Below are 55251 nucleotides of genomic sequence, written 5' to 3'. Positions count from 1 at the left end.
TCCATCTCAACGGTCGGCGGTTGCGGCTCTGGCTGGCCGCCGCCGGCCGGTCCGACCCCGCGGGGTTCCTGCTCGGGCTCGGCCCGGGTGATGCGGAGTGGTGGCCGACGGTGCGGGCGGCGCTCGCCGCCGTGGGCCTGCCGACGGCGGTGTCGGAGCCCGACGACGGCGCGCCGGCCTTCCGGATCGCCGGCCGTCGCCGGCTGGCCCGGCTGGCCGAGCTGGTCGGCGAGCGGCCGTCGGCCGCCCCGCCGGAGGCCTGGCCGACCCCGACCTGAGGGGGCGAGCAAGATCGACTCCAGGCCGGCGAGGTGGCGGCATCAGGGCCACCGGGACAGCGCCGTACCGCCGTAACGGAGTCGATCACGCCGGGTCAGGCGGGCGCGGCGACGAGGTGTCCGATCGGGGACAGCCGGGCGGCGTCTCGGCCGGTAAAACGGCTCGGTGACCCTCGGCCGAGGGTCCGCCATCGTCACAGTGGCCCGCCTCCGGCCCTACCCACGGTGTACGGTGGCGCCGTCCGGCCCGTGAAGCCCGCGCGGCGCCGTGGCGCCCGCCGCGCGGAGGCTGTTTGCCGCCCGCGAAACCCGAAACCCCGGCGGCGCGTTACGTTGGACATCCGGACCGCCGGTGGTCCGGTGGGGTGCAACACGGCCCGAATCGGGCATGGAGCAGGAGTGAGGTCGGGGAGAGACGTGCCGAGCAACGCTGGAACCACCCGTCTGGTCATCGTCGAGTCACCGGCGAAGGCCAAGACGATCTCGGGCTACCTCGGCCCGGGATACGTCGTGGAGGCCAGCTTCGGCCACGTCCGGGACCTCCCGCGCAACGCCGCCGACGTGCCCGCCAAGTACAAGGGCGAGGCGTGGGCCCGGCTCGGGGTGGACGTCGACCACGGCTTCCAGGCCCTCTACGTCGTCTCCGCCGACCGTAAGCAGCAGATCAGCAAGCTGGTGAAGCTGGCCAAGGAGGTCGATGAGATCTTCCTGGCGACGGACGAGGACCGCGAGGGCGAGGCGATCGCCTGGCACCTGGTCGAGACGCTCAAGCCCAAGGTGCCGGTCAAGCGGATGGTCTTCCACGAGATCACCAAGCCGGCGATCCAGGCGGCGGTGGCCAACCCCCGCGAGATCGACCGCGACCTGGTCGACGCCCAGGAGGCGCGCCGCATCCTCGACCGGCTGTACGGCTACGAGGTCTCGCCGGTGCTGTGGAAGAAGGTCATGCCGAAGCTCTCGGCGGGCCGGGTGCAGTCCGTGGCGACCCGGATCGTGGTCGAGCGGGAGCGCCAGCGGATGGCCTTCCGCACCGCCGAGTACTGGGACATCCTGGCCACCCTGGCGGTGGCGAACGCCGGCGAGGGCCCGCGCACCTTCAACGCCACCCTGGTCGCGCTGAACGGCGACCGGATCGCCACCGGCAAGGACTTCGAGCCCACCACGGGTCGGGTCCGGGCCGGCGCCGGCGTGGTGCACCTCGACGAGGGCGGCGCCCGGGGCCTGGCGGCCCGCCTCGACGGGCGGCCGTTCACCGTCACCCGGGTCGAGGAGAAGCCCTACCGCCGTCGCCCGTACGCGCCGTTCATCACCTCCACCCTCCAGCAGGAGGCGGCCCGCAAGCTGCGCCTCTCGTCGCAGCAGACGATGCGCACCGCGCAGCGCCTCTACGAGAACGGCTACATCACCTACATGCGTACCGACTCGGTGAACCTGTCGGAGACCGCCATCGCGGCGGCCCGCCGGCAGATCGTCGAGCTGTACGGCGAGCGCAGCGTGCCGCCGGAGCCCCGCCGCTACACCGGCAAGGTGAAGAACGCGCAGGAGGCGCACGAGGCGATCCGCCCGGCGGGGGACAACTTCCGCACCCCGGGCGAGGTGGCCAAGGAACTGTCGGCCGAGGAGTTCAAGCTCTACGAGCTGATCTGGCGGCGCACCATCGCCTCGCAGATGACCGACGCGGTCGGCTCCAGCGTCTCGGTGCGCATCCGCGCCGTCTCCTCCGCGCAGGAGGAGGCCGACTTCGGCGCGACCGGCAAGACCATCACCGACCCGGGCTTCCTGCGGGCGTACGTCGAGTCGAGCGACGACGAGAACGCCGAGGCCGAGGACGCCGAGCGCCGGCTGCCCACCCTGGTGAAGGACCAGCCGCTGACCGCCGACGAGTTGGCCGCGCAGGGCCACCACACCCAGCCGCCGTCGCGCTACACCGAGGCGTCGCTGGTCAAGGCGCTGGAAGAGCTGGGCATCGGCCGCCCGTCGACGTACGCGTCGATCATGCAGACCATCCAGGACCGCGGGTACGTCTTCAAGCGCGGCCAGGCGATGATCCCGTCCTTCCTGGCGTTCGCGGTGATCGGGCTGCTGGAACGGCACTACCCGCGCCTGATCGACTACGACTTCACCGCCAGCATGGAGAACGAACTGGACGAGATCGCCGGCGGTGACCACGCGGCGGTCGACTTCCTCACCTCCTTCTACTTCGGCAGCGCCAACGGCACCGGCGACCAGGCCATCGCGCACGCGGGCGGGCTGAAGAAGCTGGTCACCGAGAACATCACGGACATCGACGCGCGCAGCGTCAACTCGATCCCGCTCTTCACCGACGACGAGGGCCGCGAGGTCGTCGTCCGGGTCGGCCGGTTCGGGCCGTACCTGCAGCGGGCGGTGCCGGGCGAGCCGCCCGCGCCGAAGGCGGAGGGCGAGGAGGGCGGCGCCCCGGGCGACCGGGCCCCGATCCCCGAGGGGCTGGCGCCCGACGAGCTGACCCCGGAGAAGGTGCACGAGCTGTTCCTCGGCGGCGGGGGCGAGCGCAAGCTCGGCGACGACCCGGCCACCGGCGAGCCGATCCTGCTCAAGTCCGGCCGGTTCGGCCCGTACGTGGCCAGCGGCGAGCGCAAGTCTTCACTGCTGCGCTCGCAGACGCCGGACTCGCTCACCCTCGACGAGGCGTTGAAGCTGCTCAGCCTGCCCCGGCTGATCGGCGTGGCCCCCGACGGGGTCGAGGTCTTCGCCAACAACGGCCGCTACGGCCCGTACGTCAAGCGCGGTGACGAGTTCCGTTCGCTGGACTCGGAAGACAAGATGTTCACCGTCACGCTGGACGAGGCGCTCGCGCTGCTGGCCGCCCCGAAGACCCGCCAGCGCCGCGCCGCCGCGCCGCCGCTGCGGGAGATGGGCGTCGACCCGCTGACCGAGAAGCCGCTGGTCATCAAGGACGGCCGGTTCGGGCCGTACGTGACCGACGGGGAGTTCAACGCGTCGCTGCGCCGGGGCCAGACCCCGGAGGAGCTGACCATCGAGCAGGCCTCCGAGATGCTGGCCGAGAAGCGGGCGAAGGGTCCGGCGCCGAAGAAGAAGGCGGCCGCCAAGAAGGCCCCGGCCAAGAAGGCGACGGCGGCGAAGAAGACCGCCGCGGCCAAGTCGACCGCGGCCAAGAAGACCACCACCGCCAAGGCGACGGCGGCCAAGAAGGCCCCGGCGAAGAAGGCCGCCCCGAAGAAGGCGGCCAGCACCGCCGAGTGACGCACCCCGGGCGCCTCGGCGCCCGGGGCGCACTCAGCCGAGGATCCGGTCCAGGTGCGGGTTGGTGAAGAGCCGGTCGGGGTCCAGGCGGTCGCGGACCGCCAGGAAGTCGGTGAAGCGGGGGTACGCGGGCGCGAGCGACGCCGCGTCCCGGTAGTGCAGCTTCCCCCAGTGCGGCCGGCCCCCGAGGTCGGCCGCCACCTCCTCGAAGGCCCGGAAGTACGGCTCGTACGGCATGCCGACGTACTGGTGGATCGCCACGTACGCGGACTCCCGGCCGTAGCCGTGCGACAGCCAGATGTCGTCGGCCGCGGTGAACCGCACCTCGACCGGGAAGAGCACCTTGAACGGCAGCCCGTCGACGATCCGCCGGAGCGCGTCGAGCGCGGCCGGCAGGGCGGCGCGCGGCAGGCCGTACTCCATCTCCACGAAGCGGACCCGGCGCGGGGTGCAGAAGACCGTGTCGGAGCGGCCGGTGTAGGTGCGTTCGGTGAGCGCCCGGGCGGAGACCGCGCTGATGGTCGGGGCCAGCGCCGGCACGGCGCGGCCGAGCCGGCAGGCCCCGGCGAAGACGGTGTTGGCGAGGAAGTCGTCGTCCAGCCAGCCGCGCCACCGGGGCAGCGGCCGGTCGTCGGCGGGCACCCGGTCGTTGGTCTTGACCTGCACCCGCGCGGTGTACGGGAACCAGTAGAACTCGACGTGGTCGTGCGCGTCGATCAGCGTCGGCAGTTCGGCGAGCACCGAGTCCAGCGGCGCCGGGCGCTCGTGGGCGCGCAGCACGAAGGCGTCGACGCAGCGCAGGGTCACCTCGACCAGCACGCCGAGGGCGCCCAGCCCGACGCGGGCGGCGGCGAAGACGTCCGGCCGCTCGTCGGCGGAGCAGCGCAGCACCTCGCCGGTGCCGGTGACCAGCGTCAGCGCCGTGACGAAGGTGGACAGGCAGCCGTATCCTGCTCCGGTGCCATGGGTGCCGGTGGAGATCGCGCCGGCGACGGTCTGGGCGTCGATGTCGCCGAGGTTGGGCAGCGCGAGTCCGTGCCGGGCGAGCAGCGCGTTGAGCATGTGCAGGGTCGTCCCGGCGGGCACGGTGACCAGGCGTCGGTCCCGGTCGCCCCGGACGTCGGCCGCCAGGTCGGTCAACTCGATCCGGCGGCCGTCGGCCACGGCGATCGGGGTGAACGAGTGGCCGCTGCCGACCACCCGGATGCGCTCACCTGCGGCGGCGGCGTCCCGGACGGCATCGGTGACGGCGTCCAGCGTGGCGGGGCGCAGGATGGCGGTGGCGGTGCTGTGCTGGTTGCCGGCCCAGTTGGACCATGCGGTGGCGGTACCGGCCATCGGCGCGCTCCTCGACATGAATATGAACTGACTTCATATCAGGAACGTTGTTCCTGGTAAATACCGCAATCGAGGTCCGCTCGTTGTACCGGTAGTCACGGACTCGTGACAACCAGATAGTTTCTTCCGTCGAAGGGGGGTGGCGCCGAGTGTCCACACCAGCCGCCACGACCGGGCCGCTGCGCCGCGTTCCGGTGCAGGGTCGAAGTGTCGCGCGGGTCCAGCGGATGTTGGACGCCTGTGCCGAACTCGTCGACGAAGTGGGGTACGAGGGACTGACCACCACGCTGCTCGCCGAACGTGCCGAGGTGGCGATCGGGTCGGTCTACCAGTTCTTTCCGGACAAGCGGGCGATCGTGCAGGCGCTGACCCTGCGCACGATGGAGTCCTACCTGCAGCGGCTCGACGAGCGGTTCGCCTCGGACGACCTGACCCACTGGTGGGACGGTGTCGACGCGGGGATCGACGAGTACATCACGATGCACCGGACGGTCCCGGGGTTCCGTACCCTGCACTTCGGCGACGTGGTCGACCTGCACCTGCTCGATGAGCAGCGGGACAACAACGGCGTGATCGCCGACCAGTTGGCCCGGGTGCTGACCGAGCGGTTCGGCATGACCGACGAACCGCGGCTGCGGTTCTGCCTGGAGATCGCCGTCGAGGCCGCGGACGCCCTGATCAAGCTGGCGTTCCGTCGCAAGCCCGAGGGTGACGAGCGGGTCCTCGCCGAGGCCAAGGCGCTGATCCGCGAGTACCTGCACCGCCACGTGAACGCCACCGAGGCCGTCCAACCCGGCTGACGACACCGGCCGGGCGGCTCCGGTCAGAGGAAGGCGTGCCCCTCGCCCCGGTAGGTGGGCACGGTGGCGAGCACCTCGTCACCGGAGACCAGGTGCAACTCGGTGACGTGCTCGCAGAGCTCGCCCGCCTTGGCGTGCCGGAACCACACCCGGTCGCCGACCCGCAGCCCGGCCGCCGCGGCGCCGGCCAGCGGGGTCTGCACCTCACCGGCTCCCTCCGTGCCGACCAGCGTCAGCCCGGCCGGCAGCCAGGGCCGGGGCAGCCGGCTCCGCTCGGCCGGGCCGGAGGCGATCCAGCCGCCGCCGAGCACCGTCGCCAGCTCCGGCGTCGGCCGGCGGACCACCGCGCAGGCGAAGAACGCCGCCGGGGTGGGCCGCCAGGCGCGGTACGCGTCGAACAGCGTCGGCCCGTACAGGCCCGATCCCGCGGTGACCTCGGTGACCGCGGGATCGGCGCTGGTGGCGGCAACGCTGCCGGTGCCGCCGCCGTTGACGAACTCCAGGTCGGCGTGTTCGCGTACCGCCGCGACCGCCGCGCCCCGGCGGGCCAGCAGTTCCCGGTACGACCCGCGCTGCGCCAGCCGGATCGCGGCGCCCATGACGGCCCGCCCCGGCGGCGCGTCGCCGAGGCCGGCGATCTGCGCCTCGTACGCCATCAGCCCCACCAGCCGGAAGCCCGGCCGGGCGGCGACGGCGGCGGCGAGCGCGCCGGCGGCCCGGGCGCTGTGCACCGGTGAGCGACGCACGCCGACGTGGACCCGCCCGCCCAGCGGTCGCCAGGAGGCGTCCAGTTCGAGGCAGACCCGCAGCTCCGGCCGCCGGCCGGGGGCGCGGACCGCGTCGACGAGGTCGAGTTGTTCGGTGCCGTCGATCATCAGGGTGACCGCCGCGGCGAGCGCCGGGTCGGCGGCCAGTTCGGCGAGCGCCGCCCGCTCGGCTGTCGGATATGCGACCAGCGCGTCGTCGGTCACCCCTGAGCGGACCAGCCAGATCGCCTCGGAGAGGGTGAACGCCATCACGCCGGCCCAGCCCGGCCGGCCCAGCACCCGGGTGGTCAGCTCCCGGGAGCGGATCGACTTGCTGGCGGCGCGGACCGGCTTGCCGCCCGCCCGGTCGGCCAGCGCGGCGGCGTTGGCGTCGAAGGCCGTGAGGTCGACCACGGCGTACGGCGGGTCGAGGTGGGCGGTCGCCGAGTCGAGGCGCTCGCGCAGGGTGTCGCTGTCGATGGCCACGGGTGCACGCTAACTGTCCGGGATAGTAATGCGAAATACCCTCATGTACTGCCGGGCTGCGGTCGCTGGTCCCAGCGGCCTACGCTCGGCGAGCAGGAGAATGTCGCCGGTGGGGAGCACCCCCACCGGGACTAGAGTGTTGCACCGGGACTGCCCAGCGTTGGGCCGGCACGTGGAGGTACGGCCATCGAAAGCCAGAAGAACGGCGAGTCGCCCGGCGTGTCGACGCCCGGGGCGCAGTCCGGAGCAGCCCAGGCCGACCGGTCCGGCGCGGCCGCGATCCGGTCGGTGCTGCGCATCCGGCCGTTCCGTCGGCTCTGGATCGTGCTCGGCGCGGCCTCCTTCGGCGACTGGCTCGGCCTGCTCGCCACCTCCGTCTTCGCCGCCGCCCAGGTCTCCGGCAGCACCGCCAAGGGTGCCGCCTTCGGCACCCTGATCGCGGTCCGGCTGCTGCCGGCGCTGATCCTCGGGCCGGTGGCCGGCGTGCTCGCCGACCGCTTCGACCGGCGCTGGACGATGGTCATCTGCGACCTGCTGCGCTTCGTGCTCTTCGCCTCGATCCCGCTGCTCGCCCTCACCGGGGCCAGCGGTGGCGTGGTGGTCAGCTGGGCGGCGGTCGCCACCTTCCTGATCGAGACGATCACCCTGCTCTGGATCCCGGCCAAGGAGGCCGCGGTCCCCAACCTGATCCCGCGCGCCCGGCTGGAGACCGCCAACCAGCTCACGCTGATCACCACCTACGGGCTGACCCCGGTGGCCGCCGCGATCGGCCTGGCGGTGCTCGACCGCAGCGTCCGCGCGGCGACCGGCGGCGAGATGCCGGACTGGGCCGAGCCCGCCCAGCTCGCCCTCTGGTTCAACTCCTTCTCCCGGCTGGCCACCGCGCTGGTGGTGGCCTTCGGCATCAAGGAGATCAGCCAGGCGCAGGCCGGCGAGCGGGAGCGCACCGAGCAGAGCATGATGCGCCAGTTCACCGAGGGCTGGAAGTTCATCAAGCAGACCCCGCTGGTACGTGGCCTGGTGCTGGGCATCTTCGGCGCGTTCGCCGGCGGCGGCATCGTGATCGGCACGGCCAAGTTCTTCGCCGCCTCGCTCGGCGCCGGCGACGCCGCCTTCTACATGCTCTTCGGGGCGATCTTCATCGGCCTGGCCCTCGGCATCGGGCTCGGCCCGATGATCGTCCGGGACATGTCCCGCCGCCGCTGGTTCGGCATGAGCATCGTGCTGGCCAGCGCGTCCGTGCTGGTGCTCGCCTTCGCCATCCACCTGTCGATGGCCATGATCGGCGCGATCCTGGTCGGCGCCGGGGCCGGGATGGCCTTCCTCGCCGGCACCACGCTGCTCGGCGGCGAGGTCGCCGACGAGGTGCGCGGCCGGGTCTTCGCGGTGGTGCAGATCGGCACCCGGCTGGTGCTGATCCTGGCCATCGCGCTGAGCAGCCTCCTGGTCGGCGTCGGCGGCTCCCGCAAGCTCACCATCGCCGACCTCGGCGTCTCCGTCTCCTCCACCCGGCTGCTGCTGCTCGCGGCCGGCGCCGCCGGCATCTTCGCCGGGATCAGCGCGTTCGGGCAGATGGACGACAAGAAGGGCGTGCCGGTCCTCGCCGACCTCTGGGGCTCGATCCGGGGTCGCCCGCTGATGCCCGCCGAGCCCTTCGTCTCCTCCGGCCTCTTCGTGGTCTTCGAGGGCGGCGAGGGCGCCGGCAAGTCCACCCAGCTCGACACGCTCGCCGAGCGGCTGCGCGGGCAGGGCCGGGACGTGGTGGTCACCCGCGAACCGGGCGCCACCGGGGTGGGCGAGCGGATCCGGTCGCTGGTGCTCGACAACGCCGGCGCCGAGGCGCCCTCGCCGCGCGCCGAGGCGCTGCTCTACGCCGCCGACCGGGCGCACCACGTCGCCACCGTGGTCCGCCCGGCGCTGGTCCGCGGCGCGGTGGTGATCAGTGACCGGTACGTCGACTCCTCCCTGGCCTACCAGGGCGCCGGCCGTACGCTGCCGGTCGAGGAGGTCTCCTGGCTCTCCTCGTGGGCCACCGGCGGGCTCAAGCCCGACCTGGTGGTGCTGCTCGACGTCGACCCGCGCACCGGCCTGTCCCGGGTGGCCTCCCGCAACCAGGGCACCGACCGGCTGGAGGGCGAATCGCTCGCCTTCCACGAGCGCGTCCGGTACGCCTTCCTCGACCTCGCCGCCAACGACCCGAAGCGCTACCTGGTGCTGGACGCCGCCCGGCCGGCCGAGGAGATCGCCGCCCTGGTCGCCCGCCGGGTCGAGGAGTTCCTGGTGGACCCGGCCGCCATCGTGCACCCGCGCCCCGCCCACGGCCCGGACACCTCGGTGCAGCCGGAGTTATCCGACGCGGAGCTGGTGACGATGGAGCATCGGACCTGATGCCCGACGTCTTCGCCGACCTGGTCGGCCAGGACGAGGCGGTCGCCACGCTGCGCCACGCCGCCGCGGCGGCCGCCGCCGTGCTGCGCGCCGCCCACCCGGTCGCCGCCGGATCGGGACCGGCCGAGGTCGAGGGACAGCCGGGGGTCGACCCGGGTGCGGGGATGACCCACGCCTGGATCTTCACCGGCCCGCCCGGCTCCGGCCGGTCGGTGGCCGCGCGCGCCTTCGCCGCCGCGTTGCAGTGCGCGTACGGCACCGGCTGCGGCGAGTGCCCCGGCTGCCACACCACGATGACCGGCACCCACGCCGACGTGCGCCTGGTGGTGCCCGAGGGGCTCTCCATCGGGGTCGGCGAGATGCGCGCGCTGGTGCTCCGGGCGGCCAGCACCCCGTCCGGCGGGCGCTGGCAGATCGTGATCATCGAGGACGCGGACCGGCTCACCGAGGCGGCCGGCAACGCCCTGCTCAAGGCGATCGAGGAGCCGCCGCCGCGGACCGTCTTCCTGCTCTGCGCCCCGTCCACCCACCCGGACGACGTGTCGGTGACCATCCGGTCGCGGTGCCGGGTCGTACCGCTGCGGCAGCCGCCGGCCGCCGCGGTGGCCGAGGTGCTGGTGCGCCGGGACGGCATCGCGCCCGACGTGGCGCAGTGGGCGGCGGCGGCCGCGCAGGGGCACGTCGGGCGGGCCCGGCGGCTGGCCCGCGACCCCGAGGCGCGGCAGCGCCGGGACGCGGTGCTGGCGGTGCCGCGCCGGCTGACCGGTGTCGGCGCCGCGCTCGACGCGGCGTCGGCCCTGATCGAGGCGGCCGAGGCGGAGGCCGAGGCGTCCGTGGCCGAGGCCGACGCGGCCGAGCGGGCCGCGTTGCAGACCGCGCTCGGCGCGGGCGGCACCGGCCGGGGCGCGGCCGGCGCCATGCGCGGCGCCGCCGGGCAGCTCAAGGACCTGGAGAAGCGGCAGAAGTCACGAGCCACCCGCGCCCAGCGGGACGCGCTGGACCGGGCCCTGGTCGACCTGGCCGGCTTCTACCGGGACGCGCTCACCATGGCGCTGCGCGCCCCGGTGGCCCCGGTGCACACCGACACCGCCGCGATGGCCGAGGCCGGCGCGCAGAAGTGGGACGCCGAGGGCGCGTTGCGGCGGTTGGAGGCCGTGCTGGAGTGCCGGGCGGCGATCGAGGCGAACGTCAAGCCCCGGATCGCGGTCGAGGCGATGATGCTCACCCTCTGGAAGGGATAGTTTCCGCTGTCCACAGGCATCGACAGGTGTCGCGGGCGTGCGGTACGGTCCGGTGTGCCGTGGTGACGGTGAGGGCACGCAGGGTGATGGTCGGCCGGGGGGAGAACCGATGCCGCGCGAGATCGACGAGGCGTGGATCGAGGAGGCGGTGCGGCGTTACCGCCGGATCGAGTCTCTCCAGGCCGAGTTCGACCAGGCGGTCAACACCGTCGAGGTCACCGTCCGGTCGCCGGACGGGCTGGTCGAGGTGGTGGTGACCGCCGGCGGCAGGATCACCGACGTCCGCTTCCTCGGGGCGCTGCACTCCCGCCACCCGCGCGACGTCGCCGGCTCGGTGCAGGCCGCCGTCACCGCCGCGGCGGACGCCGCGCAGTGGGCCCGGGAGAAGCTGCACAACGAGACCTTCGCGGCGTACCGGCCGCTGGCGGGAGCCTGAGATGGACGCGCTGCGCGCCCTCGCCGCCCGCCTGGACGAGGCCAGCGACACACTCGCCGTGCTCGCCCGCACGGTGACCGCCACCGACCCGGCCCACCCGGCGTTCGGCGCGGACGCCCCGGGCCGCCCCGGCGAGGTCGGCCGGGCGCTGCACCGGCAGTGGACCGCCGCCACCGGCGACCGGGCCCGGGAGGCGGGGGCGGCCGCCGCCCGGCTCGCCGCCGCGGCCGCCGCCGTCCGCAGCGCCGCCGACCGCTACGCCGGCACCGACGACACGGCCGGCCGGCGGCTGACCGGAGAGCGCTGATGGACGCCCTGGACCGGCTCGCCGAGCCCGGCCTGGAACTGCTGCGCCGGGTCGACCACCTGCTCGTCGCCGGCGCTCCCGAGGGTCACCGGCTCTGGCCGCTGCTGCGCCGGATGCAGGTGCTGCCCGGCGACGCGCTGCGCGCCTTCCTCGACCTGCATCCGGCGCCGCTGACGACCGCCGGGCACGCCGTGCGCCGGCTCGTCCGCGGGTACGACGACGCGTGCGCCGCCCTCACCGATCCGGGCCTGTGGTCCGGCCCGGCCGCCGCCGCGTACGACGAGGCCCGCTCGGCGCTGCTGCGCCACCTCGACGAGGGGCCGGAGAGCCTGGTCGGTCGGATCGAGTCGACCGCCGGGTACGCCGACGCGCTCGCCCACTGGGTGGAGGGCAGCCGGCTGGCCGTGGCCCGGGCCCTCGCCGAGGTGCTCGGCTCCACCGAGGCGGTCCGCGTCCTCGCCGCGACCGCGTCCGGCGGGGACCCCGCCAGCGGCACCGGTGCGGCGGCCGAGATCGCCACGCGGGTGCTCGCGGTGCTCGGGGTGGCGTACGACGGCGCGGAGACGCTGCTGCGCCAGTGGTCGCCGAGCCTGGCCGAGTCGACCTGGCGGGCGTCGGCCGGCGGTCCGGTCCGCTACGACAGCAGCACCCGGGTGGGTCGCTGACCGGGTGGTCCACGGCGCCGCGCGCGGCGCCCGGCCTGGACCGGGGCCCGGCGGCGGCGCCGTGGCCATTCCCTGCACCCCCCGCAGGTCTGCCTCCACTCAACGCCTCCACCCGGGCGTTTGTCCCGCCCCGGGACCCGATTCAGCCGTCCGGGCGAGGCGCAAGGGAACGAGTCGACGATCGTGGATGACTGCACGGGGTAACCGTGCGGCGACGGGTGGCCGGGCCGGCGCCGGTCGTCCGTCGTAGGGTGGACCGCATGGGCATGCTCTGCGCGGTCAGCTTCAACCGGTACGGGCGCCTCTACTATCTCGACCCGGGCGAGCTGCGGCCGCAGGTCGGCGACCGGGTGCTGGTCCCGACCGACGACGGGCCCGAGGTGGCCGAGTGCGTCTGGGCGGCGCAGTGGGTGACGGAGGAGACCGACGGCTTCCCGAAGCTGGCCGGGCTGGCCCAGGAGGAGGACCTGCGCCGCGACGAACTGCTGCGCCGGCGCAAGGCCGAGGCGAAGGTGGCCGCCAAGCGGCTGATCCGGGAGCACGGGCTGCCGATGAAGGTCGTCGCCGTGGACCACGTCCTGGGCGAGGGCGACGCCGCTGGCGACCGGACCACCGTCTACTTCACCGCTCCGCACCGGGTGGACTTCCGCTCCCTGGTCCGCGACCTGGGCGCCACCCTGCGCTGCCGGGTCGAGCTGCGCCAGCTCTCCGCCCGGGACTCGGCGCGGGTGCAGGGCGGCATCGGCTCCTGCGGTCGCGACCTGTGCTGCGCCACCTTCCTCAACGACTTCGAGCCGGTGACCATCCGGATGGCGAAGGACCAGGACCTGCCGCTCAACCCGCTGCGGATCTCCGGCGCCTGCGGCCGGCTGATGTGCTGCCTGAAGTACGAGCATCCGCTCTACCAACGGTTCCAGGAGTCCGCCCCGCCGGTCGGCAGCCGGGTCTCCACGCCTGAGGGCGACGGCAAGGTGGTCGGCCACAGCGTCCCCCGGGACGCGGTCACGGTACGGCTGGACGCCGACGGCTCCCGCTGCTCCTGCTCCCGCGCCTCAGTCTGCGCCCCCCGCCAGGCCCACGACCAGCACTACTCCACCTGACCCCCGCCCTTCTCACGGCGAGCCCTCGCCGGTGATCAAGAAGTTTGCGTCTGCGCAAGCCCGGAACCTGACGCAAACTTCTTGATCGACGCCGTCAGCGGAGGGTGACCGGGGGTTCGGCCAGGTGGGGGGTGAGGGTGGTCTTCGGGGTGAGCCAGGAGGCGGTGGGGGACTGGTCGGGGTTCAGCTGCCAGTCCCGAGACACCCGGTCGACGGCGATCGGGTAGATGGTCAGCGAGCCGTCCGGGTCGATCCGCATCCGCAGGAACGACTTCGAGTCCTCGATGCCCTGGCCGGCGAACAGCTCGTTGACGTTCACCCCGAACGCCCCCGCCACCAGCAGATATGCCGCCACCACCTGGCTGGACACCAGGCCGATGACCGGGCCATAGACGACCGCCGCGGCGACCGCCGGTAGCGGCCAGGGCCAGTCGTAGAAGGGCAGCGCCAGCCAGGCCCAGGTGCCGGCGGCGGCGAGCCCCACCTGCGCCACCCCATGGGTGACCCCGAGGATCCAGTGCCGGACGTGCCGCTTCCCGCCGGCGCTCGGTGGCTTGGCGAAGAAGGCCGCCCCGAGCAGCGTCACCCCCAGCATGATCACCAGCGGGACGCTGAACAGTCGTTGCTCGGTGCTGCCCGTCCGGTTCGCCGTCACCCCGGCCATGGCCAGCATGAGCAGCGTGTGCAGGGCCCCGAGCAGGGTGGTGAAGCCCGGGTTCCGGAACGGCAGCCGGGGGAAGATCCCCCAGCCGTACCGCCGGGAGCGGGACGCGTCCGGGTAGCGGGCGGCCAGGTCGTACGGGCGGGTGGCGCTGGCCCGGCGGGACAGGGTGTCCTTCGGCGGCACCTCGATCCGCTCCGGGAGCTTGTGCGTCGGGTACAGGTACGCCCCGCCGCCTCCGCAGGTGATCAGCTGCCGCTCCGGGCCGGCGTACCGGGCGTAGTGGTGCAGGTCGCCGGAGATGAGCAGCCGCACGTGTGCGCCGGTGGGGGCGAGGATCGTCCGGATGAAGTAGTCGATCGAGTCGTACGCGGTGGGGTGGTCGACGGACTTGACCCAGGTCGGCGCCGGCACCGCCAGGATGATCCTGCTCTGTGGGCCCAACCGGCGGGCCACCTCGTCGAAGTAGGCCAGCTGCGGGTCGTCCAGGTACGACCCGGACTGGTCGTCGAGGCCGAGCAGCCACCAGTCGGCTGGCAGCTCCACCGCGAAGTACGAGCGGGACTGGCCGGTGCCCCAGCCGCCGAAGTGCCGGTCCCGGGACCGGACGAACAGGCGCAGGAAGGCGGTCAGGCCGTCGTACCAGTCGTGGTTGCCGGGCACGGCGAAGAGCGTCGGCCGCTCGGGCGGCGCCACCGGCAGCGCGGCCTGGTACGGCCCCTTGCACCGGTCCTCGTACGCCTCGTACGCGGCCGACGGGTAGACCTGGTCGCCCCCCATCACCAGGGTCTGCGCCCGGGGCAGCCGGTGCCCGTCCACCTCCAGCTCCCGCTGCGCGAGCAGGTATGCCACCGAGTAGGTGGCGTTGAAGCCGTCGCCCAGGTCGGCCACGTAGTCCAGCCAGAGCCCGCCGTCCGGCCCGACCTGCCGCGCGATCTTCGAATCCAGCGCGTTCTGCAGCTCCCGCTTGTCCAGGTACGCCCCGAACAGCATCGCCAGCAACGTCCGGATGCCGGTGCTGATCAGCAGGAACGGCGCCAGCCAGGGCACCGGCTTACGCGGGGTGAAGCCCAGCTCCACCGGGTCGAGGCTGAGCGGCCGGCGGGCCGCCCGCTCGCCGGGGGCGTGCTCGGCGGGAACGTCGGACCCGGACGTGGGGTGATCGTCGGTCACCCGCCGGAGCGTAGCGCCGACGGGCCGCTACCGCTGTCCGGCGAACGACCGATCGCGCCCGATGTCCGGGTCCCCGGGTGGGGGAACCCCCTCGGCCGGTGGGTGGGCCGTGCCGTACACTTGACGATCGTTGCCGCCTTAGCTCAGTCGGCTAGAGCGACGCACTCGTAATGCGTAGGTCGACGGTTCGATTCCGTCAGGCGGCTCGGTACAGAAGCCCAGGTCAACGGCCTGGGCTTCGCCGTTTTCCAAGGTCGACAACCTCGCCGCCGGCCGTGCCAGTCCGCAAATAGTCCGCATTCCGCGCCGCGACGGCCTCGTCCAGCCGGGTGGCGACGGCGTCCAGGTCGTCACCGAACAGGCCCGCGTACACGTCCAGCGTCATCGACGCCGAAGCGTGCCCGAGCACCCGCTGTACGGCCTTGACGTTCGCGCCGGCTGCCACGGCCAGACTCGCCGCCGTCTGCCGCAGGTCGTGAGGCGTGAGCCCGGCCAGGCCGACCGATGCCGCCGCCGGCCCGAAGACCCGCGTCCGGAAGTTGGTGTTGCGCAGCGGGCCGCCGTTGGGTGCGGTGAACACCAGCTCGTCGCGGCGCTTCCCGGCGACGTGCGCGGCCAGCTCGTCGACGAGGAAGCGCGGGATCGGCACCGACCGCCGCTGGTGGTTCTTCGGCGTGCCCTCCACCAGCTCCCCGCCGACCTCTGCGAACGCCACGGCCACCGTCACCCGACGCCGCAACAGATCCAGCCGCGACACCCGCAGCGCCGACGCCTCACCCCACCGCAACCCGGTGTAAGCGAGGAACCGCACCAGCAGCCCGTAGCGTCCGCACGCCTCCGCGAGCCTCGCCACCTGGTCGTGGTCAAGGCGGCCCGCGAGCGGGCCGCGCCGGCCCGGCCCCGGCCTGCTGGCGACCTTCGGCCGGCATCGGCCGGGCCGTCCGGCCACGCTGGCGGACTACAAGAGCTTGAAGACCTCGGGGCTCTGCCCCGACCCCGCCCCTCCTCAGAGATCGGCCGGGAGCGGATCACCTCGACGGGCACCACAAGGGCTATAAGCCTCCCCGGACGGGGCCAAGGTCGTTCGTCCGGTGGGACGCTCCACCTTGTCCCCGTCCGGGGAGGCTGGACAGTCAGGCGACTGCCCGACGAGGAGATCCGCCGCAACAAGTAGGTCAGCCGCCCGGCCCGTCCCGGAAGGCCATGCGGGATTGCTCGTATGGCTCCGGACACGGGGAAATGCGTCCTACGCTCTGGACATATGGGGCCGCGGGCCCCTGCTGGCCTGGCACAAGTTCGGGCGGCGCCTTCACCGAAGATGCCCCTCGGGAGGCAGGAGCGGGGGCATGCCATTTGTCTGCGGTAGGCGGGCGAAGACCACCCGCTCGACCGCAAAGGCGTTCAAAGCAGAAGGGAGGCCCCCCGCGTGGCCGTCAAGATGGAAGCGCGAACGGGCGCCGCAGAAGTGCGGCCGTTCAACATCGAGGTCCCCGAGGCGGATCTTGCGGATCTGCGCGCGCGCATCAGAGCCACGCGCTGGCCGAACAAAGAGACCGTCGAGGATGAATCGCAGGGCGTGCCGCTCGCGCTCATGCAGGACCTCGCTCGCTACTGGGCGACCGACTACGACTGGCGCAAGTGCGAGGCGCGGCTGAAGGCCCTCCCCCACTTCGTCACCGAGATCGACGGTCTGGAAATTCACTTCATCCACGTTCGCTCGAAGCACGAGGACGCGCTGCCGATCGTCGTCTGCCACGGCTGGCCCGGGTCGGTCATCGAGCAGCTGAAGATCATCGGTCCGCTCACGGATCCGACGGCGCACGGCGCGAGCGCGTCGGATGCCTTTCACGTCGTGATCCCGTCGATGCCCGGATACGGGTTCTCCGGCCAGCCGAACACGACCGGCTGGGATCCCGTGCACATCGGGAAGGCCTACGTCGAGCTCATGAAGCGGCTCGGGTACACACGGTTCGTCGCGCAGGGCGGCGACTGGGGCGCGATCGTCGTCGACGCGATGGCCGGCGGCCGCGCCGAGCCGGCGGCCGCCGAGCCGGCGCCACCGGAGCTGATCGGCATTCACACCAACATGCCCGGCGCGGTTCCGCCGGAGCTCTTCCTCGCGGCCTTTGCCGGCAGCCCGGCGCCGGACGGTCTCTCCGACGAGGAGCGGAACACGTACGAGCAGCTGCTCAAGTTCTTTGGGACGCACGTGGCGTACGGGTTAATCATGGGGACGCGCCCGCAGACGCTCTACGGTCTGGCGGACTCACCCATCGATCTCGCCGCGTTCATGCTCGACCACGGCGACGGGGCCGGTCAGCCCGGCATCGTTCAGCAGGTCCTCGAGGGACGTCTGCAGAAGCCGAGCGACCTGACGCGCGACGACATCCTCGACAACATCACGCTCTTCTGGCTGACCAACAGCGGGGTGTCCTCGGCGCGGCTGTACTGGGAGAGCAAGCTCCCCTTCTTCGCTACCAAGGGCGTGGCGATCCCGGTCGGCGTGAGCATCTTCCCCGACGAGATCTACCGGGTTCCGCGCAGCTGGGCGGAGCAGGCGTACCCCAACCTCGTCCACTACAACCGGCACGACAGGGGCGGGCACTTCGCCGCCTGGGAGCAGCCGCAGCTGCTCTCGGAAGACATCCGCGCGACGTTCCGATCGCTGCGCTAGCGGCATGACCCTGCCCCGCGCCCGTCGGGGCGGGGCCCTGTCGCAGTGTCCGGGCTCAGGCGGTCTGGCTTGGGAGCCACGCGTGGGAGCCAGCCGGGCGGACGGAGCCGGACGAGCCCGGACCGATCGAGTTGCCGAGAGCGCGGCGACCAGGGCGACGCGGACGTTGCCGAACGGTTGTGGCGTGGCCTTGGGAATCACGGATCAGATGGTCGTAGGCGTGCCTCGTCTCAGTCCTCATCCAGTCCTCAAGGCGGCCCGCAAGCGGGCAGGCCGCGCCGGCCCGGCCCCGGCCTGCTGGCGACCTCCGGCCGGCATCGGCCGCGCCGGCCGGCCGAGTTTGCAGGCGCCAAGAGCACGAAGACCTCGGGGCGCTGCCCCGAACCCCGACCCTCCTCAGAGATGCCGCCGCGTATCACCTCGCCGGGCACCACAAGGGCTACCAGCCTCCCCGCACGGGGCCAAGGTCGTTCGGCTGGTCAGGCCTTGTCCCCGTCCGGGGAGGCTGGACGGTCGACGGCTGCCCGACGAGGAGATCCGCTCTACGACTCACCATCCAAGCCCCGCGCGCTAGGCGGGCTGTGGATGAAGTCAGCCCGTTCGGCTCGTACGCCTACTACGACCCGATCGACACCCTCCCCGAGGCCGGCCAGGCCTGGTGGGATGCCGACCGCAACGACTGAACCGCCCGCTCCTCCGGCCACCCCCGGCGTCGCCCCCACTACCCGGAGGTGATCGTCCTTTACGCCCTCGGACGGCCGCCGCCACCCGCTAACGTCACGCCATGCCGAGCGCGCCCCGCGACCAGAACGCCGACGCCGACGTCGCCGACCGCGCCACCCCCGTCGAGATTTTCTTCGACGTCGTCTTCGTCCTCACCGTCACCCAACTCGCCGGCCTGCTCGAGCACGACCTCAACTGGGCCGGCGTCGGCCAGACCGTCCTGATCCTCGAGCTGCTCTGGCACCTCTACAGCGGCTACGCCTGGCTCACCAACCACGTCCCACCCCGCCGCCCCGCCCGCAAACTCCTCCTCTTCGGCGGCATGGCCGGCTTCCTGCTCACCGCCATCGCCATCCCCGACGCCTTCACCGGCAGCGGCCTGCTCTTCGGCGTCGGCTACCTGATCGTGGTCACCATCCACATCGGCCTGTTCAGCCGCAGCACCCACCGGCCCGCCGTCCACGAGTTCGCCCCCTACAACCTCGGGGCCGCCGCCCTCGTGATCATCGCTGGCCTACTCACCGGACCGGCCGTGCCCGTCCTCTGGGCCGCTGCCATCTTCACCCAGACCGTCCTGCCCTTCCTGATACCCGGCCACTCCTGGCTCGGCGCCGCCGCGAGCTTCCACATCCGCCCTGCCCACTTGGTCGAACGGCACGGCCTGCTCGTCATCGTGGCCCTCGGTGAAATCGTCGTCGCCATCGGCATGGGCGCCCCGGTGGCCCACCTCAACCCCGGCGTCGTCGGCGCCGTCGTGATGGCCCTCGCCCTCCCGGCCACCCTTTGGTGGACCTACTTCACCGACACCGCAGCCGGCGAAGCCGCCCTTGAACACGCCGATGACGCCACCCGAACCCGCATGTCCGTCCGCGTCTACGTCCTCACCCACTTCGTGCTGCTTCTCGGCATCATCGCCACCGCCACCGGCCTGCACGCCGTCGTCGCCCACCCCGAGGCCCCCGCCGGATGGCCCGCCGCGCTCGCCCTCACCGCCGGCGTGACCCTCTTCCTCGCCGCCATCGCCGACATCCGCCACACCGTCGGCGTCGGACGGACCACCAGCCGCCTTGCCACGGCCGCGCTCGTCCTGGCCAGCACCCCCATCGGCCCAAGCGTCAACTCCGCCCTGCACCTGGGCGTCGTGATCATCCTGATGGTCGTCATGCTGCTGATCGACGGGCACCGTCCCGGCGCGCCACTCAGCCGTGCGGCGTGTACATGATCACCGCGACGCCGAGGAGGCAGATCGCCACGCCGGTCTGATCGGCGTAGTCGTCCACAAGATCATGTCATCTGGCGGTGATCACGGTTGGTTCAGAATCACTGTCTCCGCAGTCCGCATCCAGTCCGCAGGAGGGTGACGGACGGCAGGGGAGTGGTGTGAGATGCCGAGAGGCATCTCCGCTGCTGGACCCGCATGCGCCCAGGTCGTCACGGCGGCCAATTTGATCTCGTAATGCGTAGGTCGACGGTTCGATTCCGTCAGGCGGCTCGGTACAGAAGCCCAGGTCACAATGGCCTGGGCTTCGCCGCTTCCCCAGGTCGATCACGTCGCCGGTAGCGGTTCGAGTCCTTAGATAGTCCTTGTCCCGCCCAGCGAACGCTTCGTCCAGCCGGTTGGCGACCCGCATCGCTGCGCTAGCTAATGATCAGAAGAGGACCGCTGAGACACCCACGGCCATACGGCCCTTTCGCAGTGTCCGGGCTCAGCGGGCCGTGTTGCGGTCAAGCCCCTGATCAGGGGCGTTGTAAGCGCCTGGGCATGCCTGCGGGCACTGCTTCTAGCTGATCGAGACCGGCTGCCTCGCGGCGTTGAGGTCGGGTCGGCAGCCGGCGTGGCACTGCGCCACGGTGCCCGGGGCGTGCCCTGTGCACCTGTAAGGCAGCCACGGACGACAGGACGAGCAGGCCACCCGCTACCTGTACGGGGGTGAGGATCTCGTCGAGCGTGAGCGCCGCCAACGCCGTGGTGACGACCGGTTCGAACGTCGACAGGATGGCTGCGGTCGAAGGGCCCGTCCGCCGCAGGCCGGCGAAGAAAGTCAGCATCGCTAAGACGGTGGACACGACCGCGATGCACGCGAGCCAAAACCATCCCTGCAGCCCGAAGCTGAGGTCGACCCCTCCCCTCACGAGGGCGCGTACGCCCAGGGTGAGGGCGGCCCCCGCCATCACCAGCGCGGACAGCATCACCGGTGGCAGCCGGTGCACGACAGTGTCAGCAACAAGGATGTAGACGGTGTAGGTGACAGCGGCGCCGAACGCCAGGGCCGCCCCGAGCGGGTGGAAGTCCACATCGCCGGTCCCGAAAAGGACGAGCAGCGTCCCGCAGGAGGCGGCCACCAGTGCGGCGCAGCGGCCGCGTGTCAGGCGGTCCCGGCCCAGCAGGACGGCCGTGAGGGTGACCAGCAGCGGGTAGGTGTAGAAGACGAGGGACAGCAGCGAGGCGTCCATCAGCTCCAAGGCCGCGAAATACAGGGACGCCTGGGTGGCGTACCCGACAGCGCCCAGACCGAGGGCCGTCCCCAGCAGAACCAGGGTCACTCGAGCGGGACCCGTCCTTCGGTCTGGGCTCGCAGGGTCGCGCCGCAGACCCGGTCGCAGGAGCAGCAGCATCGCCAGCATGCCGGCGGCAAAGCCGAAGCGCACCAAGAGCAGCGCTCCGGGCGAGACGCCCGCGGCGTACGCGAGCTTCCCGAAGATCGCCATGGCGCCGAAGCACGCGGCTGACAGAAGGCACAGTGCGGGACCCATGTCCAAGAGCATCTGCGCCCCAACACTCCAGGTCCAGTGATGATATGTGGACGTGATTCGTTAGTCTTTCTGCATGGTCACGCTGGATCTTCGTCGGCTCCGTCTGCTCCGCGAGCTCGAGGAACGAGGGACCCTGGGCGCGGTGGCCTTGGCTCTCGGCTACAGCCCTTCCTCCGTGTCCCAGCAGTTGAGTGTTCTGGAGAAGGAGGTCGCCGCGCGCCTGCTCGAGAAGGCCGGCCGTGGTGTGCGGCTCACCGACGCTGGGCGTCTGCTCGCACAGCACGCCCGAGTCCTGCTGGCAGCAGCCGAGGCGGCGTCAGCCGACCTGGCCGCACTGGCCGGTGAGGTGCGGGGTACCGTGCGCGCCGGCGGTCTGCAGTCAGCCGCTCGTCGCCTGCTGGTTCCCGCAGTGGCACGCATGATGGTCGAGCACCCGCAGGTACGCACCGAGGTCTCCGAGCTCGAACTCGAACAGGCGCTGCCGGGACTGCGGCTCGGTGCGGTCGACCTGGTGATCAGCGACGAGTACGACGGTCACCCACGCCCCCGGCCGCCAGGGCTGCGGTTCACGCCACTACACGAGGAGCCACTGAAACTGGTCCTTTCACCCGGGCATCCGCTGGCCAAGCATGGGGGCCCCATCGCACTGTCCGCGCTGCGGGAAGAGGTCTGGGTTGCCTCCGACGCGGGCACCGGCCATCACGACATGGTCGTGGGAAGCTGCCGGTCCATCGGCGGCTACGAGCCCGACGTGCGGCACCGGTCCAGCGACGCGGACGTCCAGCTCGAACTCGTGCGCACCACCGGAGCCGTCGCGCTGCTGCCGGCGCTGACACTGCCCGCGGCAGACCCAGCCCTTGCGATTCGTGACGTCGCCGAGGAGAAGCTCGGACGTCGACTGGTCGTTGTCCTCCGAGACGGCCCCCCAGCTCCCGCGCTCGCGGCCTTCCTCGCCGTCGTTACCGAGCGGGCTCGCAGTCTGAAACAGAACCCCATGCACACCAGTCATGGGGGGTGATCATCGAGTCGACCAGGGGCGGACTCCCCGACGCGCTTCGGCAGTGGCGTATCCGATCATCGATGCAGACGGTTCTACGGATCAGATGGTCGCAGCGTTGCCCGTTTCAGTCCTCATCCAGTCCTCAAGAGGTCGAGCCCCGGCCGCCGACGCTGAGAGATGCCGAGAGGTCGCGAAGCCGCGCACCCAGGCGAGCAGCCACCGCCGCACTCACCCGACCACGGTGGCCACCGTTGGCGTACCGGCTTCGCTTCCACCTCGTGGACCAGCCCGTGACCGCGGCCCAAGCTGTCCGCCTGCCCGAAGACGCCATCGGGGCATCGCATCCATGAGGGATTCGAGGGGTTTTGTGGTTTCCAGGGCATTTGGGCGAGGACTGGTTGAGGATGGGCGCAGGGCCAGCCAAGGGCGCAGGAACCAGGGCGTTGACACGTCGCCTGCCAGCGCAGGAAGAGGAGCCGACAGCATGGACATGAAGCTGGAATTCGTCGTGCTGCCCGTCGCCGACGTGGGACGGGCCAAGGACTTCTACAAGGCGCTGGGTTGGCGGGAGGACATCGACGTCGGCGAGGGGGAGGGCCGGGTCGCGCAGATGACGCCGCCCAGGTCGGACTGCTCGATCATGTTGGGCCCCAGCCTCACCACGGCCGCGCCCGGTTCGATGCAGGGCCTGTGCCTGGTCGTCGACGACATCGAGGCGGCCCGCGCCGAGCTGGTCGGCCGCGGCGTCGACGTGAGCGAGGTCTTCCATGCCGCAGGCGGTGGCTTGCCCCTTGCCAACGGCCAGGGACGGACCCCCGGGCTGGCTCCGGACCGGGCGAGCTATTTCTCGTTCGCCTCGTTCAACGACCCGGACGGCAATGGCTGGTTCCTCCAGGAGGTCACCACGCGCTTCCCCGGCCGGCTGTGGTGAGTGCCGGGCCGGCGCTTCTCCAGCGTGAATGAGCAGGCCGGGCGCACCGGCCCAGCCGGGCTGGGAGCGAGCGCCGGCAGCAGCGAGCGCGGAGCGATCTTGCGGGGCCGTGCGGTCCGGGGGCCGAAACGGTCCCCGGACCGCCTGGACGTCAGAGCGTGAGCTGGCTCCACGTGTGACCGCCGTCGGTGGTGCGGTACACCGCGGCTCCTGACCATGCGGGTCCACCCCAGACCACCACGCCGTGCGTGGCGTCCTGGAAGTCCAGGTCGAGCATCGGGAGCTGCACGTCGGGGATCGCCAGTGGCGTCTCCCACGTCGCGCCGTTGTCGAAGCTGGCGTGCAACCAGCTCGCGCCCGCACCGACGCCGGCCACGACCGCGGTACCGGCCGAGGTCGTCGCGAACCCGGTGGTGATCCCCGTGGCGGGCGCGTACCCGAGCACGACGGGGGCCGCGCCGCCTGCCGACTCGACCAGCTGCTTCTCCATGTAGCCGCGCTCCGGTCTGAAGCTGCACATGCCCTCGACGTCATCGGGCTTGGTGCTGCTCAGCCGTACCGAGTCGTGCACCGAGCAGACCGGCTGGACCTCGGTCCAGGCACTGCCGTCGGCTGTCGACCACATCCGGAGCGATGTGTGGATCACGCCGAGGGCGACGTAGGCGGCCGAACCGTTGGTGGCGATGTCCCACCCGCCGCTGCCGGGCACCGCGACGCCGACCACCGGCTGCCAGTTGTCCTCGCCGAGGGGCGACGAGTAGAGCTGGGTGGTCCTGGTGCTTCCGACTCCGTAGGTGACGATCGCGTAGGCGTACCGGTCGGTCGAAGCCAGCTTGGCAATGCTGACCGAGCCGACAGCGCCGGGCAGCCGCACGCGCCGCCACGTGCCGGCACCGTCGTGGGTGGCCATGAGAGCCTGCCCGTCGGTGGTCCACCCGTCGAGCTTGTTGGCGAAGTGGATCTTCGTCTGGTCGGGCGTGGACGACACCCGTGAGGCGGCGCGCTGCTGCCAGGTCTGCGCGCCGTCCGAGGTGCTGACCAGGGTCGGGCATGAACCGGCCCGGCACGGCGCGAAGCCCAGCACCCAGCCGTCGGTGGGGCTGGTCCACGAGGTGGATGTGGGAGCGAAGCCGGCGGGCGCCGCCGTGGTCGGGGTCGCCGCCGGTGCCCGGTCGGTCGTGCTCGCCGAGGCGACGGACGGAGCCACCAGCATGGCGAGGGCCGTCGCCGTGCCGACGGACGCGGACAACCGGGAGTACCACGATCTGCTGGTCAGCGGTGTGCCAGCGATGGCGCTGCGTTTCACGCTATCTCCAACCTTGTTGATCAAATCGGTGCGGGAGGCGGTCGTGAGTGAAGGGAACTGGTCAGCTTCGACGTGGGCAATGGTTGGCGACCGGCACGTTGGTGCCATGACGCATATCGGCCACGATCGAGCCCTGGCATCCAAGCTGACGCCCCTGGTCGACGCTGGCCATCGCAGGAAGATCCCGCCCAAAAGTCGGTCGCCGGTCGCGGCCTTCGCTGCTTGACTGCACCGGGTGATCGCCGAGCAGAGGCTGCGTTGGTGTCTGGCCGACGCATGGGGCCTCGCCGACCCGACGGTGCAGCCGCACCACGGTGGCATGAACTCCGCAACGTGGTTCGTCACCGTCGGAGACGAGCGATGGGTCGCCAAGGCGGTAGCTCCCGGCTCCCGTCGGTCCCTGGTGGCCGGGCTCACGGTCGCCGGCCACGTCGCGACGGCAGGGGTTCCGGCGGGCGTTCCGGTGACGACCAGGCAGGGGCAGATCGTCGCGGATGTCGACGGCATTCCGCTCGCGCTGCTGCGGTGGGTCGACGGGGAGGGACTCTCCGGCCGTACCGTCGATGATCAACGGTTGATCGGCCGCACGCTCGGCCGGGTGCATCAGGTGTTGCGCGGTGTTTCCGTCGCGCACGCCGACCGATTCCACTGGTTGAACCTCCAGGCCACGCACCTGGCGGTCCGTCCCTGGATCCGGCCGTCGGTCTCGGCCGCGGTGGCGGCATACGAAGCTCTGGATCCATCGACTCTCACGTGGGGCCTGTTGCACACCGACCCCGCTCCCGAGGCGTTTCGACTGGATCGGCCGACCGGGACCTGCGGCCTGATCGACTGGAGCGTGGCGCTCGACGGTCCACTGCTCTACGACCTTGCCTCCGCAGCGATGTACGTCGGCGGTCCTCGCCACGCCGAATGCCTGATCGAGGCGTATCTGAAGTGCCGGACCGTCACCCGGGCCGAGGTGGAGCACGGGTTGTCGACGATGTTGCGCTTCCGCTGGGCGGTGCAGGCCGACTACTTCGCCCGCCGGCTGGCCGTCGGCGATCTGACCGGGATCAGCGGCAACGAGGAGAACGAGGACGGCTTGGAGGACGCCCGCCGATGGCTGGGCGGCTCAGCCGATCACGCCGACTGAGCGCACCGGCAAAGAGGGAGAGGCAGACGGGCCTGGCTAACCCTGCCACTGCTCGGCGAGCAGCCCGTAGATCAGGGTGTCCGTCCACTCGCCCTTGGTCCAGTGGTCCCGGCGCAGGTGTGCCTCTTTGACCATGCCCACCCGCTCACAGAGGCGCGCCGACGCCTCGTTCCGGGCATCGACGTGAGCGATGACCCGGTGCATGCCGCAGTGCGCGAAGGCCACGTCGATGACCGCGCGAACCGCCTCCGTGGCGAACCCCCGGCCGGAGACCGCCGGGTGAAAGGCCCACCCCATCTCGCCGCGGGACAGCGTCTCGTCGGCCGGCCACAGGATCACATCGCCGACGACCTCGCCCTCGTGCTCCGCCACCACCGCGAGACGGGACTCCGGCCCGGTGATCCCTGTGCTGGTGAGCCGCTTGGTGACCACCGTGGTGGCGAACTCCCGCGACCACGGCTCCCACGGGATGTAGCGGGCGACGCGCGGGTCGCTGTAGTACGCGAGCAGGGCATCGACGTCGTCGATCCGGTACCGGCGGAGGAGCAGTCGCTCGGTACGGATCGGCAGTGCCAGCTCAGACATGCCGCCCAGTATCAGCTCGCCGGTCTCACGGCGCGCTCCCGGGGCGCGAGCGGCCGTCGCGCGGGCGTGCCGCCGCCGGGTCCCTCCGGGGGTACGCGAACAAGTGACGCGTACGCCAAGGCTTCCATCGTGGACTGGTCGGCTCTGGGCGCAACGATCCTCACCCTCGCCGTCGGCGCGCTGATCGGCCTTGTCCCCTCCCTGCTGGTCGAGCGGCGCAAGGAGAAGCGCGAGCTGGCGACCCGCTGGGACGCCCCGCTCTACGAGCTGAGCGTCGAGTTCGCGTCCACGGTGCGGGTCTTCCGACACCTGACCGCCCGGATGACGGGCGCGCCGGATCCCGCCGCCCAGCACGACCGTACGGAGGAGGAGCGGCAGCGGTTGCTGGCCCTGCTGGAGCAGATCCGCCTGGTCGGCGACGAGCGCGTCCAGCGCGCCGCCCGGATGGTGGTACGCCATTCCTGGGCGGTGCTCCGCATCGCCGAGGGCCACGAGGACACCCGGGCGGCGGAGTTCGGCGGCGTGCCGCCGGAGACCAGGCTCAGCACCTCGTTGCACGAGTTCATCCGTGCGGTGCGGGTGCAACTGCGGGTGCCCGACCCGGAACGCATCGCCTCGGACGAGCCCGACGACTGGCCGGAGCTGACCGACGGTCAGCGACGGTTCCGCATCGGCCTGCCGCCCCGCTGAAGCGACCAACCGCCGTTCCGACAGTCGCCGGGTAGCGCTGATCCGTTCACGACATCAGCTCGAAAGGGACTGCAGGAGGCTCCGGGCGGCGACGCCGATGGCGTGATGGCGGGCCCGCCTGCCCCTACCCGACGTACAACGAGTTGAGGTATTCCGGGCCGTAGCGGCGCTCCAGGTCGGCGAGGCTCTCCGTGGTGTTCTCGACCTCCTTGATCAGCCTGGCCCGGGTCGGCAGCACGTCCGGCTGCCAGGTCTCCGGCTGCCACAGCTCGGAGCGGAGGAACGCCTTGGAACAGTGGTAGAAGATCTGCTCGACCTGGACCTCGATCGCGAGGATCGGCCGGTGCCCCTTGACCACCATGTCGTCGAAGTAGGGCGCGTCCCGCAGCAGCCGCGCCCGGCCGTTGATCCGCAGGGTGTCGGTCCGGCCCGGGACCAGGAAGATCAGGCCGACGTGCGGGTTGTCCAGGATGTTGCGGTAGCCGTCGGCCCGCCGGTTGCCCGGGCGTTCCGGGATGGCCAGGGTCGTCTCGTCCAGCACCTTGACGAAGCCGGCCGGGTCACCCTTGGGCGAGACGTCGCAGCTGCCGTCCGCCCCCGCCGTCGCGATCAGGCAGAACGGCGAGGCGGCCAGCCACTGCCGGTCCCGTTCGTGCAGTACGACGCGCTCCTTGGCGACCGCCCGGGGCATCGCCGCCCCCAGCAGGTCGCGCAGCTCCTCGTGCGAGGTGATCTCCACCGTCACGTCCGCCTCCCCCGTGCGTTGACCCCGGTGGCGGCCCCTCCGGACGCCGACCGCCGTCCGTCAGCCTAGGCGGGCGTGGCGAGCGCGAGGTTTGCCCACCGGAGCGGCGGGTACGGGCTCACACAGCGCCCCCCGAGCCGAGCAGTGGAGGCCCACATGGAGAGCCGTCTGAAGGTGCTCGGGCACCCCGTGCACCCGATGCTGGTGATGTTCCCGGTGGCGCTCCTGGTCGTCGGCACGCTCTTCGACATCGTCGACACCGTCGGCGGCCCCGACTTCCGCGGCGAGGTGGCGTACTGGAACATCACGGTAGGCCTGGTCGGCGGCCTGCTGGCCGCCGCGGCCGGGACGTTCGACCTGCTCGCCATCCCGGCCGGCACCCGCGCGAAGCGGGTGGCGCTCACCCACGCCGCCGCCAACGTGGCGGTCATCCTGCTCTTCGCCGCCGTCTGGGCGGTCCGGCTCAACGCCGACTCCCGGGCGGCCGGCGGCGCGCTGATCGCCATCGAGGTGGTCGGTGCGGCCATCCTCGGCGTCAGCGCCTGGCTCGGTGGCGAGCTGGTCGACCGGCTCGGCGTCGGGGTGGACCGGGAGGCCGGCCTCGACGCCCCCAGCTCACTGCGGCCCCCGGCGGCCACCCAGCGGATCGGAGACGTGCGATGACGGAACAGCCCAGCGGTTTCGGCCGTGGATGGCGGGGTCGGCAGCAGGGCTGGGACCCGATGGGGGAGCTCCAGTCGCTGCGGTCGGAGCTGAGCCGGCTGGTCGGCGGCCGGGGTGGCTCGTCGGACGTCCAGCTCACCGAGACCGCCGACGGCTGGGAGGTGGTCGTCCGGCTGCCCGGCGTGGCGCCCGAGGAGGTCGCCGTCGAGCTGGACGAGCGGGAGTTGTGCGTGCGCGCCCGCTCGGAGGCCGAGGTCAACGCCGACCACGGCATCCCGGGCGGCTTCGAGACCCGCGGCTTCGAGTACCGGATCGACCTGCCGTCCCGGGTGGACCCGGACGCCATCGACGCGGTGATGGACCACGGCCTGCTGCGGGTCCGCCTGCCGCGTACGAAGCGGGCCGCGCCGCGCACCATCACCGTCGGCCGCGCCGGCCACCGCGGCGGTCCGGCCGCCGGCGGTCCGGGCAGACTCGCCGATCCGGCGGCGGACCGGGAGATGCACCACCCGGACCTCACCGTCGACGAGATCGACCGGCCGTAGCGTCCGGGTGGCCACCGCGTCCCTGCTCGGCCCGGTCGGCGAGCGCGTGCCCGACGTGCGGCGCATCGCCGTGCTGCGCGCCAACGCGCTCGGCGACTTCATCTTCACGCTGCCCGCGCTGGAGTCGCTGCGGGCCGCGTACCCGGAGGCGGAGATCGTGCTGCTCGGCGCGCCGTGGCACGCGAAGCTCTGGCGCGACCGGCCCGGCCCGGTGGACCGGGTGCTGGTCGTCCCGCCGGCCCCCGGCATCCGCGATCCCGGCCCGGACGAGCCGCCCGCCTCGATGGACGACTTCCTGGAGCGGACGGCCAAGGAGGGCATCGACCTGGCGGTGCAGCTGCACGGCGGCGGGGCCAACTCGAACCCGCTGATGAGCCGGCTCGGCGCGCGGGTGACCGCCGGGCTGCGCGCCGAGGACGCGCCGCCGCTGGACCGGTGGATCCGGTACGTCTACTACCAGCACGAGGTGATCCGCTACCTGGAGGTGGTCGCCCTGGTCGGCGCGCCGGCCACCACCGTCATCCCCGCCCTGGCCGTCACCGACGCGGACCGGGCCGAGGCGCTGGCGGTGCTCGGGGAGCCGGACCGGCCACGGGTGGCGCTGCACCCCGGGGCCACCGACACCCGCCGGCGCTGGCCCGCCGGGCGCTTCGGGGAGGTCGCCCGGTCGCTGCACGGCGACGGGTACGAGGTGCTGGTCACCGGCACCCCCGCCGAGCGGGAACTGGTCGACGCGGTGGTCGTGGCGGCCGGTGTGCCGGTCCGCCCGCAGGTCGGCACGCTCAGCCTCGGCGGTCTGGCCGCCACGTACGCGGGGTGTGAGCTGGTCGTTTCCAACGACACCGGCCCGCTGCACCTGGCCGGGGCGGTCGGCACCTCGACGGTCGGCATCTACTGGCTGGGCAACCTGATCAACGGGGCCACGCCGCTGCGCGCCCGGCACCGGCCGATCGCCTCGTGGACCACGCACTGCCCGGTCTGCGGCGTGGACTGCACCCCGGGGATCTACCCGCACCGACCGGGCGACGGCGAGTGCCCGCACCGGGACTCGTTCGTCACCGACGTGCCGGTGGTGGAGGTGCTGGAGGCGGCCGCCGAGCTGCTCCGCCCGGAACCGGGCGCACCGCGCTGACCTGCCCCGGCGGCCCGGCTCAGGCCGGTTGCGGGGTGTCGGTGTCGGCGGCGAGCACGACCTCCCAGGCCTCCACCTCCCGCTCGGTCACCGTGGTCGGCGACTCCAGGTGGTACGCCCCGCTGGGCAGCACTCCGGCGCCGCCGTGGCGCGCCATCACGGCGAGCTGCGCGGCGACGTCCTCGCCCTGGTGGCGCTCGTGCACCCGCCGCCAGAAGTCGAAGCCCCCGGAGTCGACCAGCGCCGCCCGGTCGTAGAGCACGCAACCGCCGATCCAGGAGACCTTGTACGCCCGCCACGCGCCCGGCGGCAGGTCCAGCTTGCGCGTCACGTGCAGCAGGTTCGCCGCCGGGTGGATCGACGCCCGCTGCCACTGCGGGGTGTCCGGCCGGATCCGCTCGGGCACGACGGGTCCGTCCCATTCCTCGTAGTGGGCGTGGGTCTCCGGGCGTACGTCGTCGGCGTAGGACAGGCCGTGCACCGCGTTGCCGACGAAGCCGCAGCCCAGCTCGCCGATCGCGGTGACCAGCCGGTGCAGGGTGCCCGGCTCCAGCCAGACGTCGTCGTCGAGGCAGAGCACGTACCGCGCCGCCGACCGGCCCAGCAGGTAGGCGCGATGTTCGGCCAGCCCGCGCCGGGGCAGCCGGCGGGTCAGCAGCACCGGGTGTCCCCGGTGGCGCAGGGCCCGGACCATGGTGGCCGCCGCCGGGTGGGTGTACGCCGGCTCGCCGTCGGACTGGTCGCTGACCACCACCCCGAACCCGGGTACGCCCTCCTGGGCGGCCAGCCCGGAGAGGGTGACCGCGAGTTCGGCGGGGCGGTTGCGGGTCGGGATCAGCACGTCGAGCTGCCGGGGCTCGCGGAACTCCTCGGCGCTGCCGAGGTCGAGCGGTCGGTTCACGCCGACCTGCCCATCCGCTGCGGGGCGCCGGACTGTGGCGACCGGCTGGACTGCGGCGACCCGGTCGACTCCGCCGGCTGCGCTGACGGGCTCCCCTGGGCACGGATCCGGTCGATGATCGCCGAGGTGGAGCGGTCCGGCACGTACCCGAGGGTGCGGACCTGGCCGCCGAGCCGGCGCACCAGCGGCGCCTCGGGCACCATCTCCGGCGGGTAGTCGCCGCCCTTGACGTACACGTCGGGCCGGACGGTCTCGATCAGCGCGGCCGGCGAGTCCTCCTCGAAGACCACCACATGGTCCACACAGGACAGCGCGGCGAGCAGGGCGATCCGGTCCTCCACCGGGTTGACCGGCCGGTCCGGGCCCTTGAGCCGGCGGACGCTGCCGTCGGAGTTGACCGCCACCACCAGCAGATCGCCCAGCGCGCGGGCCTGCTCCAGGTAGCGCACGTGCCCGGGGTGCAGCACGTCGAAGCAGCCGTTGGTGAAGACGATCGAGCGGCCGGCGCGCCGGTGGTCGCCGACGATCGCGGCCAGCTCGGCCGTGCCGACCAGCGTCGGGTGGGCTGTACCGTCCGCAGTGGTGCCGAGCGCGGCGAGCAGGTCCTCCCGCCGGCAGACGCAGGTGCCGGTGTCCGACACGGTGATGGTCGCGGCGAGCTGGGCCAGCTGGGCCGCGGTCGGCAGCGGCGCGTCGGCCGCCAGGGCCAGCGTCATCGCCGCCAGGTACGCGTCCCCGGCGCCGACCGCGTGGCTGGCCGGTACGGGTGTGCTGTGGCTGCGCCGGGGCTCCCCGTCGGCCCCGCCGACCACCGCCCCCTCGGTGTCCAGGGTCACCGCCACCACGGCCGCGCCGGTGTGCTCGCGCAGCTCCTCCAGCCGTGACTCGGCCAGCACCGCCCGGTCGACGCCGTCGCCGGCGGCGGTGTTCAGGGTGACCCCGGTGCCGGTGACGCTCAGCCCGTCGCCGGTCATCGCCACCCGGTCCTCGCCGGGCGTAGGCTCCCCGGTCGGCCCCGTGCCGACCACACCGGACCGGTCGCCGGTGGCGGAGAGCCGTACGCCGGCGCCGCCCGGGGCCGCGCCGACGATCAGCTCGGACGGGCCGTCGGCCGGGTCGACCGGCGGGTGGTCCAGGTGCAGGTCCGGGCCGGCGGCGGTCCGTCCGGCGGGACGCGGCGCGGCGCCGAAGCCGGCGGCGGCGCGGGCCAGCAGCCGGGTCGCCTCGGCGAAGCTCGGGGTCACCACGGTCGGGGCGAGGCCCCGCCAGTCGGCCAGGTCGTGCGCGTCCAAGGCGACGGTGGTGTAGCGCTCGCGGTTGGCGACCAGCCAGGCGCGCACCGGCGCGGGCAGCGCGCCCAGGCCGTAGTCGCAGACGACCAGGGTGGGCGTGGCGCCACCGGCGGCCGCCTTCAGCTCCTCGGTCGCGCAGTCCAGCGCGGTGAGCAGGTCCCGCACCCCGTCGTCGTCGAGCGCGTCCTCCGGGTCGCCGGAATCCTCCCGGAGCAGGATCTGGTTGCCGGCGAGCATCCGTCGCTTCACCGGCGTCGGCCGGTGCGGCTGGCCGACCGTACGGTCCCAGACCCCGGCCCGGTCCAGGCAGTCGTGCAGTTCGTCGCCGGCCACGTCGGCGCCGACCGGGGCGACCAGCAGCGCCCGGCCGCCGAGGGTGGCGATGTTGACCGCCGTGTTGGCGGCGCCGCCGGCGGCGGAGATGCGCCGGCGCAGGGTGAGGACGGGGGCGGGCGCCTCGCGGCAGAGCCGGTCGGACTCGGCGAACCGCCACTCGTCCAGCATGGCGTCCCCGACGACCAGGACCGGGCGCCCGAGCCAGCTCTCCACGACGGTGGCGAGCCGGCGCTGTTCCGCTGCTGCTCCTGCCATGCCTTCCCGACTCCCCCGAGGGCCCCGGGCCAAACATCCCCCTCCGGCGGGGTGCCACGTTTCGGGCATTCGGGCCCGGGAACCGACGAGGGACACCACGGAGAGGAGAAACACACATGGCAGCGACGACACTGCAGGGCCGGCGGATCGCCTTCCTCGCCGCGGACGGCGTGGAGGAGGTCGAGTACGTGAAGCCGCGCCACGCGGTCGAGCGGGCGGGCGCGACGGTGGAGCTGGTGTCGCTCAAGCCCGGCTCGATCCAGTCCTTCAACCACCTCGACCACGGCACGACGTACGGCGTCGACGTGACCGTGGCCGACGCGGACGCCGGTGGCTACGACGCGCTGGTGCTGCCCGGTGGCGTGGCGAACCCGGACTTCCTGCGGACCGATGCGGACGCGGTCCGGTTCGTGAAGGCGTTCTTCGACGCCGGCAAGCCGGTCGGGGTGATCTGCCACGGCCCGTGGACGCTCATCGAGGCGGACGTGGTGCGCGGCCGGCGCATCACGTCGTGGCCCAGCCTCCGCACCGACCTGACCAACGCCGGCGCGACGTGGCTGGACGAGCCGGTCGTCACGGACAACAACCTGGTCAGCAGCCGCAAACCCGCCGACCTCCCCGCCTTCTGCACCGCGATCCTCGAAGAGTTCAGCTCCCGTTGATCATGAAGTTGTTGTCGACCGGCCTGGCGGGTCGGGACAACAACCTCATGGTCAACGCGCCGGGTCGGCTGGACTGTCGACGGGTTTTCCCGCCGGGGGCGCATGTTTCGCACGGTCCGGGATAGAAGGCGGGATGACCACGGAAGCCCAGGGCGGCCCGGTGCTGCACGCCCGCCAGATCCGCCTGCTGATGTTCGGCCTGATGACCGGGATGCTGCTGGCCGCGCTCGACCAGACCATCGTCGGTACGGCGCTGCCCACCATCGTCGGCGAGCTGGGCGGCATCAACCACTACTCGTGGGTGGTGACCGCGTACCTGCTGGCGTCCACCGCCTCCACCCCGCTGTACGGCAAGATGGCCGACCTGTACGGCCGCCGGCCGGTCTTCCTCTTCTCGATCGGCACGTTCCTGCTCGGCTCGCTGCTGGCCGGCCTGTCGCAGGACATGACCCAGCTGATCCTCACCCGGGGCATCCAGGGCATCGGCGCGGGCGGCCTGATGACGCTGGCGTTCACCATCATCTCGGACGTGGTCTCACCCCGGGACCGGGGCCGCTACCAGGGGCTCTTCGGCGCGGTCTTCGGCCTGTCGTCGGTGGCCGGGCCGCTGGTCGGCGGCTACTTCGCCGAGACCAACTGGCGGTGGATCTTCTACATCAACGTGCCGCTGGCGATCCTGGCGATCGTGGTCTGCTACCACGTCATGCGGCTGATCCCGTTCGAACGGCGGGAGCACGCGATCGACTGGCTCGGCGCGGGGCTGCTGGTGGCCGGGGTGAGCGCCCTGCTGCTCGCGCTGAGCTGGGGCGGCAACGAGTACGCCTGGGGCTCCGGGGTGATCATCGGGCTCTTCGTCGCCGGGGCGGTCCTCGGGGTGGCGTTCGTGGTCCAGGAGGCCCGGGTCGCCGAGCCGATCCTGCCGCTGCGGCTGTTCCGCAGCGCCACCTTCGCGCTGGCCAACTCGGCGGGCTTCGTGCTCGGTCTGGTGATGTTCGGGTCGATCATCTTCATCCCGCTCTACCTCCAGATCGTCAAGGGCGCCTCGCCGACCCGCAGCGGTCTGCTGATGCTGCCGATGATGGCCGGCATCATCGTCACCTCGGTCCTCACCGGCCGGGCGATGAGTCGGATCGGCCGGTACAAGTGGTTCCCGGTGGTCGGCTCGGTGGTGCTGCTGGCCGGCATGCTGCTCTTCACCCGGCTGGAGGTGGAGACCTCGCTCTGGGTGGCGTTCGGTTTCATGGTGGTGATCGGCGTCGGGCTGGGCCTGTGCATGCAGTCGCTGATCCTCGCGGTGCAGAACGCGGTCGACGTCCGCGACCTGGGCGCGGGCACCTCGTCGGCGACGTTCTTCCGGTCGCTGGGCGGTTCGTTCGGGGTGGCGATCCTCGGTGCGGTGCTCTCCTCCCGGCTGACCGCGCAGCTCGCCGACCGGCTGCCGGCCGCGATCGCCCAGCTCCCCCCGGAGCAGCGCGCCGCCGTCGCGGCCAGCGGTGGAGCCGACATCTCGATCAACGATCCGGCGACCATCCTGGCCCTGCCGGGGCCGATGCGGGCCGCCATCCAGAATGCCTTCGTCGACTCGCTGGACATGGTCTTCCTGACCGCCGGACTGATCGCCATCCTGGCGGTGCTGGTCACCCTGGCCCTGCCGGACGACCAGCTGCGCGGGACCGGCCCGCAGGGCGCGACCGGCGGCGCCGACCCGCTGGGCGGCAAGGCGCCCGCCGCCGGCGGGAAGCCGATCACCAAGGAGTCGAAGGAGGAGGCTGCCGCCGACATGGAGGCGAAGTCGCAGACCATGCTCTGAGCGAGTCGATCATGTAACGGATTCATGGCGTTGAGCGTCCATTGGGGAGGAACGGCAGCTCGGCCGTTCCCTCCACACATCGGGGGATGTTCATGCCATCGCATCACGTACGCCGGCTGGTTCGTACCGGCGTCGCCCTGTCCGCCCTCGCCGCCGCGGCCTGCCTCCAGCCGTCAGCCGCCGTCGCAGCGGGTGAGGCGACCGGAGCCGACCTCCAGCTCGACCTGACCGCCAGCCAGACGATGCTCTGGGGGGAGGACCGGGCCGAGGTCATCGTCGACGCCGTCGTGCAGAACGTCGGCACCGCCGGCGTGGACGACGTCACCATCGCCTACCAGCTGCCGCCCGGTGGCGAGATCGCGGGCGATCCCTGGTGGCAGTGTGACTACAGCACCCTGGTCTGCACCTACCGGTACGGTTCGCTGGCGGCGGGCGAGTCGGCCAGCCTGAACGTCTACTTCTCCCTGCCGGTCAAGCAGGAGGGGGCGGAGGCGAGGATCTCGGCGACGGTCTCGACGACTACACCCGAGAGCAACAAGACCAACAACACCGACCAGGTCAAGACGACCTACGCCCAGCTCCCCGAGCTCGCCCTGCGCCCCGGCGGGCTGAGCGGTCCGTGGGGCGAGACCGATGTTCCGGCGGAGGGCGGACGGATCACGCCCATGTTCACCGCGGAGAATACCGGCACCGCCACGGCCAAGGACGTGACGCTGGTCGTCGACCTGCCGCCGGGCGCGTCGTTCGACGGCGACCCGTTGGGCGGGCTGTGCACCTTGACGGGCACGTCGCTGTCCTGCCCGCTCGGGACGCTGAGGGCCAGCGAGTACGCCTCGCTCACCGTCCCGATGGTGGTCGCTCCTGGTACGGCGGGTGACCAGTTCACGGTCCACGGTGAGGTGAGCACCATCAGCGCCGAGTGGCGGCCCGACCCGGGTGACTACGCGAACGTGATGTACCGCTACGTCGAGTCCGCCCCCGCCGTCTGATCCGGCGTCGGGCGGGTGGTCCCGGGGCGGTCGCGTCCCGGGGCCACCCCCGACCGGTCGTCCGCGACCCTCAGCAGGTCGAGGATCAGGGCCAGCGGAGGCCAGGCGGACCGGCCCCGGCGGGTGACCGCGTACGAGCGCAGCCGGGCCTCCGGACCGGTGAGCGGGAGCAGGTGCACGCCGGGAACGGTCGGCTGGTCGGCGGGGAGCAGCCCGACGCCGAGCCCGGCGACGATCAGGTCCTGGACGAGTTCCAGGCTGTCCGCGCGGTGCGCGATCCGGGGTTCGAAGCCCGCCATCGAGGCGATGGTCCGGACGACCACCTCGTCGGCGGTGTGGCGGGAGTTGACGATCCAGCCGCGGTCCCGAAAGCGGTCGAAGACGGCGGCGGCGTTGTCCGGGACGTCCCCGACGGCCTCGGCCGGCACACCGAGGCTCCACGGCGCCGACCAGAGCGGGATCGCCTCCAGCGTGCGGTCGACGGGCGCCGGCGCGAGGTTGTAGTCGTACGTCAGGGCGAGGTCGACGTCGTCGGTCGCCAGCAGCGCGAACGCCTCGGCCGGTTCGTGCTCGTGGATGCGCAGCCGGACCTGCGGGTGGCGCGCCGCGAGGTCGGCGGTGACCGGCAGCAGCGAGCGGCGGACGGCGGTCGCGAAGCCGGCGACCCGGACGGTGCCGGCCGGCTCGGCGCGCGGGTCGAGGTCGAGCCGGGCCACCTCGACGGCGGCGAGGATGGTCACCGCGTGCTCGGCCAGCCGCCGCCCGGCGGGGGTGAGCCGCACCCGGCGGCCCTGCGGTTCGATCAGCGTCGCGCCGACCTCGCGGGAGAGCGCGGCGAGCTGCTGCGACACGGTGGACGTGGTGAGGCCCAGCTCGTCGGCGACCTCGCGCATCGAGCCGAGCCGGGCCAGCTCGCGCAGCAGTCGCAGGCGGCGCAGATCCACGCCACGATTGTTCATCATTGCCGAACGGTTCGTCCAGCAAAGTCACGTGGACGTGAACGGTCGGTAGCGGCTCTACTGGAGGCATGGTTCCCACCCGTACCGGCGCGGCGATGGCCGTCGCGTCGATGTTCCTCGTCCAGCTCGGCCTGGCCGCCTCGGTCGCCCTCTTCGACGAGGTGGGGCCCGACGGCGCGGCCTGGCTGCGGCTGGCCTGGGCCGGCCTGCTGCTGGTGGTCCTGGTCCGCCCCCGCCCGTCCGGCTTCACCCGGCGCGCCCTGCTGGCCTGTGTCGCGCTCGGCGTGGTGACCGCCGGGGTGACCATCCTGTTCATGGCCGCGGTGGCCCGCCTGCCGCTGGGTACGGCGAGCGCGCTGGAGTTCCTCGGCCCGCTCGGGGTGGCGGTGGCCCGGGGCCGGGGCGGGACGAAGCTCTGGCCGGCGCTCGCCGCCGTGGGGGTGCTGCTCCTCACCGAGCCGTGGCGCGGCGGGGCGGACCTGGTGGGTGTCGGCTTCGCGCTGGCGGCGGGCGCCTGCTGGGCGGCGTACATCCTGCTCACCCAGCGGGTCGGCGACGAGGTCTCCGGCATCCGCGGCCTGGCCGTGTCGATGCCGGTGGCCGCGGTGGTCGCCACCGTGGTGGTCGGGCCGGGCGTCCTCGGGGACCTCACCTGGCCGGTGCTGCTGGCCGGGCTGGGGCTGGCGGTGCTGCTGCCGGTGGTGCCGTTCGTGCTGGAACTGCTCGCCCTGCGCCGGCTCACCACCGCCGCCTTCGGCACGCTGATGAGCCTGGAACCGGCGATCGCGCTGGTCATCGGCCTGGTCGCGCTGCACCAGGTGCCGGGCGTCGGTGCGGTGGTCGGGATCGCCTTCGTGGTGGCCGCCGGCATCGGCGCCGAACGCACCGGCGCGCGGGCCGAGGCGGTCGCGCCGGCCCGAGGAGAGCCGGCCGTGGTCGGGACTACTTGAGGATGAGCCGGTTGGTCTGCTCGAAGACGTCGAGGTCGGCGAGGGTCTCCGGCACCGACGCCGACAGCGGCGACGGGAAGGCGTCGCGGGGGAAGAAGCCGGCGTCGTTGGTCTCGTCGGTGACCCGGGCCAGGTCGCCGTCCCAGTCCTCGACCCGGAACGCGGTGGTGAAGATCTGGTAGGTGTGGCCGTACATGTTGGTGTGGGTGCGGTCCGGCCCGGTGTAGAGGGCGAACGCGGCGACCCGCAGCGCGCGCAGCCCGGTCTCCTCGCGGACCTCGCGTACCGCGCAGTCGGCGATCGACTCGCCCAGCTCCATCGCGCCCGCCGGCAGGGCCCAGTGGCCGTTGTCGGAGCGCTGGATCAGCAGCACCCGGCCCGCGTTGTCGCGGACCACGGCCCTGGCCCCGACGAACATCAGCGTCCGGTCACCGGCCAGGGCGCGCAGTTGCCCCACGTACGAGTCCGCCCACGAGATGCTCACCCGGACAATTTACGCAGCTTCCCGGTGGCGCCTCCGGCGTTTGAGGGGGTTCCCAACCTGTGACCGGCGCCACTAGCTTGTTACCCATGCGTAGCACGATGATGGACGCCCCCCTCCAGGTCGCTCGGATCCTCGAACACGGCTCCACCGTGCACGGCACGGCCGAGGTCGTCACGTGGACCGGCGCCGAGCCCCGCCGGATGTCGTACGCCGAGGTCGGCCGCGCCGCCGCCCGGCTGGCCCATGCCCTGCGCGACGAGTGCGGGGTGACCGGCGACGAACGGGTCGCCACCTTCATGTGGAACAACAACGAGCACCTGGTGGCATACTTCGCGGTGCCCAGCATGGGCGCGGTGCTGCACACCCTGAACATCCGGCTCTTTCCGGACCAGGTCGCCTACATCGCCAACCACGCCGAGGACCGGGTGGTGCTGGTCGACTCGACGCTGATCCCGCTGCTGGCCCGGGTGCTCGGTGAGATGACGACGGTGCAACACGTGGTGGTGGTCGGCGGCGGCGACCCCGCCCCGCTGGTCGCGGCGGCCGGCGACCGGATCACCGTGCACCACTGGGACGAGCTGCTGGCCGGCCGCCCGGACAGCTACCAGTGGCCCGAGGTGGACGAGCGGGACGCCGCCGCCCTCTGCTACACCTCCGGCACCACCGGCAACCCCAAGGGCGTGGCCTACTCGCACCGCTCGATCTACCTGCACTCGTTGCAGGTCTGCATGCCGGAGGGTTTCGGCCTCGGTCCGGTCGACCGGGAGCTGGCCATCGTGCCGATGTTCCACGCGATGTCGTGGGGCCTGCCGTACGCGGCCTTCCTCTCCGGCGCGTCGCTGATCATGCCGGACCGGTTCCTCCAGGCCGCGCCGATCGCCGAGATGATCGTCGCCGAGCGGCCCACCCTGGCCGGCGCGGTGCCGACCATCTGGAACGACCTGCTGTCCTACCTGGACAGCCACGACGTGGACACCTCCTCGCTGACGGAGGTGATCGTCGGCGGTTCGGCCTGCCCGCCCGCGCTGATGCACGCGTTCGCCGAGCGACACGGCATCGAGGTCATCCACGCCTGGGGGATGACCGAGATGTCCCCGCTGGGCTCGGTGTCCCGGCCGCCGGCCGGCGCCACCGGCGACGAGGCCTGGCGCTACCGCTACACCCAGGGCCGGGTGCCGGCCGGGGTGGCCGCGCGGATCGTCGGCCCGCTGGGCGAGCCGCTGCCCGCCGACGGGACGTCCGTCGGTGAGCTGGAGGTCCGGGGCCCGTGGGTGACCGCCCGGTACGTCGGCGACGACACCCCGGACGAGGAGAAGTTCCGCGACGGCTGGCTGCGTACCGGTGACGTGGGCACCCTCTCGCCGGACGGCTACATCACCCTCACCGACCGGGCCAAGGACGTGATCAAGTCGGGCGGGGAGTGGATCTCCTCGGTGGAGCTGGAGAACGCGCTGATGGCTCACCCCGACGTGCAGGAGGCCTGCGTGGTGGGGGTGCCCGATCAGCGGTGGGACGAGCGTCCGCTGGCCACCGTCGTGATCCGCGAGGGCGCCTCGGTGACCGCGGAGGAGCTGCGGGCGTTCCTGGCGAAGTCGGTGGCGCACTGGCAGCTGCCGGAGCGGTGGGCGTTCATCGACGCGGTGCCGAAGACGAGCGTCGGCAAGTTCGACAAGAAGGTGGTCCGGTCCCGCTACGCCGACGGCGGGCTGGAGGTGCGGGAACTGACCGGGCCGTAACGTTTTCCGGCGGCTCGTCGCCGTATGGGGCAGGGACGCAACTCCTGAGAAGCATCCCTCCCCAGGGGCGGCCCCGGCGTTCGCACCGCGCCGGGGCCGCCCGCTTTCCTGCGGGGCGACCCGCACAGTCATTCTTGCGAAACATGTTCGCCTCTGTCCCGCTGACGGGGAAATCCGCCAGCTCACGGGGCTTCGGTGTCGGTGCCGGCTCGTACGCTCGGGCTGAACCGGCCGCCCCCGGGCCGGCCCGCCGCCGAGTACCGGAGACGTCATGGCAACCCTGAAGACCGCCCCGACCACCGCCAGCGTGGACGACTTCCTCGCCGCCGTGCCGGACGAGACCCGCCGCCGCGACGCCATCGCCGTCCGCGACCTGATGCGGCGGGTCACCGGCGAGCCGCCGACCATGTGGGGGGACGCCATCGTCGGCTTCGGGCAGCGGCACCTGCGCTACGCGAGCGGTCGCGAGCTGGACTGGTTCCTGGTCGGTTTCTCGCCGCGCAAGGCGGCCACCACCCTCTACCTCGGCGAGGAATTCCCCGAGAAGGAGCAGTTGCTGGCCCGGCTGGGCCGGCACACCGTCGGCAAGGGCTGCCTCTACGTCAAGCGGCTCGCCGACGTCGATCTCGACGTGCTGACCGAGCTGGTCCGCGCCTCCGTCGCCCAGGCCCGCGCCGACTGACCGTCACTGCGCGCTGGTGGTGATCAGCACCTTGCCGACCACCGAATCCTCCACCGCCTGGTGTGCGGCGGCCGTGTCGGCCAACGGGTAGCGGTGCAGGGGCAGGCCGGCCTCCCCGCCCACCCGTACGCCGCCCTGGGCCACCGCCGCCGACACGTCGGTGACCGCCCGCGCCTTGGCCGCCGCCGGCTCGGTGTAGACCAGCACGAACTGCCAGCGGGCGTTGGGCACCATCAGCGGCCGGATCGGCAGGGTGACCTCGGCGCCCCCGTCGTCGGCGTACACGCAGACCGCGCCGCCGGGGCGGAGCAGTTGGACGTCGGTGGCGGCGTTGCGGGCGGCGGAGACCTCGACGATCGTGTGCACCCCGTCGGGGGCGATCTTGCGGACCTCCTCGACCACGTCCTCTTCCCGGTAGTTGATCACGAAGGACGCGCCGGCCGCCGCCGCGAACTGCGCCTTCTCCGGGCTGCTGACGGTGGTGATCACGCAGGCGTCCGCCCAGCGCGCGAGCTGGATCGCGGCGTTGCCCACCGCGCCCGCGCCGCCCTGCACCAGCACCACGTGGTCGCTGAGCGCACCGGCGTGCAGCTTGGTCGGCATGTACTCCCCGGCGGTCAGGCAGCGGTGCGCGGTGAGGAACGGGATGCCGAGGCAGGCGCCCAGGTCGAAGTCGGCGGAGCCGAGGCTTACCGCGTGGCGGACCGGGACCACGGTGTACTCGGCGGCGGTGCCCCACGGGCGCTGCCAGGCGGCCTCCCAGAGCCACACCCGTTCGCCGATCAGGATCTGGTCGACGCCCTCGCCGACCGCCTCGATGACCCCGGCGCCGTCCTGGCCGGGGATCTGCCAGCCGGCCGGCAGCGGCCACTGCCGGCGACCCTTCCAGTCGGTCGGGTTCACCCCGGAGACGGCCACCCGGACCAGCACCTCGCCGCGCCCGGGTTCCGGCACCGGCCGGTCCACCAGCTTCAGCACCGAGGGGTCGCCGGTCTCCTCGTAGACGATCGCCTTCATCCCCGTCTCCCTCCGACAGTCGCGTCCCCATCTTCGCCGATCCCGCCGGGCCCGCCGTCCGTATCACCGGGTAGCCGGTGGAGGAGGGGTCATGCGGGACGTACCAGAGGCGGCGCCACCCGTGACGCTCGGTGGCGAGGCCGGTCCGACCGACGCCGGGTGCGCGGCACCGGTGGAGGCGACCGGCGAACCGGGTCCGGCCCCGGCCGGCGACCGCCGCGACACCCCGTTCCTGCCCCGGTCCAGCCGCAGCCGCGGGATCTGAGCCCGACCGGTGGGCCGGGTCAGCCGAGCCCGGCCACCAGGTCCGGAGTGAGGTCGTGCACCGACGACAGCACCACGGCGGCGAGGGCCGCCGCGTCCGGGTCCAGCGGGTACGACCCGTGCGGGATCGCCACCACCCGCATGCCGGCGGCGGCCGCGGAGCGTACCCCGTTGGAGGAGTCCTCCACCGCGACGCAGCGGGCCGGGTCGACGCCGAGCCGGTCGGCGACGGCCAGGTAGACGTCCGGCGCGGGCTTGCCCCGCGCGGTCTCCTCGGTGGAGAGCGTCACCCGGAAGGCGTCGGTCAGGTCCATGGCGGCCAGCGCCGCGGCGATCAGCCGGGTCGGTGACGAGCTGGCCAGTCCCAGCGGCCACCGCGCGGCCACCCCGCGCACGACCCGGTCGGCGTCGTCGATCAGGGGTACGTGCTGCGCGTACCGCCGGGTCATCTCCTCGACCACCTCGGTGGCCGCCTGCCCGGCGTCGCGGTCGACGCCCAGCTCGTCGCTGAGGTAGTCGGCCCACTCGCCGGTGCTCATCCCCATCAGCCGGCGCTGGGTGTCCGGCTGCCAGGTGCCGCCGTGCGCGGCCACGTACGCCCGCCGGACCTCCTCCCAGACCGGCTCGGAGTCCACGATCACGCCGTCGAGGTCGAACACCACCGCATCCACCGTCACCCGCCCATCCTCCCCGACCGGGGGCGGGGCGGGGTGTCAGCTCTGCAGGGCGGGCAGGCCGATCGGGCTGTTCTCCGGGATCACCGTGTGGCAGGCGCGGGCCATCGGTTCGAGCAGTTCGCGCAGGCGGTCGGTGCGGTCCGCCCCGAGTGCCCGCCAGGGGCGGGCGGCGGCGAGGTCGGTGGCGTCCTCGATCGCCTGGAACCGGGCCCGCCCGACGTCGGTCGGCTCGCCGTCCGGACCGAGCCAGCCGCGGTCGGCCAGCCGGCCCCGGGCCGCCTGCCACTGCTCCTCGGACCAGCCCCGGCCGAGCAGGTTCTGCAGCGGTTGGTCCACCGCGACCCGCCAGGCCAGCGTCTCCACCGGATCGAGGTCGGCGGCGACCAGGGCGGCGACGTGCCCGTCGCCCCGGTGTTCGCGCAGCGTGGTGGCGGCCTGCCAGAGCCGGGCCAGCGGGTATTCACCGCGCGGCAGGGCGGCGTTGGCCGCGCCGAGCACCCGGCCGGCGGGCTCCACCGCCGCGGCCGCCTCCTCCAGCAGGTCGGCGGCCTCGGCCAGGTGTGCCTCGGGCAGCTCGTAGGTCAGCTCGGCGAGGGCCTGCACGGCGCCGGTGAGCCGGGCCCGCAGCGCCTCCTGCGGGGTGGCCAGCCGCCAGACCGCCGGCAGCGCCCGGCTCACCATCGGCGGGGCGAAGTTGAAGAACGCGGCGATCACCGGGGCGGCCTCGGTGGGCCCGAGCGGGGCGGCCCGGCCGGCGAAGTACCCGCGCCAGTAGCCGCGCAGCCCGACCGCCTCGTACGCGGCGCGGGCGCGCGGGTGGAAGTAGGTGACCGCGTGGACGGGCTCGAAGTGTGTCCACATGAGCCGGGCGGTCCGCCCGGGATCGTCCAGCGCCGGCACGCGTACCTCCACGATGGTGAGGGGTCACCGTGACGCGGTGCGCACCGCCCACGGTGACCCCGAACCTACTGCGCGTAGGTGACAGCCGGGAAGCCCTGTGTGGGCTACTGCACCGCCAGCACGTCGACGACGAAGCGCAGCGGGCCGGACGGCGCGCCCGGGCGCTGCGGCTTGTCGCCGTACGCGAGGTCGGCCGGGATGTCGAGCTGCACCCGGCTGCCCACGGTCTGCCCCTGCAGGCCCTGGTCCCAGCCCGGGATCACGTTGCCCTGGCCGAGCATGAAGGAGAACGGCTCCGACCGCTTCCAGGAGGCGTCGAACTCCTCGCCGGTCCGGTACGACACCCCGACGTAGTTCACGGTGATCTGCTGGCCGCTCTGGGCGGCGGCGCCGGTACCCCGGATCAGCGGGGTGGCCTTCAGGCCGGTCAGCTCGCCCTCGCCCTTGCCGGCCGGCGGCTTGGTGCAGAGCGCCCGGTCGGCGCCGTCGGGCAGGGTCGGGAAGCCGCCGGGGCAGCCGGCGGGCGACGCGGCGGGCTTCGGGTCCTCGTCTCCGCCCCGGGCCACCACGAACACCCCGACGATCACCGCGATCACCGCGAGGCCGGCGAGCGCCCCCAGCCAGGCCTGCCGGCGCTTCTTCGCCTCGGCGGCCTTCTGCGCCGCAAGCTGGGCGGCCAGCCGCCGCTGCGCCTTCGTCTCCGGGCCCTGGCCCGCCGACCGGTTCTGCGTACGCTCGCTCACGTCCTCGACTCCCTGCTGGTGTGGGTGGACCGGCCCGACGACCCGCGGCCAGCGCACACGGTACCCGGATCGATGCCGCCGGTGTCCCGTCGCCCGCCCGCTCTCCCACCTACCGTCCCCGGCCTCCCCGTCATCCCGGTTCGTCCGGGTGCCGGAGTGCTTCCGGCGGTAGGTTCTAGGACCATGGCGATCCTCACCGACGAAGACCTGGCCCTGCTCGCCGAGCCCCAGCTGGCCCACGTGGCCACCGTCGAGGCCGACGGCACCCCGCACGTCACCCCGGTCTGGGTGGACACCGACGGCGAGCACATCCTTTTCAACACCGCCCTGGGGCGGCAGAAGTCCATCAACATCGAGCGCAACCCGGTGGTGGCGGTCTCGGTGGTGGACAAGGCCGACGACTTCCGCACCCTCTGGGTGAAGGGCACCGCCGAGCTGGTCACCGAGGGTGCCGACGAGCACATCGACCGGATGGCGAAGAAGTACCTCGGACAGGACACCTACCCGTTCCGGCAGCCGGGCGAGGAGCGGGTGATCGTCCGGATCACGCCGACCCAGAAGCTCGGCCGCGGCTGACCCGCCGACGGGGTCTCCGGCGTACGACGGCGGAGGCCCCGGCCGGATGTTCAGGCGGTCTTGCGGGGTGCGGCCTTCTTTGCTGCAGCCTTCTTCGCCGGCGCCTTGGCGGCCTTCTTCTCCGCGGTCTTCTTCGCGGCGGTCTTCTTCGCCGGCTCGGTCTTCTTGGCGGCGGCCTTCTTCTCCGCCGCCTTCTTCGCCGGGGCGGCCTTCTTCGCCGCCTTCGCCGCCTTCTGCGCCGAGCGGGCCGCGGAGATCGGCGTCGGCTCGCCCGCGCCCCGGGCCGGCTCCTCGCCCCGGGCCGCCCGGGCCCGCTCGACGGAGGCCTTCAGCGCGGCCATCAGGTCCACCGCGGCGGCCGGCGCGGCCTCTTCCTCCTCCGGCTGCACCACCTCCCGGCCCTCGACCTTGGCGTCGATGACCTCCTGCAACGCCGCCCGGTAGTCGTCGGTGAAGGCGTCCGGCTCGAACGTGCCGGCCATCGAGTCGATCAGCGAGCTGGCCATCGCCAGCTCCGGCGGACGGACCTTCAGGTCCTCGTCCAGGAAGCCGAAGTCGGGGGTACGCACCTCGTCGGGCCAGAGCATCGTGTTGAGCAGCAGCACGCCCTCGCGGACCCGCAGGGTGGCCAACTGTTCGCGCTGGCGCAGCGCCACCTTGACGATCGCCACCCGCTCCGAGTCGGCGAGCGCGTCCCGCAGCAGCACGTACGGCTTGGTCGCCGAGCCCTCCGGCTCCAGGAAGTACGCCTTGTTGTAGAGGATCGGGTCAACCTGCTCGGCGGGGACGAACTCCAGCACGTCGATCGCGCGCGAGCTGGTCAGCGGCAGTTCCGCGAAGTCCTCGTCGGTCAGGATCACCATTTCGCCGCCGCCCAGGTCGTAGCCCTTGGCGATGTCGTCGTAGGTGACCTCCTCGCCGCAGACCTGGCAGGTGCGCTTGTAGCGGATCCGGCCGCCGTCGGCGCGGTGCACCTGGTGGAAGCGGATGTCCTTCTCCTCGGTGGCCGAGTAGAGCTTCACGCCGATCGACACCAGCCCGAAGGACACGGCCCCCTTCCAGATCGCCCGCATGCCGCGCTCCTCTCCCCGGTTCTGCCCAGGATCCCAAACGATCGAACGGGGCGCACGCTCTTCGCAGCGCAACTACCATCGAAAGGTGCCCGGCGCGCCGCTGAAGCCGATGCTCGCGATGACCGGGCCGCTCCCGGTGGATGACGGCTGGGCGTACGAGTTCAAGTGGGACGGGGTCCGGGCGCTGGCCGACATCACCGGCGGCCGGCAGCACATGTACGCCCGCAGCGGCGTGGAGATCACCGCCGCGTACCCCGAGCTGATCACCCTGGCCGAGCAGGTCGACGACGCGCTGCTCGACGGCGAGGTGGTGCTGCTCAACCAGACCGGGCAGCCCTCGTTCACCGCGCTGGCCGAGCGGATGCACGTCCGCGATCCGGCGAAGGCGGCCCGGCTCGCGGCGGCGGCCCCGGTGACGTACATGATCTTCGACCTGCTCCGGCTGCGCGGCGAGGACCTGACCGGCCGCTCGTACCTTCAGCGGCGGGCGGCCCTGGAAGGGCTCGGGCTCGGCGCGGCCCGGTGGGCGGTGCCCCCGACCTTCGCCGACGGCGCGGCCACCTACGAGGCGGCCGGCGAGCACGGCCTGGAGGGGGTGATGGCGAAGCGGGTCGACTCGGTCTACCGGGCCGGCGTGCGCTCATCCGACTGGCTCAAGGTCAAGCTGGAGGTGACCGGCGACTTCGTGGTCGGCGGCTGGCGGCCCGGCGCGCGGAAGATCGGCGGCCTGCTGGTGGGGGTGCCCGGGCCGGACGGGCGGCTCATCTACCGGGGCCGGGTCGGCGGCGGGATCGGCGCGGCGCTGGAGCGGGAGCTGCTGCGCGAGCTGGAGCCGCTGCGCGGGGCGGCGTCGCCGTTTTCCGGTGACGTGCCGCGCGAGGATGCCCGGGGCGCGATCTGGGTAACACCCCGGGTCGTGGTGGAGGTCAAGTACGGCCAGCGCACGCCCGACGGGCGGCTCCGGTTCCCCCGGGTGCTGCGGCTGCGGCCGGACAAGCCACCGGAGGAGGTCGACGATGCCGGCTGAGCGGTTCCGGGTGGAGGTCGAGGGGCGGACGCTGGAGCTGTCCAACCTGGACAAGGTGCTCTATCCCGAGGCCGGGTTCACCAAGGGCGAGGTGATCGACTACTACACCCGGATCGCCCCGGTCCTGCTGCCGCACCTGGCCGACCGCGCGCTGACCCGGATCCGCTTCCCCAACGGGGTCACCGGCGGCTCGTTCTTCGAGAAGAACGCCCCGGCCGCGACCCCCGACTGGGTACGCACCGAGACGCTGCCCGCCCCCGGGTCGAGCAAGGGCCGGGAGACCATCGACTACGTGGTCGCCGACGACCTGCCCACCCTGGTCTGGCTGGCCAACCTCGCCGCGCTGGAGCTGCACACGCCGCAGTGGAAGGTCGGCGAGCACCCGGACATGATGGTCGTCGACCTGGACCCGGGCGCCCCGGCGGCGCTACGCCAGTGCTGCCAGGTGGCGCTGCTGATGCGCGACCGGCTCGCTGACGACGGTATCGAGTCGTACCCGAAGACGTCGGGGAAGAAGGGCATGCAGCTCTGCTGCCCGATCGCCGGCACGCAGGACGCCGACGACGTCTCGGCGTATGCCCGCCGCATCGCGCAGGAGCTGGAGAAGGCGCAGCCCAAGCTGATCGTGTCGAAGATGGCGAAGAACCTGCGGCCGGGGAAGGTCTTCATCGACTGGAGCCAGAACAACGCGGCGAAGACGACGGTGGCACCGTACTCGCTGCGGGCCCAGTCGGTGCCGTCCGCGTCGACGCCGCTGACCTGGGACGAGGTCGAGGCGGGGGCGGCCGGGAAGCGGCCGGCGACGAAGCCGTACACGGCGACCGAGGTGCTCAAGCGGGTGGAGAAGCAGGGCGACCTGCTCGCCCCGCTGCTCGAGGGCGGCCCGGAGCTGCCGAGCTGACGCCGTCGCCGAAAACGTCCGCCGCTCCAGCCAACCTTCTGCGGCCCCGCCACGTGGTAGGGGCGTGACCGACCAAACAACGACACTGTCCCCGGCGGACCGGTCGTACGTCGCATTCGTCGGGGTGGCCTGGCAGCGACATATCCGGCTGGCCATGCTGCTGGCCGGCGACCGGTGGCGGGCCGAGGAACTGCTTCAGGACAGCCTGGTCAAGGTGTACGAGCGGTGGCGGCGGCTGTCCCGGCTCGACGACCCGCACGCCTACCTGCGCCGCGCCCTGGTCAACAACCACACGTCCGGTTGGCGGCGGCGGCGCCGGGAGCGGCTCGTCGCGGACGTCCCCGACCGGGCCACCCCCGGCGGCGACGTCGGCCCGGATGCCGTCGTGCTGCGTCGGGCGCTGATGTCGTTACCGGCGAAGCAGCGTGCGGTCGTGGTGCTCCGCCACTACGAGGACCTGCCTGAGCGCGAGGTGGCTCAGCTGCTGGGCTGCTCGGTGGGGACCGTGAAGAGCCAGAACGCTCGGGCGCTGGACAAGCTTCGCCACTTCCTCGATGAACCCTCCTACCCAGTGAGCAGGTGACCAGTCATGAACACCCTTGATGAGCGGCTCGCCCACCGACTGCACGACATCGTCGACGGCGAGTCCGACTCCGTACCCCCGGTGGGGGTGCTCCTCGACCGCGGTCGGCGGGCCCGCCGGCGCCGGACGGCCACCATGGTCAGCGCGACGTGTGCGCTGCTGGCGGTCGGCGTCGCCACCGTGGCGACCGTGGCGACGACGCCGACGACGCCGACGTCGGGGCGTCCCAGCGTCACCGCCGGGCAGTCGTCGCAGCCGGCGGCGGTGTCGCCGGCGATGGAGCTGGTCTCGGCCGTCACCGCCAGCGAGAACATCAGTTACCGGATGCGGCTGACCAATTCCGGGCCGGGCGGGTTGACGTATGAGGGCGCGTTCGACCCGAGGACGGCCACCGGGTACGTCCGTTGCCCGCAGGACGACTCGGTCATGACCGAGCTGCTGATCGACGGCACCCGGTACGTCGGTGGGGAGCGGCCGCTGGGCAAGCTGCCGGCCGACAAGGGCCCGGGGGAGACGTACGGCCGCTACGGCCAGTACCCGGGCCGGTATGACCGGCTGTCCCTCTACGACGGCGGTGACGGCGTCCTGGGTGCCGTGTCGCCCGACCCGGCGGTGCTGTTCACGGCGTTGAAGAGCGCGAACGCCACCATCACCGAGAACCCGGACGGCAGCCCGCACTTCGCGTACACCGTGACGCAGGAGATGGGGTCGACCAGCGCGACCGGTGACGTCACGCTGGACCGCGACGGTCGGATCGCGAAGGTGGTGCTCACCGTGACCTGGCAGACGACGGCGAAGGGCCGGCTCGACCAGGGGACGTCCACCTCGACGCTCGAACTGTCCGACTACGGCGTCGCGGTGAAGGTGCAGCGCCCGGCGGACGTCGTCAAGGTCAAGAAGTAGCCCCCGCCAGCAACGAGCTGCCCGCGGCCCGACGGCCGCGGGCAGCAGCTCGCCGTCGTGGCATCCTCGCGCGTCGATGCTCAGCTACAGTCGCTCATGGACAGCGATGAACTCGCAGGCGCCCTGCGCACCCTGCCGGCGCTCCGGGTCCGGACGATCGACGCCGAGGTGCAGGTGGTCGTGCCGGCCATCGACGACGGCGTACGGCTGCACCCCGACTCGGTCCTCCGGGCCCGGCAGATCTTCTCGCCGCGCGGCGATCCGGCCCTGGAGCTGGTGGTGCGGCAGGACGACGGGCTGGCACCGCTGATCGTCCTGAACGACGACGTGGTGTGGGCGCCGGTCGATCCCGCCTCCCAGCTCGACAGCGCCATCCCGGTGCGGATCGCGGACGCGCCGCCGCTCGTCGCGTACACGGAGATGGAACGCGACGCCGCCGGCGCGGCGCGCGCCCTGGACGGCCCGATGGTCGACGTGGATGCCGTCAGTGCCACCCTCGTGCTGCACCGCTGCTTCATCGTGGGCGCCATGCGGTTCGGGCTGCGGCCGGTACGCGCGGCAGCCTGGTGGCAGCACCTCGCCGCCGCATTGGGCGACGACTTCTGCCTCGGGCGGTTCCGACCCGACCCGGAGTGGGACGGGCTGTTGGTGGAGGCCGGCGGGGTACGACTGCTCCACCCGGCGCCACCCCCGGCGCGGGATCTCCGGGCCGAGATCGACGCCCTGACGATCGCCGATCTGACGGCGTTGGAGCCGGTGATGACGGTGGCCCGGGCGGACGAGGAGTTCGTCGCGTCGTGGCGGCGCTGGGTGCCGCTCCCGCCGGGCCGGTTCCGCGAGCTGATCTCGGCGGGTCTGCCGGAGGCGCGGTTCGAGGTCTCGCTCTACCCCGACGGCGGCTGCGCCGTCGACCTGCGGATCGCGCCGGCCGGCACCCTGCACGCCCTGCTCGGGCTGCGGTTCTCCTTCCCGGAGCGGCGCGCGTCGCTCGACGAGATCCGACTCACCGACCAGGCCAGGGGCAGCGGGCTGTTCCAACGACTCATGTTCAACGCGGAGGAACTCAGCCGGGAACTCGGCATGGCCTCGCTCAGCCTCCTGGCCACCGGCGTCGGCTCGTACGCGCTGGCCCGGTACGGCGGCTATCCCCGCGACCCGGAGCTGGGCCGGTCGGGCAGGCTCAGCGGCGAAGCTCTCGACCCGCCAGGTTCCGCCGCAACTCGGCGAACGCCTCCGGTCCCACGGTCTCCCGAGTCGCCGTGAGCAACCCGGCGCAGAGCTGCGTCGCGGTCTCCAGCCCGGCCCGGGCCTGTTCGATGTCCCGCAGCACCCGGTCACGCTCGGCGTCGGTGGCGGTGCGAATGTCCCGTACCTCCCGCCGGCGCACGCCGCGCACCTCGTCGGCCACCACCAGCACGAAATCCGTCCGGTCCAGGTCGAGCGAGGTGGCGTCGGGGCGGGGCCGGCTCGCCGCCACCGCCCGGGTGACGCTCTCTGCCGGCAGGAAGAGCAGCGTGGTGGTGGAGAACTGACTCATGGCCGCCTGCTGCTGCCAGCGGGTCAGCAGCCCCGACTTCGCGTCGAGGAACGGCGCCACGCTGAGGGCGAACTCCACCTCGACGGTGGCGAGCAGCGGGCGCGCGGTCTCGATCCGGCTTCTGAGCTGGTCCACCAGGGCGGACTGCCTGCGGAGCGCGGCGGCGAACTCGGTCACGTCGTCGGGTCGCGCGGTGCCCGCGACGATCGTGCCGGCGAGGGCGAGGATCCGGTGGCCGGTGAGGCACACCTCCTGGAGGGCCAGGACGACGGCCATCAGTTCGGCGGCCACCTTCGCATCCCGGGACACCGCCCGCCGGTCCAACATGCGGGTGACATACGAGCTGACGATCTGCACGACTGTCGACAACAGCTCGCCCATTCGACTGCCCCGTTCCCGAGCCGGATGTGGCCGCGAGTGTAGTCGTCCCGGCGTGGCGGCCGGGGTCGTCGACGTTCTCGCCGGTCCTGCCCGATCGGTAGGGTGAGTCGTCGTCGTCACGAGGAGGACGCCCGATGGACACCGTCCAGGACCCGGTCGTGTGGGGGTCAGCAGCGGCGGACGAGGCCGGCCCGCCGCTGCTGACGTACCTGGACGGGGCGACCGGCGAGCGGACCGCGCTGACCGCGCACCAGCTCGGCGACTGGGCGGCGCGCTGCGCCGGGCTGCTGCGCGACGGCTGCGGGCTGCGCGCCGGCGACCGGGTCGCGGTGCTGCTGCCGCCGCACTGGCGTACCGCCGCGGTGCTGCTCGGTGCCTGGTCGGTCGGGCTGGCGGTGTCGTTTTGGCCGCGCGCCCTGGCCGGGTTGCCGGTCCTGGAGCCGGGCGGCGACCGGCCGTACGACGCGGTGTTCGTGACTCCGGAACGCCTCGACGACTGGCTGGAGGACGTACCCGACGGGACGCACCGCTACCTCGTCGGCACCGCGCCCGGGTCGCTCGCCGAGGTGCCGGTGGGCTGGCTCGACTGGTCCGCCGAGGTGCTGCGGCACCCGGCCACCCCGCCCGACCACCACGCCGTGCGAGCTGCCGACCCGGCCACGCCGGACGGCACCAGCTACGGCGCGTGGGGCGCGCTGGCGCACGAGGTCGCCGCCCAGCTCGGCCTGCGGGCCGGCGACAGCCTCCTGGTCGACGCCGCCGAGCACGAGCAACCGCTGAAGTGGCTGCTCGCCCCGCTGTCAGTCGGCGCGTCCGTGGTCATCCACAGCAACGTGGAGGCCGAACAGCTCGCCGCCGAACGGGCCACCCACGTCCTCTGAACCCCCACCGCGCCCGTCAGGCGCGGCGTACCTCCATGACCATCACCGGGTACGGCCCGGCGGCCATTTCGGGTGTGGCCTGGTCGGCGGGGATCACGTTGTCCATCCGCATCCGCAGGGTCGCGGTGTCGGCGGCGTCGAACACGATGCGCCAGCGCCAACCGCCGCCGTAGTCGCCCTCGAACTCGAACGTTCCGCCCGCTCCCGACCTGCCGGGCAGCGACATCGGCACCGGCTTCTGATGCCAGGAGTCGCCCCACACGGCCGTGAGTGAGCCGTCCTCGCCGGCGGCGGCGATGAGGAGCAGGCCGTCCTGGGGTCCGTCGTCCGGGTGCCGCCAGGAGTACGCGACCGAGGTCAGGTGACCGCCGGCAGCCGTCGTCACGGTCATCGTGGCGGGGAACTCCGCGAGCGGATGATCGGGCATCAGCCGGAAGCCGTTGCTGCCCACCCAGGACCCGGCGAACTCGGAGAGGATCATTCGTCGACCGTAGGCCGCCGCGTGCGAGCCGGGAAGCGTCGTCGGTCCGACCGTTGCGAAACCGGCCCTTGCCATCCGGCAATCGACCCGCTCGTGGTCTGTTGTTAACGCCGCTGACGTGTTGTTATGTCGGAACGACGATGTCGGTCCCGTATCCCGGTGACCCTCGTCCCTGCCGCTGACGTGGCTCATCCCCCGTATGTGAAAGGGCAACGATGCGCAGAAGAAGATCGGCTTTCCAACTGGCGGTCCTGACCGCCACCGCCGCGACCTTCCTGGGGGCCGGCGGGGCTTCCGGGGCGGTGGCCACGGCAGCGCCGGCGACCGCCTCCCCGGGTGTCGCGGACTGTGCGCCCGGAGCTGAGGCGCACAGCGTCGCGCGAGTGGCCGAGGGCGCCACCGCCCAGGAGCCGGAGCTGTACTCGAAGAACGAGGCGAACGCCTACGGCGTGATCAAGGATTCGCCGCGCCTGGCCAACGGCAGCGTCACCGTGCCGACGGTCTTCCACATGGTCTCCGACCACCCGCTCAGCGCGGCGGAGACGACCCGGTGGAACAGCCTGATCGCGGCGCAGATGAAGGTGCTCAACGACTCGTTCGCCGGCAGCACCGCCGCGAACGCCGCCGACACGCCGTTCCGGTTCGACCTCGTCGACACGACGTGGACGGTGAACAGCGACTGGTACACGGTCGTGCCGGGCAAGAACGAGCGGGACATGAAGAAGGCGCTGTACACCGGCGACTCCCGCACCCTCAACGTGTACGCGGCCGACATCGGCGGCGGGCTGCTCGGCTGGGCGTACTTCCCGAAGGGCTACAACAACGGCCGCGACTACATCGACGGCGTGGTGATCCTCGACGAGTCGATGCCGGGCGGCACGGCCGGCAAGTACGCGCTGGGTGACACCCTGACGCACGAGGTCGGGCACTGGCTGATGCTGGAGCACACCTTCGCGCACGGGTGCTCCGCTTCCGGCGACTACGTCGCGGACACCCCGCGTGAGGCGCACCCGCAGTTCAACTGCCCGGTGGGCGCGGACACCTGCACCGCACCCGGCCTGGACCCGATCCACAACTTCATGGACTACACGCAGGACTCCTGCATGGACATGTTCACCGCTGGTCAGGCGGACCGGATGAGCGACGCCTGGGTGGCGTTCCGGGCCGGCGGCCTCGGCTAACCAAGCCTTACCGGGGGCTGGCAGGCCGCACTCAGCGGCCCGCCAGCCCCTTTCCTGTTGCGCCCACGTTCCCGGCCCCTTTCATCGTCGGTTCAGCCAGGGCGCGCGCCGCGAGCAGGGCGCGGTGTGGTCGGCCGGCAGGGCACACCGGGCGCCGCCGGGCAGTCGCCGGTCGCAGAAGACCCAGTGGCGTACGCCCTGCTGGTCCTCGGCCGACACGGTCACCCCGCCCGGCTCGACGCGGGCGCTGAGCCGGGCCAGCACCCGGGCGGCGGTCCGGGCGAGGATCCGGGCCCTGAGCAGGTCGGGTGCGGTGACCGGCAGGTGGATCACCCAACGCTCGGTCATCGGTAGCGGTGGTTCGCCGACTGGGCGCTCTGCCAGGCGCGCAGCGCGTTCTTGATCCGTACGTTCTCCTCCTGCACCGCGACCAGGGCGGTCTGCGCGACGGTGAGTTCGTCGGCCACGCGATGCAGGAAGGTGCGGATCTCGACGGGGTCGAGGCCGCGCCGGCGGACGTTGAAGCACCGCTCACGGATCTGCCAGGGCCGGAGGGGCTGTCTCTGGTTGGCTTCTGCCATCGGTGGTCTTTCCTCGCATCGGCTCACCAGCCGGCGGATCAGGTCGCGCACGGGGGACCGCCCTTCGTCGGGTCGCGTCGAAGTGGAGGGGGCGGCCTCCGCCGGTTGAGGGCGGCGGAGACCGCCCCGCCCTGCCACCGCAGCCTCGATCGGCGGTACGGCAGCAGGGCCGCGCCGGGGGAGCGCGGAGGGTGGGGTCTCGGCGGCGATGCGAGACCGGTACGAGAGGCGCCAACCGACCGCAGCAGCACCGCATCACCGAGAGCGACGCTACCGATACCTCTCACCTCTGTCAACGCCCTCTTACCTGTCGAATCTCGCTGGCACTCCTGCCCACTGCTCCTACGTCAGTTATTGCCGCTGTTTCACCTGTTGCTCAATACTGGGAGGGCCAACCGACTGCAAGGGGCCTCCACGTGCCGATTCCGCCGACCATGAACGAGTTGATCAACGATCTGCTGAGACGGATCGAGGTGGGCGAGTTCCAGCCCGGGTCGAAGATCCCGTCCACTCAACAGCTGTCCGACCACTACGACGTGTCGGTTTCGACGATCCACCGGGCAGTGGCGGTCCTGCGGGAGCAGGGCGTGTTGGTTGGCCGTCCGGGTCGGGGCGTCTTCGTTGCTGAGTCCGCTCGGGGCTGAACAGCCCGTCATTTGTCTGACGGCGAAGCGCCCCGGCGATGTCGAGTCTCAGGACCTGCGTGACAGATCAGTCTCGGGACGTGGGTGACACGTCCGGCTA

56 protein-coding genes and 1 tRNA gene (1 of these 57 only partly in view) are annotated in these 55251 nt (G+C 72.5%); 36 read left to right on the top strand and 21 right to left on the bottom strand.

What is annotated here, in order from left to right; translation table 11 throughout:
* On the top strand, window positions 1–278 hold the final stretch of the coding sequence (locus V6U89_RS12195) for a hypothetical protein (RefSeq protein ID WP_334571025.1). It extends 340 nt beyond the left edge of the window; only the last 278 of its 618 coding nucleotides appear in the window; the start codon falls outside the window, past its left edge; its stop codon occupies window positions 276–278.
* 417 nt (window positions 279–695) lie between these two features.
* Window positions 696–3521: a type I DNA topoisomerase gene (gene topA / locus V6U89_RS12190; protein WP_334571024.1), complete on the top strand. Its 2826-nt coding sequence runs from the start codon at window positions 696–698 to the stop codon at window positions 3519–3521.
* Between the two features lie 33 nt (window positions 3522–3554).
* Here topA and V6U89_RS12185 read toward each other — a convergent pair whose 3' ends face one another.
* Window positions 3555–4859 carry a D-arabinono-1,4-lactone oxidase gene (locus V6U89_RS12185; protein WP_334571023.1) on the bottom strand — a complete coding sequence of 435 codons (1305 nt, stop codon included), beginning with the start codon at window positions 4857–4859 and terminating at the stop codon, window positions 3555–3557.
* A gap of 227 nt (window positions 4860–5086) precedes the next feature.
* On the opposite strand from V6U89_RS12185, the gene V6U89_RS12180 reads away from it, so the two are divergent.
* Complete coding sequence (locus V6U89_RS12180; RefSeq protein ID WP_238448734.1) at window positions 5087–5659, top strand: TetR family transcriptional regulator; 573 nt, start codon at window positions 5087–5089, stop codon at window positions 5657–5659.
* Between the two features lie 23 nt (window positions 5660–5682).
* On the opposite strand, the gene V6U89_RS12175 is transcribed toward V6U89_RS12180, so the two are convergent.
* A complete protein-coding gene (locus tag V6U89_RS12175) occupies window positions 5683–6891 on the bottom strand; it encodes an alanine racemase (RefSeq protein ID WP_334571021.1) in 1209 nt (402 codons plus the stop codon).
* Between the two features lie 288 nt (window positions 6892–7179).
* On the opposite strand from V6U89_RS12175, the gene tmk reads away from it, so the two are divergent.
* The 6 genes from tmk (at window position 7180) to V6U89_RS12145 (ending at window position 13028) form a co-directional block, all read left to right on the top strand.
* The gene (gene tmk / locus V6U89_RS12170; protein ID WP_334571217.1) at window positions 7180–9279 is read left to right on the top strand and encodes a dTMP kinase; all 2100 of its coding nucleotides are present in this window, start codon (window positions 7180–7182) and stop codon (window positions 9277–9279) included.
* Window positions 9279–10520, top strand: a complete 1242-nt coding sequence (locus V6U89_RS12165) for a DNA polymerase III subunit delta' (RefSeq protein WP_334571019.1) — start codon at window positions 9279–9281, stop codon at window positions 10518–10520. The genes tmk and V6U89_RS12165 overlap by 1 nt, the downstream gene beginning before the upstream one ends.
* 109 nt (window positions 10521–10629) lie before the next feature.
* Entirely contained in the window at window positions 10630–10956 is a 327-nt protein-coding gene (locus V6U89_RS12160) for a YbaB/EbfC family nucleoid-associated protein (protein ID WP_334571018.1), read from the top strand.
* 1 nt (window position 10957) lies between these two features.
* The gene (locus V6U89_RS12155; protein WP_334571017.1) at window positions 10958–11263 is read left to right on the top strand and encodes a hypothetical protein; all 306 of its coding nucleotides are present in this window, start codon (window positions 10958–10960) and stop codon (window positions 11261–11263) included.
* Entirely contained in the window at window positions 11263–11928 is a 666-nt protein-coding gene (locus V6U89_RS12150) for a hypothetical protein (RefSeq protein WP_334571015.1), read from the top strand. The genes V6U89_RS12155 and V6U89_RS12150 overlap by 1 nt, the downstream gene beginning before the upstream one ends.
* Window positions 11929–12188: 260 nt before the next feature.
* Window positions 12189–13028: a PSP1 domain-containing protein gene (locus V6U89_RS12145; protein ID WP_334571013.1), complete on the top strand. Its 840-nt coding sequence runs from the start codon at window positions 12189–12191 to the stop codon at window positions 13026–13028.
* A gap of 94 nt (window positions 13029–13122) precedes the next feature.
* Here V6U89_RS12145 and V6U89_RS12140 read toward each other — a convergent pair whose 3' ends face one another.
* Window positions 13123–14862, bottom strand: a complete 1740-nt coding sequence (locus tag V6U89_RS12140; protein WP_334571011.1) for a metallophosphoesterase family protein — start codon at window positions 14860–14862, stop codon at window positions 13123–13125.
* A 132-nt stretch (window positions 14863–14994) separates the two neighbouring features.
* On the opposite strand from V6U89_RS12140, the gene V6U89_RS12135 reads away from it, so the two are divergent.
* Window positions 14995–15068, top strand: a tRNA-Thr gene (locus tag V6U89_RS12135).
* Window positions 15069–15085: 17 nt separating this feature from the next.
* On the opposite strand, the gene V6U89_RS12130 is transcribed toward V6U89_RS12135, so the two are convergent.
* On the bottom strand, window positions 15086–15811 hold the full coding sequence (locus tag V6U89_RS12130) for a tyrosine-type recombinase/integrase (RefSeq protein WP_334571009.1): 726 nt from the start codon (window positions 15809–15811) through the stop codon (window positions 15086–15088).
* A gap of 477 nt (window positions 15812–16288) precedes the next feature.
* On the opposite strand from V6U89_RS12130, the gene V6U89_RS12125 reads away from it, so the two are divergent.
* Together V6U89_RS12125 and V6U89_RS12120 are read left to right on the top strand one after the other, a co-directional pair.
* Window positions 16289–17536 carry an epoxide hydrolase family protein gene (locus V6U89_RS12125; RefSeq protein ID WP_334571007.1) on the top strand — a complete coding sequence of 416 codons (1248 nt, stop codon included), beginning with the start codon at window positions 16289–16291 and terminating at the stop codon, window positions 17534–17536.
* Between the two features lie 784 nt (window positions 17537–18320).
* Window positions 18321–19481 carry a low temperature requirement protein A gene (locus V6U89_RS12120; protein WP_334571006.1) on the top strand — a complete coding sequence of 387 codons (1161 nt, stop codon included), beginning with the start codon at window positions 18321–18323 and terminating at the stop codon, window positions 19479–19481.
* 515 nt (window positions 19482–19996) lie between these two features.
* Here the strand turns inward: V6U89_RS12120 and V6U89_RS12115 are convergent.
* Window positions 19997–21013, bottom strand: coding sequence for a DMT family transporter (locus V6U89_RS12115; RefSeq protein WP_334571005.1), 1017 nt, complete (start codon window positions 21011–21013; stop codon window positions 19997–19999).
* A gap of 73 nt (window positions 21014–21086) precedes the next feature.
* Here V6U89_RS12115 and V6U89_RS12110 point away from each other — a divergent pair, with 73 nt between their 5' ends.
* Together V6U89_RS12110 and V6U89_RS12105 are read left to right on the top strand one after the other, a co-directional pair.
* On the top strand, window positions 21087–22031 hold the full coding sequence (locus tag V6U89_RS12110) for a LysR family transcriptional regulator (protein ID WP_334571004.1): 945 nt from the start codon (window positions 21087–21089) through the stop codon (window positions 22029–22031).
* A gap of 466 nt (window positions 22032–22497) precedes the next feature.
* Window positions 22498–22944, top strand: a complete 447-nt coding sequence (locus tag V6U89_RS12105; RefSeq protein WP_334571003.1) for a VOC family protein — start codon at window positions 22498–22500, stop codon at window positions 22942–22944.
* Window positions 22945–23095: 151 nt separating this feature from the next.
* On the opposite strand, the gene V6U89_RS12100 is transcribed toward V6U89_RS12105, so the two are convergent.
* Window positions 23096–23932 carry a hypothetical protein gene (locus V6U89_RS12100; RefSeq protein ID WP_334571001.1) on the bottom strand — a complete coding sequence of 279 codons (837 nt, stop codon included), beginning with the start codon at window positions 23930–23932 and terminating at the stop codon, window positions 23096–23098.
* Here V6U89_RS12100 and V6U89_RS12095 point away from each other — a divergent pair.
* Window positions 23922–24476: a hypothetical protein gene (locus V6U89_RS12095; RefSeq protein WP_334571000.1), complete on the top strand. Its 555-nt coding sequence runs from the start codon at window positions 23922–23924 to the stop codon at window positions 24474–24476. The two genes, V6U89_RS12100 and V6U89_RS12095, sit on opposite strands and share 11 nt — an antisense overlap.
* 9 nt (window positions 24477–24485) lie before the next feature.
* Complete coding sequence (locus tag V6U89_RS12090) at window positions 24486–25385, top strand: phosphotransferase enzyme family protein (protein WP_334570999.1); 900 nt, start codon at window positions 24486–24488, stop codon at window positions 25383–25385.
* A gap of 36 nt (window positions 25386–25421) precedes the next feature.
* Here the strand turns inward: V6U89_RS12090 and V6U89_RS12085 are convergent, their stop codons facing one another.
* Complete coding sequence (locus tag V6U89_RS12085; RefSeq protein WP_334570997.1) at window positions 25422–25970, bottom strand: GNAT family N-acetyltransferase; 549 nt, start codon at window positions 25968–25970, stop codon at window positions 25422–25424.
* Between the two features lie 129 nt (window positions 25971–26099).
* Here V6U89_RS12085 and V6U89_RS12080 point away from each other — a divergent pair, with 129 nt between their 5' ends.
* On the top strand, window positions 26100–26660 hold the full coding sequence (locus V6U89_RS12080; protein ID WP_334570996.1) for a hypothetical protein: 561 nt from the start codon (window positions 26100–26102) through the stop codon (window positions 26658–26660).
* Window positions 26661–26784: 124 nt separating this feature from the next.
* Here the strand turns inward: V6U89_RS12080 and V6U89_RS12075 are convergent, their stop codons facing one another.
* Window positions 26785–27405: a pyridoxamine 5'-phosphate oxidase family protein gene (locus V6U89_RS12075; RefSeq protein WP_334570995.1), complete on the bottom strand. Its 621-nt coding sequence runs from the start codon at window positions 27403–27405 to the stop codon at window positions 26785–26787.
* Window positions 27406–27561: 156 nt separating this feature from the next.
* On the opposite strand from V6U89_RS12075, the gene V6U89_RS12070 reads away from it, so the two are divergent.
* From V6U89_RS12070 to V6U89_RS12060, 3 genes are read left to right on the top strand one after another with little or no spacing between them, the layout of a single operon-like run.
* Entirely contained in the window at window positions 27562–28068 is a 507-nt protein-coding gene (locus V6U89_RS12070; RefSeq protein WP_334570994.1) for a DUF2231 domain-containing protein, read from the top strand.
* Window positions 28065–28613 carry an Hsp20/alpha crystallin family protein gene (locus V6U89_RS12065; protein ID WP_334570993.1) on the top strand — a complete coding sequence of 183 codons (549 nt, stop codon included), beginning with the start codon at window positions 28065–28067 and terminating at the stop codon, window positions 28611–28613. The genes V6U89_RS12070 and V6U89_RS12065 overlap by 4 nt, the downstream gene beginning before the upstream one ends.
* A 7-nt stretch (window positions 28614–28620) precedes the next feature.
* Complete coding sequence (locus V6U89_RS12060; protein ID WP_334570992.1) at window positions 28621–29745, top strand: glycosyltransferase family 9 protein; 1125 nt, start codon at window positions 28621–28623, stop codon at window positions 29743–29745.
* A gap of 19 nt (window positions 29746–29764) precedes the next feature.
* Here V6U89_RS12060 and V6U89_RS12055 read toward each other — a convergent pair whose 3' ends face one another.
* Window positions 29765–30646, bottom strand: a complete 882-nt coding sequence (locus V6U89_RS12055; RefSeq protein ID WP_334570989.1) for a glycosyltransferase family 2 protein — start codon at window positions 30644–30646, stop codon at window positions 29765–29767.
* Window positions 30643–32529, bottom strand: coding sequence for a D-glycero-beta-D-manno-heptose 1-phosphate adenylyltransferase (gene rfaE2, locus V6U89_RS12050; protein WP_334570988.1), 1887 nt, complete (start codon window positions 32527–32529; stop codon window positions 30643–30645). The genes V6U89_RS12055 and rfaE2 overlap by 4 nt, the downstream gene beginning before the upstream one ends.
* Before the next feature lie 116 nt (window positions 32530–32645).
* On the opposite strand from rfaE2, the gene V6U89_RS12045 reads away from it, so the two are divergent.
* The 3 genes from V6U89_RS12045 to V6U89_RS12035 all read left to right on the top strand — a co-directional run bounded on the left by V6U89_RS12045 (window position 32646) and on the right by V6U89_RS12035 (window position 35990).
* The gene (locus tag V6U89_RS12045) at window positions 32646–33191 is read left to right on the top strand and encodes a type 1 glutamine amidotransferase domain-containing protein (RefSeq protein ID WP_334570986.1); all 546 of its coding nucleotides are present in this window, start codon (window positions 32646–32648) and stop codon (window positions 33189–33191) included.
* Window positions 33192–33324: 133 nt separating this feature from the next.
* Complete coding sequence (locus V6U89_RS12040; RefSeq protein WP_334570985.1) at window positions 33325–35001, top strand: MDR family MFS transporter; 1677 nt, start codon at window positions 33325–33327, stop codon at window positions 34999–35001.
* Between the two features lie 92 nt (window positions 35002–35093).
* Window positions 35094–35990, top strand: a complete 897-nt coding sequence (locus V6U89_RS12035) for a hypothetical protein (protein WP_334570983.1) — start codon at window positions 35094–35096, stop codon at window positions 35988–35990.
* On the opposite strand, the gene V6U89_RS12030 is transcribed toward V6U89_RS12035, so the two are convergent.
* Window positions 35963–36934 carry a LysR family transcriptional regulator gene (locus tag V6U89_RS12030; RefSeq protein ID WP_334570981.1) on the bottom strand — a complete coding sequence of 324 codons (972 nt, stop codon included), beginning with the start codon at window positions 36932–36934 and terminating at the stop codon, window positions 35963–35965. The genes V6U89_RS12035 and V6U89_RS12030 overlap by 28 nt on opposite strands.
* Window positions 36935–37017: 83 nt before the next feature.
* Between V6U89_RS12030 and V6U89_RS12025 the strand changes: the two genes are divergently transcribed.
* Window positions 37018–37899 carry an EamA family transporter gene (locus V6U89_RS12025; RefSeq protein WP_334570980.1) on the top strand — a complete coding sequence of 294 codons (882 nt, stop codon included), beginning with the start codon at window positions 37018–37020 and terminating at the stop codon, window positions 37897–37899.
* Here V6U89_RS12025 and V6U89_RS12020 read toward each other — a convergent pair.
* On the bottom strand, window positions 37892–38383 hold the full coding sequence (locus V6U89_RS12020; protein WP_334570979.1) for an NUDIX domain-containing protein: 492 nt from the start codon (window positions 38381–38383) through the stop codon (window positions 37892–37894). The two genes, V6U89_RS12025 and V6U89_RS12020, sit on opposite strands and share 8 nt — an antisense overlap.
* Window positions 38384–38484: 101 nt before the next feature.
* Here V6U89_RS12020 and V6U89_RS12015 point away from each other — a divergent pair, with 101 nt between their 5' ends.
* A complete protein-coding gene (locus tag V6U89_RS12015) occupies window positions 38485–40119 on the top strand; it encodes a fatty acid--CoA ligase (RefSeq protein WP_334571216.1) in 1635 nt (544 codons plus the stop codon).
* 271 nt (window positions 40120–40390) lie between these two features.
* Window positions 40391–40801, top strand: coding sequence for a DUF1801 domain-containing protein (locus V6U89_RS12010; RefSeq protein ID WP_334570978.1), 411 nt, complete (start codon window positions 40391–40393; stop codon window positions 40799–40801).
* A 3-nt stretch (window positions 40802–40804) separates the two neighbouring features.
* Here V6U89_RS12010 and V6U89_RS12005 read toward each other — a convergent pair whose 3' ends face one another.
* Window positions 40805–41818 carry an NADPH:quinone reductase gene (locus tag V6U89_RS12005; protein WP_334570977.1) on the bottom strand — a complete coding sequence of 338 codons (1014 nt, stop codon included), beginning with the start codon at window positions 41816–41818 and terminating at the stop codon, window positions 40805–40807.
* A gap of 91 nt (window positions 41819–41909) precedes the next feature.
* Here V6U89_RS12005 and V6U89_RS12000 point away from each other — a divergent pair, with 91 nt between their 5' ends.
* Complete coding sequence (locus V6U89_RS12000) at window positions 41910–42083, top strand: hypothetical protein (RefSeq protein ID WP_334570976.1); 174 nt, start codon at window positions 41910–41912, stop codon at window positions 42081–42083.
* A gap of 19 nt (window positions 42084–42102) precedes the next feature.
* Here V6U89_RS12000 and V6U89_RS11995 read toward each other — a convergent pair whose 3' ends face one another.
* The 3 genes from V6U89_RS11995 to V6U89_RS11985 form a co-directional block, all read right to left on the bottom strand.
* Complete coding sequence (locus V6U89_RS11995) at window positions 42103–42759, bottom strand: HAD family hydrolase (protein WP_334570975.1); 657 nt, start codon at window positions 42757–42759, stop codon at window positions 42103–42105.
* 36 nt (window positions 42760–42795) lie between these two features.
* Window positions 42796–43620 carry an SCO6745 family protein gene (locus V6U89_RS11990; protein WP_334571214.1) on the bottom strand — a complete coding sequence of 275 codons (825 nt, stop codon included), beginning with the start codon at window positions 43618–43620 and terminating at the stop codon, window positions 42796–42798.
* Window positions 43621–43763: 143 nt separating this feature from the next.
* Window positions 43764–44402 (bottom strand): FKBP-type peptidyl-prolyl cis-trans isomerase, encoded by a 639-nt coding sequence (locus V6U89_RS11985; RefSeq protein WP_334570974.1) that lies wholly within the window; start codon window positions 44400–44402, stop codon window positions 43764–43766.
* A 183-nt stretch (window positions 44403–44585) separates the two neighbouring features.
* Between V6U89_RS11985 and V6U89_RS11980 the strand changes: the two genes are divergently transcribed.
* On the top strand, window positions 44586–44978 hold the full coding sequence (locus tag V6U89_RS11980) for a PPOX class F420-dependent oxidoreductase (RefSeq protein WP_334570973.1): 393 nt from the start codon (window positions 44586–44588) through the stop codon (window positions 44976–44978).
* A gap of 50 nt (window positions 44979–45028) precedes the next feature.
* On the opposite strand, the gene ku is transcribed toward V6U89_RS11980, so the two are convergent.
* Entirely contained in the window at window positions 45029–46051 is a 1023-nt protein-coding gene (ku, locus tag V6U89_RS11975; RefSeq protein ID WP_334570972.1) for a non-homologous end joining protein Ku, read from the bottom strand.
* Between the two features lie 85 nt (window positions 46052–46136).
* Between ku and ligD (V6U89_RS11970) the strand changes: the two genes are divergently transcribed.
* From ligD (V6U89_RS11970) to V6U89_RS11950, 5 genes are all read left to right on the top strand, one after another.
* Window positions 46137–47078, top strand: coding sequence for a non-homologous end-joining DNA ligase (ligD, locus tag V6U89_RS11970; protein ID WP_334570971.1), 942 nt, complete (start codon window positions 46137–46139; stop codon window positions 47076–47078).
* The gene (gene ligD / locus V6U89_RS11965) at window positions 47068–47979 is read left to right on the top strand and encodes a non-homologous end-joining DNA ligase (RefSeq protein WP_334570970.1); all 912 of its coding nucleotides are present in this window, start codon (window positions 47068–47070) and stop codon (window positions 47977–47979) included. The genes ligD (V6U89_RS11970) and ligD (V6U89_RS11965) overlap by 11 nt, the downstream gene beginning before the upstream one ends.
* 64 nt (window positions 47980–48043) lie before the next feature.
* A complete protein-coding gene (locus tag V6U89_RS11960) occupies window positions 48044–48562 on the top strand; it encodes a SigE family RNA polymerase sigma factor (RefSeq protein ID WP_334570969.1) in 519 nt (172 codons plus the stop codon).
* Window positions 48563–48568: 6 nt separating this feature from the next.
* Window positions 48569–49465, top strand: coding sequence for a hypothetical protein (locus tag V6U89_RS11955; RefSeq protein ID WP_334570968.1), 897 nt, complete (start codon window positions 48569–48571; stop codon window positions 49463–49465).
* 96 nt (window positions 49466–49561) lie between these two features.
* Window positions 49562–50728, top strand: a complete 1167-nt coding sequence (locus tag V6U89_RS11950; protein ID WP_334570967.1) for a hypothetical protein — start codon at window positions 49562–49564, stop codon at window positions 50726–50728.
* On the opposite strand, the gene V6U89_RS11945 is transcribed toward V6U89_RS11950, so the two are convergent.
* Window positions 50646–51383, bottom strand: coding sequence for a hypothetical protein (locus V6U89_RS11945; RefSeq protein ID WP_334570966.1), 738 nt, complete (start codon window positions 51381–51383; stop codon window positions 50646–50648). The two genes, V6U89_RS11950 and V6U89_RS11945, sit on opposite strands and share 83 nt — an antisense overlap.
* 134 nt (window positions 51384–51517) lie before the next feature.
* Between V6U89_RS11945 and V6U89_RS11940 the strand changes: the two genes are divergently transcribed.
* The gene (locus tag V6U89_RS11940) at window positions 51518–52264 is read left to right on the top strand and encodes a TIGR03089 family protein (RefSeq protein WP_334570965.1); all 747 of its coding nucleotides are present in this window, start codon (window positions 51518–51520) and stop codon (window positions 52262–52264) included.
* Window positions 52265–52280: 16 nt separating this feature from the next.
* On the opposite strand, the gene V6U89_RS11935 is transcribed toward V6U89_RS11940, so the two are convergent.
* Window positions 52281–52745 carry a hypothetical protein gene (locus tag V6U89_RS11935; protein ID WP_334570964.1) on the bottom strand — a complete coding sequence of 155 codons (465 nt, stop codon included), beginning with the start codon at window positions 52743–52745 and terminating at the stop codon, window positions 52281–52283.
* Window positions 52746–53128: 383 nt separating this feature from the next.
* Between V6U89_RS11935 and V6U89_RS11930 the strand changes: the two genes are divergently transcribed.
* On the top strand, window positions 53129–53926 hold the full coding sequence (locus tag V6U89_RS11930) for a zinc metalloprotease (RefSeq protein WP_334570963.1): 798 nt from the start codon (window positions 53129–53131) through the stop codon (window positions 53924–53926).
* A gap of 81 nt (window positions 53927–54007) precedes the next feature.
* Here the strand turns inward: V6U89_RS11930 and V6U89_RS11925 are convergent, their stop codons facing one another.
* Window positions 54008–54274, bottom strand: coding sequence for a hypothetical protein (locus tag V6U89_RS11925; protein ID WP_334570962.1), 267 nt, complete (start codon window positions 54272–54274; stop codon window positions 54008–54010).
* Entirely contained in the window at window positions 54271–54507 is a 237-nt protein-coding gene (locus V6U89_RS11920) for a DivIVA domain-containing protein (RefSeq protein WP_441149576.1), read from the bottom strand. Before V6U89_RS11920 ends, V6U89_RS11925 begins: the two co-directional genes overlap by 4 nt.
* 416 nt (window positions 54508–54923) lie before the next feature.
* Here V6U89_RS11920 and V6U89_RS11915 point away from each other — a divergent pair, with 416 nt between their 5' ends.
* Entirely contained in the window at window positions 54924–55151 is a 228-nt protein-coding gene (locus tag V6U89_RS11915; protein ID WP_334570961.1) for a winged helix-turn-helix domain-containing protein, read from the top strand.
* The last annotated feature ends 100 nt before the right edge of the window (window positions 55152–55251 follow it).

The sequence above is a fragment of the Micromonospora sp. CPCC 206171 genome (assembly GCF_036906755.1).
Taxonomy (GTDB): Bacteria; Actinomycetota; Actinomycetes; order Mycobacteriales; family Micromonosporaceae; genus Micromonospora; species Micromonospora purpureochromogenes.
Note: the sequence above shows the minus strand (reverse complement) of the source record. Positions and strands in the feature narration are given on the sequence as shown.

What these genes read in the sequence shown, in the direction of transcription:
- V6U89_RS11940 (WP_334570965.1), top strand. Translation starts at nt 51,518, where the DNA reads ATGGACACCGTCCAGGACCCGGTCGTGTGGGGGTCAGCAGCGGCGGAC.
- V6U89_RS12115 (WP_334571005.1), bottom strand. Translation starts at nt 21,013, where the DNA reads ATGGGTCCCGCACTGTGCCTTCTGTCAGCCGCGTGCTTCGGCGCCATG.
- V6U89_RS11990 (WP_334571214.1), bottom strand. Translation starts at nt 43,620, where the DNA reads ATGTGGACACACTTCGAGCCCGTCCACGCGGTCACCTACTTCCACCCG.
- V6U89_RS11925 (WP_334570962.1), bottom strand. Translation starts at nt 54,274, where the DNA reads ATGACCGAGCGTTGGGTGATCCACCTGCCGGTCACCGCACCCGACCTG.
- V6U89_RS12120 (WP_334571006.1), top strand. Translation starts at nt 18,321, where the DNA reads ATGCCGAGCGCGCCCCGCGACCAGAACGCCGACGCCGACGTCGCCGAC.
- V6U89_RS12010 (WP_334570978.1), top strand. Translation starts at nt 40,391, where the DNA reads ATGGCAACCCTGAAGACCGCCCCGACCACCGCCAGCGTGGACGACTTC.
- V6U89_RS12070 (WP_334570994.1), top strand. Translation starts at nt 27,562, where the DNA reads ATGGAGAGCCGTCTGAAGGTGCTCGGGCACCCCGTGCACCCGATGCTG.
- V6U89_RS12165 (WP_334571019.1), top strand. Translation starts at nt 9,279, where the DNA reads ATGCCCGACGTCTTCGCCGACCTGGTCGGCCAGGACGAGGCGGTCGCC.
- V6U89_RS12085 (WP_334570997.1), bottom strand. Translation starts at nt 25,970, where the DNA reads ATGTCTGAGCTGGCACTGCCGATCCGTACCGAGCGACTGCTCCTCCGC.
- V6U89_RS11955 (WP_334570968.1), top strand. Translation starts at nt 48,569, where the DNA reads ATGAACACCCTTGATGAGCGGCTCGCCCACCGACTGCACGACATCGTC.
- V6U89_RS11935 (WP_334570964.1), bottom strand. Translation starts at nt 52,745, where the DNA reads ATGATCCTCTCCGAGTTCGCCGGGTCCTGGGTGGGCAGCAACGGCTTC.
- V6U89_RS12150 (WP_334571015.1), top strand. Translation starts at nt 11,263, where the DNA reads ATGGACGCCCTGGACCGGCTCGCCGAGCCCGGCCTGGAACTGCTGCGC.
- V6U89_RS12065 (WP_334570993.1), top strand. Translation starts at nt 28,065, where the DNA reads ATGACGGAACAGCCCAGCGGTTTCGGCCGTGGATGGCGGGGTCGGCAG.
- V6U89_RS12145 (WP_334571013.1), top strand. Translation starts at nt 12,189, where the DNA reads ATGGGCATGCTCTGCGCGGTCAGCTTCAACCGGTACGGGCGCCTCTAC.
- ku (WP_334570972.1), bottom strand. Translation starts at nt 46,051, where the DNA reads ATGCGGGCGATCTGGAAGGGGGCCGTGTCCTTCGGGCTGGTGTCGATC.
- V6U89_RS12015 (WP_334571216.1), top strand. Translation starts at nt 38,485, where the DNA reads ATGGACGCCCCCCTCCAGGTCGCTCGGATCCTCGAACACGGCTCCACC.
- rfaE2 (WP_334570988.1), bottom strand. Translation starts at nt 32,529, where the DNA reads ATGGCAGGAGCAGCAGCGGAACAGCGCCGGCTCGCCACCGTCGTGGAG.
- V6U89_RS12110 (WP_334571004.1), top strand. Translation starts at nt 21,087, where the DNA reads ATGGTCACGCTGGATCTTCGTCGGCTCCGTCTGCTCCGCGAGCTCGAG.
- V6U89_RS12155 (WP_334571017.1), top strand. Translation starts at nt 10,958, where the DNA reads ATGGACGCGCTGCGCGCCCTCGCCGCCCGCCTGGACGAGGCCAGCGAC.
- V6U89_RS12105 (WP_334571003.1), top strand. Translation starts at nt 22,498, where the DNA reads ATGGACATGAAGCTGGAATTCGTCGTGCTGCCCGTCGCCGACGTGGGA.
- V6U89_RS12025 (WP_334570980.1), top strand. Translation starts at nt 37,018, where the DNA reads ATGGTTCCCACCCGTACCGGCGCGGCGATGGCCGTCGCGTCGATGTTC.
- V6U89_RS12180 (WP_238448734.1), top strand. Translation starts at nt 5,087, where the DNA reads ATGTTGGACGCCTGTGCCGAACTCGTCGACGAAGTGGGGTACGAGGGA.
- V6U89_RS11950 (WP_334570967.1), top strand. Translation starts at nt 49,562, where the DNA reads ATGGACAGCGATGAACTCGCAGGCGCCCTGCGCACCCTGCCGGCGCTC.
- V6U89_RS12035 (WP_334570983.1), top strand. Translation starts at nt 35,094, where the DNA reads ATGCCATCGCATCACGTACGCCGGCTGGTTCGTACCGGCGTCGCCCTG.
- V6U89_RS11980 (WP_334570973.1), top strand. Translation starts at nt 44,586, where the DNA reads ATGGCGATCCTCACCGACGAAGACCTGGCCCTGCTCGCCGAGCCCCAG.
- V6U89_RS11945 (WP_334570966.1), bottom strand. Translation starts at nt 51,383, where the DNA reads ATGGGCGAGCTGTTGTCGACAGTCGTGCAGATCGTCAGCTCGTATGTC.
- V6U89_RS12040 (WP_334570985.1), top strand. Translation starts at nt 33,325, where the DNA reads ATGACCACGGAAGCCCAGGGCGGCCCGGTGCTGCACGCCCGCCAGATC.
- V6U89_RS11920 (WP_441149576.1), bottom strand. Translation starts at nt 54,507, where the DNA reads ATGGCAGAAGCCAACCAGAGACAGCCCCTCCGGCCCTGGCAGATCCGT.
- ligD (WP_334570970.1), top strand. Translation starts at nt 47,068, where the DNA reads ATGCCGGCTGAGCGGTTCCGGGTGGAGGTCGAGGGGCGGACGCTGGAG.
- V6U89_RS12045 (WP_334570986.1), top strand. Translation starts at nt 32,646, where the DNA reads ATGGCAGCGACGACACTGCAGGGCCGGCGGATCGCCTTCCTCGCCGCG.
- V6U89_RS12000 (WP_334570976.1), top strand. Translation starts at nt 41,910, where the DNA reads ATGCGGGACGTACCAGAGGCGGCGCCACCCGTGACGCTCGGTGGCGAG.
- V6U89_RS12005 (WP_334570977.1), bottom strand. Translation starts at nt 41,818, where the DNA reads ATGAAGGCGATCGTCTACGAGGAGACCGGCGACCCCTCGGTGCTGAAG.
- V6U89_RS12160 (WP_334571018.1), top strand. Translation starts at nt 10,630, where the DNA reads ATGCCGCGCGAGATCGACGAGGCGTGGATCGAGGAGGCGGTGCGGCGT.
- V6U89_RS12185 (WP_334571023.1), bottom strand. Translation starts at nt 4,859, where the DNA reads ATGGCCGGTACCGCCACCGCATGGTCCAACTGGGCCGGCAACCAGCAC.